The organism is Pseudomonas sp. G5001 (assembly GCF_013385475.1).
Lineage (GTDB): Bacteria > Pseudomonadota > Gammaproteobacteria > Pseudomonadales > Pseudomonadaceae > Aquipseudomonas.
Genome location: NZ_JACAPZ010000012.1, coordinates 1 through 57,671 on the forward strand (window position 1 = coordinate 1; position 57,671 = coordinate 57,671).

The 57,671-nt window shown below is 62.4% G+C and carries 36 protein-coding genes (1 of these 36 running past the window's edge); 14 read left to right on the plus strand and 22 right to left on the minus strand.

The window, feature by feature from the left end:
- The 3 genes from HX805_RS12545 to HX805_RS12555 form a co-directional block, all read left to right on the plus strand.
- Positions 1 to 5,122, plus strand: a 5,122-nt coding sequence (locus HX805_RS12545) for a non-ribosomal peptide synthetase (protein WP_177116896.1), incomplete at its 5' end; no start/stop codon positions are given.
- Entirely contained in the window at positions 5,122 to 17,451 is a 12,330-nt protein-coding gene (locus HX805_RS12550; protein WP_177116897.1) for a non-ribosomal peptide synthase/polyketide synthase, read from the plus strand. The genes HX805_RS12545 and HX805_RS12550, both read left to right, overlap by 1 nt.
- Positions 17,452 to 17,535: 84 nt before the next feature.
- Complete coding sequence (locus tag HX805_RS12555) at positions 17,536 to 18,498, plus strand: alpha/beta hydrolase (protein ID WP_177116898.1); 963 nt, start codon at positions 17,536 to 17,538, stop codon at positions 18,496 to 18,498.
- 51 nt (positions 18,499 to 18,549) lie between these two features.
- Here the strand turns inward: HX805_RS12555 and HX805_RS12560 are convergent, their stop codons facing one another.
- The 5 genes from HX805_RS12560 to pvdM form a co-directional block, all read right to left on the minus strand.
- Complete coding sequence (locus HX805_RS12560; RefSeq protein WP_008434507.1) at positions 18,550 to 21,015, minus strand: TonB-dependent siderophore receptor; 2,466 nt, start codon at positions 21,013 to 21,015, stop codon at positions 18,550 to 18,552.
- A 97-nt stretch (positions 21,016 to 21,112) separates the two neighbouring features.
- Complete coding sequence (locus HX805_RS12565) at positions 21,113 to 22,762, minus strand: cyclic peptide export ABC transporter (RefSeq protein ID WP_003208548.1); 1,650 nt, start codon at positions 22,760 to 22,762, stop codon at positions 21,113 to 21,115.
- 157 nt (positions 22,763 to 22,919) lie between these two features.
- Entirely contained in the window at positions 22,920 to 23,795 is an 876-nt protein-coding gene (locus HX805_RS12570; RefSeq protein WP_177116899.1) for a formylglycine-generating enzyme family protein, read from the minus strand.
- 31 nt (positions 23,796 to 23,826) lie between these two features.
- Positions 23,827 to 25,104 (minus strand): aminotransferase class V-fold PLP-dependent enzyme, encoded by a 1,278-nt coding sequence (locus HX805_RS12575; RefSeq protein ID WP_003208551.1) that lies wholly within the window; start codon positions 25,102 to 25,104, stop codon positions 23,827 to 23,829.
- Positions 25,105 to 25,131: 27 nt separating this feature from the next.
- Positions 25,132 to 26,481 (minus strand): pyoverdine-tailoring dipeptidase-like protein PvdM, encoded by a 1,350-nt coding sequence (gene pvdM, locus HX805_RS12580; protein WP_008434503.1) that lies wholly within the window; start codon positions 26,479 to 26,481, stop codon positions 25,132 to 25,134.
- Positions 26,482 to 26,633: 152 nt separating this feature from the next.
- On the opposite strand from pvdM, the gene HX805_RS12585 reads away from it, so the two are divergent.
- Entirely contained in the window at positions 26,634 to 28,262 is a 1,629-nt protein-coding gene (locus HX805_RS12585; protein WP_177116900.1) for a PvdJ/PvdD/PvdP-like protein, read from the plus strand.
- Positions 28,263 to 28,306: 44 nt separating this feature from the next.
- Here the strand turns inward: HX805_RS12585 and HX805_RS12590 are convergent, their stop codons facing one another.
- From HX805_RS12590 to HX805_RS12600, 3 genes are read right to left on the minus strand one after another with little or no spacing between them, the layout of a single operon-like run.
- Complete coding sequence (locus HX805_RS12590) at positions 28,307 to 29,716, minus strand: efflux transporter outer membrane subunit (protein ID WP_177036776.1); 1,410 nt, start codon at positions 29,714 to 29,716, stop codon at positions 28,307 to 28,309.
- 7 nt (positions 29,717 to 29,723) lie between these two features.
- Complete coding sequence (locus HX805_RS12595; RefSeq protein ID WP_177081677.1) at positions 29,724 to 31,694, minus strand: MacB family efflux pump subunit; 1,971 nt, start codon at positions 31,692 to 31,694, stop codon at positions 29,724 to 29,726.
- Positions 31,695 to 32,867 (minus strand): efflux RND transporter periplasmic adaptor subunit, encoded by a 1,173-nt coding sequence (locus HX805_RS12600; protein WP_008434499.1) that lies wholly within the window; start codon positions 32,865 to 32,867, stop codon positions 31,695 to 31,697. It abuts the gene before it with no gap.
- Positions 32,868 to 33,123: 256 nt separating this feature from the next.
- Between HX805_RS12600 and HX805_RS12605 the strand changes: the two genes are divergently transcribed.
- The 4 genes from HX805_RS12605 to HX805_RS12620 all read left to right on the plus strand — a co-directional run bounded on the left by HX805_RS12605 (position 33,124) and on the right by HX805_RS12620 (position 37,190).
- Complete coding sequence (locus HX805_RS12605; RefSeq protein ID WP_032899291.1) at positions 33,124 to 33,606, plus strand: sigma-70 family RNA polymerase sigma factor; 483 nt, start codon at positions 33,124 to 33,126, stop codon at positions 33,604 to 33,606.
- Positions 33,607 to 33,733: 127 nt separating this feature from the next.
- Positions 33,734 to 35,071: a lysine N(6)-hydroxylase/L-ornithine N(5)-oxygenase family protein gene (locus HX805_RS12610; RefSeq protein ID WP_177041542.1), complete on the plus strand. Its 1,338-nt coding sequence runs from the start codon at positions 33,734 to 33,736 to the stop codon at positions 35,069 to 35,071.
- Positions 35,072 to 35,139: 68 nt separating this feature from the next.
- Positions 35,140 to 36,360 (plus strand): putative DNA modification/repair radical SAM protein, encoded by a 1,221-nt coding sequence (locus tag HX805_RS12615; RefSeq protein ID WP_003208568.1) that lies wholly within the window; start codon positions 35,140 to 35,142, stop codon positions 36,358 to 36,360.
- Positions 36,357 to 37,190 carry a TIGR03915 family putative DNA repair protein gene (locus HX805_RS12620; protein WP_003208569.1) on the plus strand — a complete coding sequence of 278 codons (834 nt, stop codon included), beginning with the start codon at positions 36,357 to 36,359 and terminating at the stop codon, positions 37,188 to 37,190. Before HX805_RS12615 ends, HX805_RS12620 begins: the two co-directional genes overlap by 4 nt.
- Positions 37,191 to 37,309: 119 nt before the next feature.
- Here HX805_RS12620 and HX805_RS12625 read toward each other — a convergent pair whose 3' ends face one another.
- The 7 genes from HX805_RS12625 to ctlX all read right to left on the minus strand — a co-directional run bounded on the left by HX805_RS12625 (position 37,310) and on the right by ctlX (position 43,361).
- Positions 37,310 to 37,807 (minus strand): Lrp/AsnC family transcriptional regulator, encoded by a 498-nt coding sequence (locus tag HX805_RS12625; RefSeq protein ID WP_003208571.1) that lies wholly within the window; start codon positions 37,805 to 37,807, stop codon positions 37,310 to 37,312.
- Positions 37,808 to 37,819: 12 nt separating this feature from the next.
- A complete protein-coding gene (locus HX805_RS12630) occupies positions 37,820 to 38,665 on the minus strand; it encodes an ABC transporter ATP-binding protein (protein WP_003208573.1) in 846 nt (281 codons plus the stop codon).
- 3 nt (positions 38,666 to 38,668) lie between these two features.
- Positions 38,669 to 39,382, minus strand: coding sequence for an ABC transporter permease (locus HX805_RS12635; RefSeq protein ID WP_003208574.1), 714 nt, complete (start codon positions 39,380 to 39,382; stop codon positions 38,669 to 38,671).
- Complete coding sequence (locus HX805_RS12640; protein ID WP_087694493.1) at positions 39,379 to 40,080, minus strand: ABC transporter permease; 702 nt, start codon at positions 40,078 to 40,080, stop codon at positions 39,379 to 39,381. The genes HX805_RS12635 and HX805_RS12640 overlap by 4 nt, the downstream gene beginning before the upstream one ends.
- 160 nt (positions 40,081 to 40,240) lie before the next feature.
- A complete protein-coding gene (locus tag HX805_RS12645; protein WP_003212870.1) occupies positions 40,241 to 41,020 on the minus strand; it encodes an ABC transporter substrate-binding protein in 780 nt (259 codons plus the stop codon).
- A 356-nt stretch (positions 41,021 to 41,376) separates the two neighbouring features.
- The gene (locus HX805_RS12650) at positions 41,377 to 42,423 is read right to left on the minus strand and encodes an ornithine cyclodeaminase (RefSeq protein WP_087694492.1); all 1,047 of its coding nucleotides are present in this window, start codon (positions 42,421 to 42,423) and stop codon (positions 41,377 to 41,379) included.
- An 11-nt stretch (positions 42,424 to 42,434) separates the two neighbouring features.
- Complete coding sequence (gene ctlX / locus HX805_RS12655) at positions 42,435 to 43,361, minus strand: citrulline utilization hydrolase CtlX (RefSeq protein ID WP_177116901.1); 927 nt, start codon at positions 43,359 to 43,361, stop codon at positions 42,435 to 42,437.
- Between the two features lie 284 nt (positions 43,362 to 43,645).
- Here ctlX and HX805_RS12660 point away from each other — a divergent pair, with 284 nt between their 5' ends.
- Entirely contained in the window at positions 43,646 to 44,542 is an 897-nt protein-coding gene (locus tag HX805_RS12660) for a GNAT family acetyltransferase (RefSeq protein ID WP_008434482.1), read from the plus strand.
- Between the two features lie 139 nt (positions 44,543 to 44,681).
- Here the strand turns inward: HX805_RS12660 and HX805_RS12665 are convergent, their stop codons facing one another.
- From HX805_RS12665 to HX805_RS12685, 5 genes are all read right to left on the minus strand, one after another.
- Positions 44,682 to 45,701: a branched-chain amino acid aminotransferase gene (locus tag HX805_RS12665; RefSeq protein WP_003212864.1), complete on the minus strand. Its 1,020-nt coding sequence runs from the start codon at positions 45,699 to 45,701 to the stop codon at positions 44,682 to 44,684.
- A 195-nt stretch (positions 45,702 to 45,896) separates the two neighbouring features.
- Complete coding sequence (gene lpdA / locus HX805_RS12670) at positions 45,897 to 47,276, minus strand: dihydrolipoyl dehydrogenase (protein WP_177116902.1); 1,380 nt, start codon at positions 47,274 to 47,276, stop codon at positions 45,897 to 45,899.
- 3 nt (positions 47,277 to 47,279) lie between these two features.
- Positions 47,280 to 48,563, minus strand: a complete 1,284-nt coding sequence (locus HX805_RS12675; protein WP_102369558.1) for a dihydrolipoamide acetyltransferase family protein — start codon at positions 48,561 to 48,563, stop codon at positions 47,280 to 47,282.
- On the minus strand, positions 48,564 to 49,622 hold the full coding sequence (locus HX805_RS12680) for an alpha-ketoacid dehydrogenase subunit beta (RefSeq protein WP_003212859.1): 1,059 nt from the start codon (positions 49,620 to 49,622) through the stop codon (positions 48,564 to 48,566).
- A gap of 1 nt (position 49,623) precedes the next feature.
- Positions 49,624 to 50,859, minus strand: coding sequence for a 3-methyl-2-oxobutanoate dehydrogenase (2-methylpropanoyl-transferring) subunit alpha (locus HX805_RS12685; protein WP_003212857.1), 1,236 nt, complete (start codon positions 50,857 to 50,859; stop codon positions 49,624 to 49,626).
- Positions 50,860 to 51,054: 195 nt separating this feature from the next.
- Between HX805_RS12685 and bkdR the strand changes: the two genes are divergently transcribed.
- Entirely contained in the window at positions 51,055 to 51,540 is a 486-nt protein-coding gene (bkdR, locus tag HX805_RS12690; protein ID WP_003212855.1) for a Bkd operon transcriptional regulator BkdR, read from the plus strand.
- Between the two features lie 122 nt (positions 51,541 to 51,662).
- Here bkdR and HX805_RS12695 read toward each other — a convergent pair whose 3' ends face one another.
- Positions 51,663 to 52,526, minus strand: a complete 864-nt coding sequence (locus HX805_RS12695; protein WP_003207791.1) for an MBL fold metallo-hydrolase — start codon at positions 52,524 to 52,526, stop codon at positions 51,663 to 51,665.
- 179 nt (positions 52,527 to 52,705) lie between these two features.
- On the opposite strand from HX805_RS12695, the gene HX805_RS12700 reads away from it, so the two are divergent.
- Together HX805_RS12700 and HX805_RS12705 are read left to right on the plus strand one after the other, a co-directional pair.
- Positions 52,706 to 53,950: an FAD/NAD(P)-binding oxidoreductase gene (locus HX805_RS12700; RefSeq protein ID WP_177116903.1), complete on the plus strand. Its 1,245-nt coding sequence runs from the start codon at positions 52,706 to 52,708 to the stop codon at positions 53,948 to 53,950.
- Positions 53,951 to 53,959: 9 nt separating this feature from the next.
- Positions 53,960 to 54,775 (plus strand): sulfite exporter TauE/SafE family protein, encoded by an 816-nt coding sequence (locus HX805_RS12705; RefSeq protein WP_177116904.1) that lies wholly within the window; start codon positions 53,960 to 53,962, stop codon positions 54,773 to 54,775.
- A gap of 30 nt (positions 54,776 to 54,805) precedes the next feature.
- On the opposite strand, the gene HX805_RS12710 is transcribed toward HX805_RS12705, so the two are convergent.
- A complete protein-coding gene (locus HX805_RS12710; RefSeq protein WP_063028558.1) occupies positions 54,806 to 55,471 on the minus strand; it encodes a response regulator transcription factor in 666 nt (221 codons plus the stop codon).
- Positions 55,472 to 55,708: 237 nt separating this feature from the next.
- Here HX805_RS12710 and ercA point away from each other — a divergent pair, with 237 nt between their 5' ends.
- Together ercA and HX805_RS12720 are read left to right on the plus strand one after the other, a co-directional pair.
- Positions 55,709 to 56,872 carry an alcohol dehydrogenase-like regulatory protein ErcA gene (gene ercA, locus HX805_RS12715; RefSeq protein ID WP_003207798.1) on the plus strand — a complete coding sequence of 388 codons (1,164 nt, stop codon included), beginning with the start codon at positions 55,709 to 55,711 and terminating at the stop codon, positions 56,870 to 56,872.
- Positions 56,856 to 57,671 carry the 5' portion of a hybrid sensor histidine kinase/response regulator gene (locus tag HX805_RS12720; protein WP_177116905.1) on the plus strand. The gene runs 555 nt beyond the window's last position, so 816 of the gene's 1,371 nt are visible here — the first part of the coding sequence; its start codon is at positions 56,856 to 56,858; its stop codon lies beyond the right edge, outside the window. The genes ercA and HX805_RS12720 overlap by 17 nt, the downstream gene beginning before the upstream one ends.

Genomic DNA, 57,671 nt, shown 5'->3' on the forward strand with positions numbered 1-57,671 from the left:
AATTGAAGCGCGCCTGAACGCCCTGGCGGCGGTGCGCGAAGCCGTGGTCTTGGCCCAGGAGGGGCTGAACGGCCAGCAATTGGTGGCTTACGTGATCCCGGCGCAAGGTGCCGAGGATGCAGGCGCCCTCAAGGCGCAGTTGAAAGCGGACCTGCCGGACTACATGGTACCGACGCACCTGCTGTTCCTGAATGAATGGCCACTGACCGCCAACGGCAAGCTCGACCGCAAGGCCCTGCCGCAGCCGGACGCAAGCCAGGTACAGCACGAATACGTGGCGCCGCAAAGCGCGCTGGAACAGCAAATCGCAACTGTCTGGCAAGACGTGCTGAAACTGGAGCGGGTTGGCCTCACCGACAACTTCTTCGAACTGGGTGGCGACTCGATTATCTCGATTCAAGTGGTCAGCCGTGCCCGGCAGTCCGGCATCCGCTTTAGTCCAAAAGACCTGTTCCAGCACCAGACGGTGCAGGCATTGGCGACTGTCGCGCAGACCGGTGACCAGCTGCAGGTAATCGATCAGGCTGCGGTGCAGGGCCCGGCGTTGCTGCTGCCGATTCAACAGGCTTACTTTGCCGACGCCATCCCGCAGCGTCATCACTACAACCAGTCGGTGCTGCTGCAACCGGCCCGTGCGCTGCAAGCGGCGCTGGTGGAGCAAGCATTGCAGGCGCTGGTGCTGCATCACGATGCGTTGCGGGTGATGTTCAACGAAAGCGCCGAAGGCTGGAGTGCCAGCCATCGCGACGCATCGATGCGCAATGATCTGTTATGGGTGCGCCCGGTGGCCGATGCTGGCGCGCTGGAAGTGCTGGCCAATCAAGCCCAGCGCAGCCTGAACCTGCAAACCGGACCCTTGCTGCGCGCCGTGTTGGCGACCCTGGACGATGGCACCCAGCGGCTGTTGCTGGTGATCCATCACCTGGCGGTGGACGGTGTGTCGTGGCGGATTCTGTTCGACGACCTGCAAACGGCCTACAACCAATTGCTCGCCGGGCAAGCCTTGCAATTGCCGGCCAAGACCAGCTCGGTCAAGGCGTTTGCCGAACAGTTGCAAGCGCATGCACGCAGCGCGCAATTGCAGCAGCAGTTGGCCTACTGGCAGGCGCAACTGCAAGGTGCGCCGGCTGACCTGCCGTGCCTCAACCCCGAGGCGAGCCCACAGAACGGCCAGGCCGTCACTGTTCATACGCGCCTGGACAAACACCTGACGCGGCAACTGCTGCAGGAAGCGCCAGCCGCCTATCGCACTCAGGTCAACGACCTGTTGCTGACCGCCCTGGCGCGGGTGGTCTGCCGTTGGACCGGGCATGCAAGTACCTTGATCCAGCTTGAAGGCCATGGTCGCGAAGAGTTGTTTGCCAACATCGACCTGACGCGCACCGTGGGGTGGTTCACCAGTATGTTCCCGGTCCAGTTGTCGCCGGCGGCGGCACTCGGGGACTCGATCAAGTCGATCAAGCAAGGGTTGCGATCGATCCCGGACAAGGGGGTGGGTTTCGGCGCGCTGCGCTTCCTCGGTGACGAGGCCAGCCGGTCAGCCTTGCAAGCGCTGCCGGTGCCGCGCATTACCTTCAACTACCTGGGGCAGTTCGACGCCAGCTTCGATAAGGAACAGGGCGCGTTGTTCAGCCCGGCCAGCGAAAGCGCCGGTGAAGAGCAAAGCGCGATGGCGCCCCTGGGCAATTGGCTGAGCCTCAACGGGCGGGTATTTGATGGCGCACTGAGCCTGGGCTGGACGTTCAGCCACCAACAGTTCGAGCAGGCCACCATCCAGCAACTGGCCGACGATTATGCCGTGGAACTGGCTCTGTTGATCGGTCATTGCTGCGATCCTGCAAACCATGGCATGACGCCTTCCGACTTCCCGCTGGCCAGCTTTACCCAACCGCAGCTCGATAACCTGGGCCTCGCCGCCCGTTCGGTGGATGACATCTACCCGCTGGCGCCGATGCAGCAGGGCATGCTGTTCCACAGCTTGTACGAACACGGCAGCGGTCAGTACATCAATCAGATGTGCCTGGACATCGACGGTCTCGACCCACAGCGTTTCGAAGATGCCTGGCAGGCGGCGGTCGACGCCCATGACATTTTGCGCAGCAGTTTCATCTGGGAAGGCAGCGAGCAACCGGTGCAGGTGGTGCATAAACAGGTGCGCGTACCCTTCACCGCGCTGGATTGGAGCACACGCACGGATGCCCCGCAGGCCCTCGTCGAGTTGGCGTCCAGCGAGCGCGACCAGGGTTTCGACCTCGCCCTCGCGCCGCTGCTGCGGCTGGTGCTGGTCAAGACCGCTGAACAGCGTTATCACCTGATTTATACCCATCACCACATTCTGATGGACGGCTGGAGCAACTCGCAGCTGCTGGGCGAGGTGTTGCAACGTTACGATGGCCAGGTGCTGCCGCGCCCGGCCGGCCGCTATCGTGACTACATCGCCTGGCTGCAAGGGCGTGATGCCAAGGCCAGTGAAACGTTCTGGCGTGCGCAACTGCACGCGCTCGACGCGCCGACGCGCCTCGCCGAAAACCGTTTCGCCGCGCCGCAGCCGGCTGTCGAGACCAGCCATGCCAGCCTGTATCACTCACTGTCCCAACAGCAGACCCAACGCCTGGGCGAATTCGCCCGCCAGCAAAAGGTCACCCTCAACACCGTGGTCCAGGCGGCCTGGTTGCTGCTCCTGCAACATTACACCGGGCATGACACGGTGGCCTTCGGCGCCACGGTGTCCGGACGCCCCGGCGAACTCAAAGGTGTCGAACAGCAGATAGGCCTGTTCATCAATACCTTGCCGGTGATTGCCAGCCCCCGGCCGGAACAATCGGTCACCAGCCTGCTGCAACAGCTTCAGGCCCGCAACGTTGCGTTGCGCGAGCATGAACACACGCCGCTGTTCGAGATTCAGCGCTGGGCCGGGCAGGGCGGTGAAGGCCTGTTCGACACGCTGCTGGTGTTCGAAAACTACCCGCTGGCCGAGGCCCTGCAAGCGCAGGCACCGTCAGGCCTGAGCTTCGGCACGGTGGGTAATCAGGAACAGACTAATTTCCCGTTGACCCTGGCCGTTAATCTCAATGAGACCCTGAGCCTGCACTTCACTTATGCCCATGCTGCGTTCCATACACATACAATCCAGCGCCTGGCTGAGCAGGTGGAGCACGTGCTCGCACAGATGGTGAGCCTGGCCGCCGACCGTAGCCTGGGCGATATCGACCTGGTTGGCGCGGCGACGCGCACCGTGCTGTTGCGCGACTGGAATGCCACGGCAGTGCCGGCCACCGACCCACGCCACGTTCATCAATGGTTCGAGTCCCAGGCTCGACGCACGCCTGATGCGCCGGCCCTGTTGGCCGATCAAGCGTCGCTGACCTATGCCCAGCTCAACCTGCGCGCCAATCGCCTGGCTCATGCGTTGATCGAGCGGGGTGTAGGCCCGGACGTGTTGGTGGGGCTGTGCATGCCGCGCAGCGTGCAGATGGTCGTCGGGCTACTGGCGATCCTCAAGGCCGGTGGTGCCTATGTACCGCTGGACCCCGCTTATCCACAGGATCGCTTGATGTACATGGTCGAGGACAGCGGCATTGCCTTGCTGTTGACCGAAACCAGCGTACAGCCGTACTTCGCTGACGTGGCCGTGGACTGCCTGCTGCTGGACGCACTGCCCGAGCGGTTCGATGGCTACGGCGAGCATGAGCCTTCGGTAACCGTCGACAGCCAGAACCTCGCCTATGTGATCTATACCTCCGGTTCCACCGGGAAACCCAAAGGCGTGACGATTCGCCATGGCGCCCTGAGCAACCATATGGAATGGATGCAGGGTTGCCTGAAGCTGAATCACAGTGACCGTGTCCTGCAGAAGACCGCCATCAGTTTCGACGCCTCGGTGTGGGAGTTCTGGTTGCCACTGATGAGCGGCGCGCAACTGGTATTGGCCGCGCCGCAATTGAACCTGGACTTGACCACCTTGTGGGTCGAGGTGGAGCGTTGGGGGATCAGTGTGCTGCAAATGGCGCCATCGTTGCTGCAGGCGCTGTTGCCGCTGGCGACCCGTGAACACCTGGCCTCCTTGCGCCTGCTGCTGTGCGGCGGCGAAGCGCTGAGTGCGCACCTTTCCCGCCAGGTCCTGGGCCTCTTCGATGGCGAGCTGCGCAATCTTTATGGCCCCACGGAGGCCACGATTGATACCAGCAGCCATGCCGTGGCGGCCACTGTCGAAGACGACGGGCGAATCATCGCCATCGGTCGTCCGATCAACAACGTATGCACCTATGTGCTGGACGGCGCCTTGCAGCCTTGCGCCGTGGGTGCGATTGGCGAGTTGTACATCGGTGGTGAATCCCTGGCCCGTGGTTATCACCAGCGTCCAGGGCTGACCGCCGAGCGCTTCGTTCCCGATCCGTTTGGCGAGTCGGCCGCCGCACGCCTGTATCGCACCGGCGACCTGGTGCGCCACGCCGAAAATGGCGTAATCGAATACATCGGCCGGATTGACCATCAGGTGAAAATCCGTGGCCTGCGCATTGAGCTGGGTGAAATCGAAGCCCGCCTCCACGCTCAACCTGAAGTACGAGACGCGGTAGTGCTGGCTCGGGAAACGGCGACCGGCACGAGCCTGGTGGGTTGGCTTGTCAGCCAGGACAGCAGCCTGGATAGGGCGGCCGAGGCGCGCTTGAGTGAACAGCTCAAGGCGCGGCTGGCACAACAGATGCCGGACTTCATGGTGCCCACCCATCTGGTCTTCCTCGATCAACTGCCGCTTACACCCAACGGCAAACTCGACCGCAAGGCACTGCCCGCGCCGGATACCCGCGCGCTGCATTCGGCTTACCTGGCGCCGCAAAGCGATCTGGAATGCAAGGTCGCGGCCATCTGGCAAGGCGTGCTCAACGTTGAGCAGGTCGGTCTGGCGGATGATTTCTTCGAGCTGGGCGGGCATTCGCTGCTGGTGGTGAATGTGGTGTCGCGCCTGCAGCTCGAACTGGGCATGAAGTTAACGCCCCAATTGATATTCCAATTTCCGGTCCTCGGTGCGTTTGTCGCGCAACTGGAGCAGACCGGCACGTCAATGAGCACGTCAAAATTGAGCAAGCTTGAAGCGCTGCTTGATGAATTCGAGGAGGTTTGATGGACACCGCTGTCGCACAACGTATTGCCAGGCGCTTCATAACGCTGCCGCTGGAAAAACGCCGTCTTTACCTGCAGAAAATGCTCGAAGAGGACGTTTCCCCGGCGAACCTGCCGATTCCGCCTGTCAGTGCCGAGTTCGACACGTTGTCATTGTCCTTTGCCCAGGAGCGTCAATGGTTCTTGTGGCAGCTGGACCCGGAAAGCGCGGCTTATCACATGCCTACGGCCCTGCGCTTGCGCGGTCCATTGGACATTGCGGCGCTGCAACAGAGTTTCAGTGCGCTGGTCGCGCGCCATGAGAGCCTGCGTACCACCTTCGTGGTGCACGGCGAGCAAGTGGTGCAGCAAGTGCAGGAGGCTGCACCGGTAAGTCTGCAGGTGCAGCCTCTGGCCCAGGTGCCGGATGCGGCGCAACTGCGGCATTTGATCGAAGACGAGACGCGCCGGCTGTTCGACTTGCAGCAGGGGCCCTTGTTGCGTACGTGCCTGTTGCAACTGGGCGCGGATGACCATGTGCTGATTGTCACCTTGCACCACATCGTTTCCGATGGCTGGTCGATGCAGGTAATGGTCGAGGAGTTGGTCAAGGGTTACGCCGCGTTCAGTCGAGGGTTGAGCCTGGAACTGCCAGCGTTGCCGATTCAATACAGCGACTACGCCATCTGGCAGCGGCACTGGATGGAGGCCGGCGAGCGGGAGCGGCAGTTGCAATACTGGACCGCGCAACTGGGCGGCGAGCAGCCGGTGCTTGAGCTCCCGACTGACGTTGCGCGCCCGGCCGTGATGAGCTATCGCGGTGCCCGGCTGGAGTTGGATATCGACACCGCGCTGGCCTGCGGCCTCAAGCAGATGGCCCAGCGCGAAGGGGTCAGTCTGTTCATGATCCTGCTGGCCTCCTACCAGGCCTTGCTGCATCGCTACAGCGGGCAGAACGACATTCGGGTTGGCGTGCCGACCGCGAACCGTAACCGGGTGGAGACCGAGGGGTTGATCGGCTTTTTCGTCAACACCCAAGTGCTCAAGAGTGAGGTCGACAGCCAGGGCTCCTTCAGTGCCTTGCTGCAACAGGTCAAGCAGACTGCGCTGGATGCCCAGGCGCATCAGGACCTGCCGTTCGAGCAACTGGTGGAAGCCTTGCAGCCGCAACGCAACCTGAGCCACAGCCCGCTGTTTCAGGTGATGTTCAACCACCAGACCCAAGGCCCGGCGGGCGAGGGGCCGGCCGGTGAATTGAAGGTCGAGGGGCTGCGCTGGGATACCCATAGTGCACAGTTCGACTTGACCCTGGAAACCATGGAGCGCCCCGATGGCCTGTCTGCGGCGCTGATCTATGCCACGGATCTGTTCGGTGCAGACACGGTTGCGCGGATGGCCGGGCACTGGCAAAACCTGCTGCAGGCAATCGTCGCGAACCCGGCACAAAGCATCGGTGAGCTGCCGTTGCTTGACGCTGAACAGCGCCAAGCGCAGCTCGACGATTGCGTCCGCACGTCGGTAGCCACACCGCAGGCGGGTTATGTTCATCGATTGTTCGAGGCACAGGTGGCCCGCTCGCCGGAGGCGCAGGCGCTGGTCATCAATGGCCAGCGCTTGAGCTACGGGCAACTCAATACCCGGGCCAATCAGTTGGCGGTGGAGCTGCAACGTCACGGGGTGGGCGCGGGTGTGCTGGTGGGCATTGCCGTCGAACGCAGCCCGCACATGCTGATCGGGTTGTTGGCAATCCTCAAGGCCGGCGGCGCCTATCTGCCTCTCGATCCCGCGTTCCCGCAGGATCGCCTCGCCTACATGATTGAGGACAGTGGCATCGACCTGTTGCTGACCCAACATTCACTGCTCAGCCAGATCCCGGTGCCTGACACGGTCACTACGCTGGTGCTGGATCAACCGGGCAATTGGCTTGACGGCCATGCCGGTGACGATCTGCCTACCCGGCTGGATCCGGAGCACCTGGCTTATGTCATCTACACGTCTGGCTCCACCGGCCAGCCGAAAGGGGTGATGGTGCGACATGGCGCCCTGACCAACTTTGTCGCAAGCATGGCCAGGGTGCCGGGCATGACCGCCCAGGATCGGGCGTTGTCACTGACCACGTTCTCGTTTGATATTTTCGGCCTGGAAATCTACGTACCCCTGATGGTCGGCGCGTGCATCGTGCTGACCGGCCAGGAGGTGGCGCAGGACCCGTACGCCGTGCTGGCCCTGATCGACGCCGAACAGGTCAACGTGGTGCAGGCGACTCCCTCGACCTGGCGCATGTTGCTCGACAATGAACAGGCCCACGTGCTCCAGGGGTGCACGTGCCTGTGCGGCGGCGAGGCGTTGCCCCAGGAACTGGCGGTGCGCATGCTTGGCCTTGGCGGTGAAGTCTGGAATCTCTATGGCCCGACGGAAACCACGGTCTGGTCGGCGTTGCACCGGCTGCGTCCGCAGGCTGCGCAACCTTGGCTGGGCGGGCCAATCGACAACACATCGCTGTACATCGTCGGTGCAGACCTGATGCCGGTGCCCTATGGTGTTGCCGGCGAATTGCTGATCGGCGGGGACGGCCTGGCGCGGGGTTACTTCCAGCGCCCGGGATTGACCGCCGAACGTTTTGTTCCCCATCCGTTTTCCAGCACCGGCGAGCGGCTTTACCGCACCGGCGACCTCGCACGTCAGCGCCCGGACGGTATCCTCGAATACCTGGGGCGGATCGACCATCAGGTGAAAATTCGCGGTTTCCGCATCGAGCTCGGGGAAATCGAAGCGCGCCTGCTGGAGCAGGACGCTGTACGTGAAGCCGCGGTACTGCCCCAGGATGCCCCGGGCGGCCAGGCGTTGGTGGCGTATGTGGTCCCCGCCGCCGAATGGCAGGGCCTGGATGCCGACGGCCAGGGTCGCCTGCGCGACAGCCTGAACGCCCGGCTCAAGGCCAACTTGCCCGACTACATGGTGCCGGCGCATATGGTGCTGTTGCCAAGGTTCCCGCTGACCCCCAATGGCAAGCTGGACCGCAGGCAACTGCCCAAGCCCGATGCCAGCCAATGGCAGAAAACCTACGTGGCTGCGCAGACACCGGTGCAGCAAGCGGTGGCGGCGATCTGGGCCGAGGTGCTCAACGTGCCGCGGGTTGGCCTGAGTGACAACTTTTTCGAGCTGGGCGGCCATTCGCTGCTGGCGACCCAAATGGTTTCGCGGATTCGCCAGCAACTGCAAGTCCAGGTGCCTTTGCGCCTGCTGTTCGCCCATAACACCCTGCAAGCATTTGTCGAGGCGATGGCCCCGGCATCGTTGACTCCTGAACAGGCCATCCCGCGCGTTGCACGCGACCAGCCGCTTGCCCTGTCATATGCCCAGCAACGGCAATGGTTTTTGTGGCAATTGGAGCCCACCAGCAGCGCCTACCATATTCCCGCGGCCCTGCGTTTGCGCGGACACCTTGACCTGGCGGCCTTGCAACAGTGTTTTGACGCCCTGGTGGCGCGTCATGAGAGCTTGCGTACCCGGTTTGTGCTGGAGAACGAGCGTCCCGTACAACGGGTCGACGCGCCGGCACCGGTGGCGATTGCGCTTGAGTCGGCGGCTGCCGGGCTGGATGACCCTGGCCTGCGCGGCTTGATTGAAACTGAAACCCGCCAACTCTTTGATCTGCAGCGTGGGCCGTTGCTGCGGGTCAAGCTGTTGCAACTGGGCGCTGAAGATCACGTGCTGATCCTGACCCAGCACCACATCGTGTCGGATGCCTGGTCGATGCGGGTCATGATCGATGAGCTGATGCAGTTATACCGCGGCTTCAGTCAAGGCCAACCGGCGGCGTTGGCGGCACTGCCGATCCAGTATGCCGATTACGCACAGTGGCAGCGTCAGTGGCTGGCGGCGGGTGAGCAGCAACGTCAGCTCAGCTACTGGACAGAACAGTTGGGCGGCGAGCAACCGGTCCTTGAACTGCCAACCGACCATCCACGTCCGGTTCAGCAAAGCTATCGTGGGGCCCGGCTGCCGATCACCCTCGAGCCGTCCCTGGCCGAGAGTCTCAAGCGCCTGGCGCAGCAGCAAAACACCACACTGTTCATGCTGCTGCTGGCCGGCTTCCAGACCTTGTTGCACCGCTACAGCGGGCAGCAGGATATTCGTGTCGGGGTACCGATTGCCAACCGCAATCGCCTGGAAACCGAAGGGATGCTGGGTTTCTTCGTCAACACCCAGGTACTCCGGGCCGACATTGAGGGGCACCTGCGCTTTGACCAATTGCTTCATCAGGTCAAGCAGCGGGTACTGGGAGCACAGGCCCATCAGGACCTGCCGTTCGAGCAACTGGTGGAGCTGCTTGCACCTGCACGCAACCTGAGCCATACGCCGTTGTTCCAGGCCATGTTCAACCATGCCAGTGATGCTCGTCGCGAGGCCATTGAACTGCCGGGGTTGAGCCTGGAGCAATTGACCTGGGATTCGGGCAGCGTGCAGTTCGACCTCTCCCTGGATACGTTCGAGTACAGCGAAGGCATCAGTGCCGCACTGTCCTATGCCTCTGACTTGTTTGAGCCAGCCACCGTCGCACGCCTGGGCGAACACTGGCTGAACCTGCTGCGCGCGATTGTGGCCAACCCCACCCAGCGCATCGCCGAATTACCGATGCTCGATGCGGTGCAGCGCCGGATGATGGTTGAGGACTGGAACCGCACGTTCGCCCACTACCCGAACCACCAGCCGGTGCACCACTTGATCGAAGCCCAGGTGGAGCGGGCCCCGCATGCCGTGGCGTTGGTGTTCGAGGGGCAGTCGTTGACCTATGCCCAGCTCAACGCGCGGGCCAACCGATTGGCTCATGCCTTGATCGCGCGTGGCGTAGGCCCCGATGTGCTGGTGGGCATTGCACTGCACCGCAGCCTGGAAATGGTGGTGGGCCTGTTGGCGATCCTGAAGGCCGGCGGCGCCTATGTACCGCTGGACCCGGAATACCCGCCGGAACGCCTGTCCTACATGATCGACGACAGCGGCATCGAATGGTTGCTGACCCAGCAAGCGCTGGTCGCAACCTTGCCGCTGCCGGAACGGGTGCGCACGCTGATACTCGATGGTGACGATGCCTGGCTGGCCGGTGAGGCGCAAGGCAACCCCGAGTCGCGGGCCGTCGCGCAAAACCTCGCCTATGTGATTTACACCTCCGGATCCACTGGCAAACCCAAAGGGGCTGGCAACAGCCACGGTGCCCTGACCAACCGGTTGTGCTGGATGCAACAGGCCTACGGGTTGCACGCCGACGACCGCGTGCTGCAAAAAACGCCGTTCAGCTTCGATGTGTCCGTCTGGGAGTTTTTCTGGCCGCTTATGACCGGCATCCGCTTGGTCGTGGCGTCGCCAGGGGATCATCGCGATCCACAGAAGCTGGTCCAATTGATCGAGCGCGAGGGCATTACTACCCTGCATTTCGTCCCGTCGATGCTGCAAGCGTTCGTGCTGGATGCCAATGTCAGCCGCTGCACCAGCCTCACCCGTATCGTTTGCAGTGGCGAAGCGTTGCCGATCGATGCGCAGCAGCAGGTCTTCGCCAAGCTGCCGGGCGCGGGGCTGTTCAATCTCTACGGCCCTACCGAAGCCGCAATTGACGTCACCCACTGGACCTGTCGTGACGAGGGCCGTGATGCCGTGCCCATCGGCGAGCCGATTGCGAACTTGATGACCTACATTCTCGACGCCGAGCTCAACCCGGTGCCCTGCGGCGTCAACGGCGAACTGTACCTCAGCGGCCAGGGACTGGCGCGTGGGTACCACCGTCGCCCTGAGCTGACGGCCGAACGATTCGTGGCAAGCCCGTTTGTCGCGGGTGAACGGCTGTACCGCACGGGCGACTTGGCCCGTTACCGCGTTGACGGGGTGATTGATTACATTGGCCGTATCGACCATCAGGTGAAAATCCGCGGTTTTCGTATCGAGCTGGGTGAAATCGAGGCCCGTCTGCTGGAGCACGGGGCCGTGCGCGAAGCCGTGGTGGTGGCGCAGGACAGCCGCAACGGCAAAGCCCTGAGTGGCTACGTCGTTACCCAGCCTGGCGCCGCCAGCGACTGGCCGGCACTGCGCGAGGCGCTGACTGCGCATCTGCGCCAGACCCTGCCGGAACACATGGTGCCGACGCACCTGACGCCGCTGGAAAAAATGCCCCTGAGCCCCAACGGCAAACTCGACCGCAAGGCTCTCCCGGTGCCAGACATGGCTGAGGTACAGCAGGACTTCGTGGCTCCCGCCAATGCAGTCGAAAGTGCCCTGGTCGAGATCTGGCAAGCCGTGCTCGGCGTGGCCCGGGTGGGCACTGCCGATAACTTCTTCGCCTTGGGCGGTGACTCGATCAATTCGATTCAAGTGGTCAGCCGTGCACGTCAGCAGGGAATCGGCCTGGCCCCCAAGGACCTGTTCCTGCACCAGAACATCCAGGCGCTGGCCCGGGCTGCGAGCGCCGATCAAGCCGCAACGATCGATCAGGGGCCGGTCAGCGGTGACAGCCATCTGGTTCCGATGCAGCACTGGTTCTTCGCCAATGACATGGCGCACCGTGACCACTGGAACCAGTCGCTGATGCTGACCCCGCGCGAGCCATTGGACGGCGCATGTCTGCAGCAGGCCCTTGAGCACGTGGTGGCCCATCATGACGCCTTGCGCTTGCGCTTCGTGCAATCGGGCGATGGTACCTGGCAGGCCAGCCATGAGGCCGTCGGCGCGCAACCGGTAGGCCTCTGGCAGCGCCAGGCAGAGAACGCCGATGAGATCATCGCCATTGCCAACCAGGCGCAACGCAGCCTCGACCTGCAACACGGCCCGCTGCTGCGTTGCAGCCTGATCGCAGTGCAGGACGGCAGTTCGCGCCTGCATCTGGCGATTCACCATCTGGTGATGGACGGTGTGTCGTGGCGCGTGCTGCTGGAAGACTTGCAAACGGCCTACCGGCAGCTGGCGGTAAACCAGCCTGTGGTGTTGCCACCCAAGTCCACCGCGTTCAAGGCGTGGGCCGAGCAGTTGCAGGGCTACGCCCACAGCGAAGGGCTGGCTCGGGAGTTGAGTTACTGGACTGGGCAACAGGCCCATGCGTTGCCGGAACTGCCACGGGCGCGGCCTGAGGGCAGCCAGGCTTCGGTGCATGGCCATTCGGTCAACACGCGTCTGGATACAGAACAGACTCGGCGCCTGCTCAAGCAGGCACCGTCGGCCTATCGCACCCAGGTCAACGACCTTTTGCTCAGTGCCCTGGCGCAGGTGATTTGCCAGTGGACTGCGCAACCTGCGTGCCTGGTGCAACTGGAAGGCCATGGCCGTGAGGAACTGTTCGGCGACGTCGACCTGAGCCGCACGTTGGGCTGGTTCACCAGCCTGTTCCCGGTGGTATTGACCCCATCGGTGCACGCGGCAGACACCATCAAGGGCATCAAGGAACAGCTGCGCGCGGTGCCGAACAAGGGCCTGGGTTATGGCGTGCTGCGTTACCTCGGTGCAGAGGATGTCCGCTCGCGTCTGGCGAAACTCGAGCAGGCCCGGATTACCTTCAACTACCTCGGCCAGTTCGACCAGAGCTTTGATGAGCAGGCGTTATTCGCGCCGAGCGAGGAGGGCAGCGGGGCTGGGCACGCTGATGACGTGGCGCTGGGCAACTGGCTGACCATCGATGGCCGGGTGTACAACGGCCAGTTGTCCCTGGACTGGACCTTCAGCCGCGACGTTTTTGATGAGGCCACCGTCCAGCAATTGGCCGATGCCTACGGCGTCGCGTTGCAGGCACTGATCGAGCATTGCTGCGGCGAAGAGCATCAGGGCCTGACGCCGTCTGACTTCCCGCTGGCCCGTTTGACCCAGGCGCACCTTGACGGCTTGCCGGTGCCCGTGGCGCAGGTGCAAGACGTCTATGCGTTGTCACCGATGCAAGAAGGCATGCTGTTCCACACCCTGGCCGACGACAGCAGCGGTTTGTACATCAACCAGATCAGCCTGCCGGTACACGGGCTGGATACCGAACGCTTCGCCGCAGCCTGGCAATCGGTGATTGAGCGTGAGGACATTCTGCGGACCAGCTTTCACTGGCAGGATGGCTTGAGCGCCCCGGTGCAAATTGTCCACCGCCAGGCCGAATTGCCGCTGCTGATCGAAGACTGGCGCGGCCGGGACATCAGCGAACAGGCGATCGGCGAGCGCGCAACGGCTGATTACCTGCAAGGGTTCGATCTGGCCCGTGCGCCGTTGCAGCGTGTGCTGTTGCTGCGGCTTGAGGACGACCGCTACCAGATGATCTGGACCTGCCATCACATCCTGATGGACGGCTGGAGCAGTTCGCGACTGTTTGGCGAGGTAATGCAGTTTTATGCCCAGGGCCACGTGCCGACACGCAACGGTCGTTACCGCGAGTTCATCGAATGGCTGCAACGCCAGGATCAACGGGCGCTGGAGGGCTTCTGGAGAAGCCGTCTTGCAACGCTGGAGCAGGCCACCTCGCTGAACCAGGCGATGTTCCCGCGGCATGTCGAGGATTTGCCCGGGCACCAAGCGCTTTACTCACGTTGGGATGCGGTGCAAACCGCACGCCTGCAACAGGCTTGCCGCGCCTTGCAAATCACCCCCAACACGCTGATCCAGGGCGCGTGGCTGTTGTTGCTGCAACGCTTTACCGGGCAGAACACTGTGGTGTTCGGTGCCACCGTGGCTGGCCGTCCTGCGGGGTTGGCCAATGCCGACAACATCCTGGGGCTGTTCATCAATACGCTACCGGTGATCCAGACCCTGGAACCCGCGCAGCCGCTGGATCAGTGGCTGCAAGCGTTGCAGGCCTGCAACATGGACATCCGTGAGTACGCACACGCGCCGCTGGCGGATATCCAGCGCTGGTCGGGGCTGGGCGGGCAAGGGCTGTTCGACAGCATCATCGTGTTTGAAAACTATCCGATCGATGAGCGCCTGGGTGAGCAACAGGACACCGGCCTGAGCTTCGGCGAGTCGCGTAACCATGACGTGACCAACTTTGCGATGGACCTGGCGGTCAACCTCGGCGAACAGTTGTCGATCGAATATCTGTTCCTGCGCAATGCCTTCAGTGTCGAGGCGGTAGAGCAGATTCGCCGCTGCATGGAAGACACCCTTGAGGCCATGATCGTTGCGCCGACGGCGCGACTGGGCAACCTTCAGCGCCTTGGGGCCGAGCAGTGGCAAGCCTTTGAGCAGTGGAGTGCGGCGCCGAATGCCAGCTATCAGGCGCAGCTCTTGCCGGAACTGATCGCACGCCATGCCCATTCGCGTGGCGAGGCGACGGCACTGGTGTGCGGGGGCGATTCGCTGAGCTACGGTGAGCTGGAACGTCGAGCCAATGGCCTGGCCCATCGCTTGATCGAGCTGGGGGCCGGGCCGGAAGTGGTGGTCGGGGTGGCCCTGGAGCGCTCCGTCGAGATGATCGTGGCGTTACTGGCGGTGATGAAAAGCGGCGCGGCTTATGTGCCGTTGGACATCGACTATCCGCTCGAACGCCTGGCGTTCATGATGCAAGACTCGGCGATGGCGCTGTTGCTGACCCATAGCCAGGTGCAGGCGCGCCTCCCGGCGGTGGAAGGCCTGGCGCAACTGGCCATCGATACGTTTGACCGCGCCGGCTACAGCGACACGCCGCCCGCCAGCAGTTTGCTGGGCGCCAATCTGGCCTACTTGATTTATACCTCGGGCTCCACCGGTCGGCCGAAAGGCGTGGCAGTGGCGCATGGGCCGATGAGCATGCATTGCCAGGCCATTGCCGGGCTGTATGACATGGATGAGCGCACCCGCGAGCTGCATTTCATGTCGTTTGCCTTCGACGGCGCTCATGAGCGCTGGCTCAGTACGCTATTGAGCGGGGGCACGCTGGTGATCCGCGATGCCAGCCTGTGGACACCGGAGCAGACCTTCGACGCCTTGCATCAACACGGCATCACGATTGCCTGTTTCCCGCCGGCCTACCTCAAGCAGTTGGCCGAGTACGCGGCCCATAGCCAACAGGAACCACCCGCGGTACGGGTGTATTGCTTCGGTGGCGATGCGGTGCCGGACCAGACCTTCGAACAAGTGAAAGCGGCACTGCGTCCACAGTTCTTTACCAACGGCTATGGCCCCACCGAAACCGTGGTCACGCCGATGCTCTGGAAGGTCCCGGTCGACACCCGGTGCGAGGCTGCCTATGCGCCGATCGGGCGTGCTGTCGGCGAGCGCGCGCTGTACGTGCTGGACGAAGACCTCAACCCGCTGCCGCCGGGGATTGCCGGTGAGCTCTACATCGGTGGCCAGGGCATTGCCCGCGGCTATTACCGTCGTCCGGACCTGAGTGCCGAGCGCTTTGTGCCGGACCCGTTCGGGTCGCCGGGCGATCGCCTCTACCGCAGCGGCGACCTGGTACGCCAGCGTGTTGATGGTGTGCTTGATTACGTCGGGCGTATTGACCACCAGATCAAGGTCCGGGGCTTTCGCATTGAACTGGGGGAAATCGAGGCGAGCCTGCGGCAACTGGACGATGTCAGTGACGCGTTGGTGATCGCCCGTGACAGTGCGTCGGGCAAGCAACTGATCGGTTATGTGGTGACGCCCGATGGCATGGCCATCGGTGATCGCCTCAAGGCGGACTTGCGCGCGCAATTGCCGGATTACATGGTGCCCACCCAGGTCATCTGCATGGCGGCGCTGCCTGTCACGCCCAACGGCAAGCTGGATCGCCAGGCCTTGCCGGAGCCTGAATTCAAGGGCGGCGAGTATGTTCCCGGCCGTACTCGTGACGAGCAACTGCTGGCACAGGTCTGGGCTGATGTGTTGCAAGTGGAGCGCGTGGGCATCACCGACAACTTCTTCGAGTTGGGCGGTGACTCGATCCTCAGCCTGCAAGTCGTCTCGCGGGTACGCAACCACCCTGAACTGAAGATGGACCTCAAGCTGCGGGACCTGATGCGCGGGCAGACCATCGAGGCGATTTTCGAGCAGCGTTCAAGCACCGTCGCCACGCTGATCGAGGATGTTTCGCAGGTGGCCGCCGAGGGCCAGTTCAACCTGATTCCGATCCAGCAGTGGCTGTTCGACCAGCGTATGAGCGAGCCGCACCATTACAACCAGGCATTGATGCTGCGTGCACGCCAGGCGCTGAATCTGCCGGCGCTGGAGCTGGCATTGCGCTGCATGTTGAAGCAGCACGACGCCCTGCGCCTGCGCTTTCGTGAGGTGGGCGCACGCTATTGCCAGCATTACCAGCCGCTGGAGGACATGCAGGCGCAATGGGCCACTGAGCCCTTGTTATGGCAACACACCGTGGCCGATGAAGCGGAGCTTGAGCTGTACGCCGAACAGGTACAGCGCAGCCTGGACCTGCAAGACGGGCCGGTGTGGCGTACCGCTCATGTGACGTTGGGCGATGGCCAGGTGCGGGTATTGATGGTGATCCATCATTTGGTGATCGACACCGTTTCCTGGCGTTTGCTGCTGCAGGATTTGCAGGTCGCTTATGAGGCTTACCGCAATGGCCAGGCGCCGGCCCTGCCGATTCGTACCAGCAGCTACCGGGCCTGGGCCGAGGGGCTGCAAGCGTACGCGGCGAATTATCCGGCGCAGGAGCAAGCCTGGTGGCTTGAGCAGATCGACCAGCCGGGCAGTGAGCTGCCGTGCGATAACCCGCGTGGCAAGAACCAGGTGCAGTACCAGTCGGTCGCGCTGATGGGCCTGTCGCAGGAACATACCCAGCAGTTGCTCAAGCAAGTGCCTGCGGTCTACCAGACGCAGATCAACGATGTGTTGCTCGCCGCGCTGAGCCGGGTGTTGTGCCGCTGGAGCGGGCAGCCTTCGGTATTGATCCAGCTCGAAGGCCATGGCCGCGAAGACCTGGTCAAGGACATCGACCTGAGCCGCAGCCTGGGCTGGTTCACCAGCATGTTCCCGGTGCGCCTGGCACCCGGTGCCGGGGCTGATATCGGGAGCTCGGTGCGTGCGGTGCAGCGGCAATTGGCGGCCGTACCGAACAAGGGCCTGGGCTACGGCATCCTGCGTCACATGAGCGGTGTGTCGATGGCCGATACCTTGCGCCTGGCACCCCAGGCGCGTGTCACCTTCAACTACCTGGGGCAGTTCGACCAGAGCTTCGATGACAAGGCGATGCTGGTGCCGGCTCAGGAGAGCTATGGCAGTTGCTACAGCCCGCAGGCGGCCCTGGGCAATTGGCTGGAAGTGGTGGGGCAGGTGTATGACGGACGCCTGGCGATGCGCTGTATTTTCAGCACGCGCCGCTACCGTGCCGAAACCGTCGAACAGTTGATGCGAGAGTACCAGGCCGAACTGGAGGCGCTGATCGAGCATTGCGTGGCACAAGCGGCTTAAGGATTGAGGCCGATCCATCGTTATACAAAGAGGGGCCCTTGTGGCTCCTCTTTCGTCTGTGGCTTTTTCATAAGGAAACCTGCGATGTCCTTGCATCCGGAACTCAATGCCTTCCTCGACCTGGCGCAAGAAAGCCAGGCGGACGGTCCTGGGCCGTTTCACCTGTCAACGCCCGCCCAAGCTCGTGAGGCGTTCGAGCGCACCACCGCGCAACTGCGCTGGCAGGCGCCTGCGCAGGTGCGCTGCAGCCCCATCGAATTCACGGCACGCGATGGCGCGACGCTGGCGTTGCGTGTGTACCGTCCCGCTGACGTTTCGGCGCAGAGCCTGCCGGTGCTGGTGTACTTCCATGGCGGTGGCTACGTGGTCGGCAGCCTGGAATCCCATGACGGGGTGTGCCGCGAATTCTGCGCCAGAACTCCGTGTGCGGTGGTTTCAGTGGGTTATCGACTGGCGCCGGAGCACAGGTTCCCGACGCCGCTGAACGATGGCGCCGATGCCATGGCCTGGCTGGCCGATAACGCTGCAGCCGAAGGCCTGGACCTCACCCGCGTGGCTTTCGGTGGCGACAGTGTGGGGGCCACGCTGGCGACGGTGCTGGCGTTGCAGTCGGTGCTCGAGCCCGCGACGCTGGCAATTAAACCCTGCTGGCAACTGCTGTGCTATCCGGTGACGGACGCTTCTACCAATAGCCCGTCGACCGAGCTGTTCGGCGAGGGCTATCTGCTGGAGACCGAGACACTGGAATGGTTCTACCGGCATTACGCCCGGGAGGCGGCGGATCGTCTTGACTGGCGCTTCTCGCCATTGCTGGCGCCGGGGTACCCGGGCATGCCACCGGCGCTGATTGCGTTGGCCGGTCATGACCCGCTGCTGGATGAAGGGCGTGCCTATGCCCGACGGTTGCAGGAACAGGGGGTGGCGTTGGAAGTGATCGAGTACGCCGGGTTGATTCACGATTTCCTGCGCCTGCAGAGCGTGGTGCCGGATATCGACGAGGTGTACGCTCAATTGACCCAGGCATTGCGAGCCGCGCTGGCAGCTTGAGAACAGGCACAAAAAAACCGGGCCAGGCCCGGTTTTTTTTGTGGGTGTTGCCTAGAAGTTGTACGTCACGTCAACCGAGGCGACGCGTTCCTGGCCGTAGTAGCAGCCGAACGAGTAGTTGCAGTGGGACACGTACTCGCGGTTGAACACGTTCTGCACGTTCAGGCTGGTTTCCACGCCACGCAGGCTTGGCGATACCTTGCTCAGGTCGTAGCTGACGGTGGTGTCATAGACCACAAAGCCCGGGACCTCGAACGAGTTGGCGGCATCACCGGGTTTGGGGCCGGTGTAGCGGGCGCCGGCACCGAAGGTCAGGCCATTGAGCACCGCCTGGGTGAAGTGGTAGTCAACCCACAGCGATGCCGAAACCGGAGCCTGTTGCTCGGTGCGGTTACCGGTGTTGCCGTAGTTGTTCTTGATGTAGAACGCGTCGAGGTAGGACGCAGCAGCCAGTACGTCGACGTTGGCAATCGACGATTTGACTTCCAGTTCAACACCGCGGGAGCGAACCTGGCCTTGCTGGACCGAGTACTGGGTGTACTCGTTATCCTGGCTCAACACGTTTTTCTGCTTGATCTGGTACACGGAAGCCGTGATCAGCGTCTTCTCGAACGGCTGGTACTTCACACCCACTTCGTACTGTTCGCCTTCGGTCGGCGCGAAGGCCTTGCCGCCACGTTCGGGCGCGGTAGTGCCAACGGTCGGCAGGAAGGATTCGGAGTAGCTGACGTACGGCGCCAGCCCGAAGTCGGTGACATAGGTCAGGCCGACACGGCCGGTGAACTTGTTGTCACGCTGTTCGGTGATGGAGTTTGCAATCAGGTCCTTGTTTTCAACTTCGGCCCAGTCCTGACGGCCACCAATGGTCAGGATCCACTTGTCCAGTTTGATCTGGTCCTGCAGGTAGACGCCGGTCTGGCGCACGGTGTTGTCCCACTTGGTGGTTTTTTCCGGGGTCACGCTGCTGGTGTCGTAGTTGTTGTTTTCGCCGTAGAGGTTGATCGGCAGTACGTTGTAGGCGTTGTAGCCGGTGTATTTGCGGTTGAAGTTGCGATAGTCCAGGCCGACCAGGGTGGTGTGCTCCAGCGCGCCGGTGTTGAATTTGTATTCCAGGTTGTTATCGATGGTGTAGGCGGTGTTGTGCTGGCGCCAGTCGAGTTTGACACGGTTGGCCCGGGTCTGGTCGACCGCACCGGTGACTGCATCGGTGACGAAGCTGCGCAGGTAGAAGCCTTTGTAGTCGTCGCGTACGTCGGTGTAGCGGGCGGTGGAGCGACCTTTCAGGTTTTCGCTGAAGCTGTGGGTCAAGTCGTAGCCCAGGATGAACTGGTCACGTTTGTAGTCGTTGTATTTCGAGTCGCCGGAGAAGAAGTTGCGGTCGATGCGTTTGCCGTTGGGGCCGCGCTCGAGAGAGCCGATCATTGGCAACGCCTGATAGTCTTCCAGGCCTCGGTCCCGCTGGATCTGCGCCAGTACGGTCAGGGATGTGTCGTCGTTCGGGGCCCAGGTCAGGCTGGGTGCCAGCAGCATGCGTTCGCTGTGGGTATGATCGACCTGCTGGTTGCCTTTCTTCGCGACGCCGACGATGCGATAGCTGAACTCTTTCTGATCGTCGAGCGGACCGCTGGTGTCGAATGCGCCGTTGACCCGGTTGTAGCTGCCGGCACCGATCTTGACCTCGCTGCGTTGTTCGGTGGTCGGTCGCTTGGAGACCATGTTGATCAGGCCGCCGGGCTGGTTCTGGCCAAAGAGCACCGACGATGGGCCCTTGAGCACTTCGATGCGCTCCAGGGTATACGGATCGATTTGCGGGGCGCCGCCGAGGCTGCCGGCATAGGGCAAGTAAGCGCCGTCCAGGTACAGCTGGGTAGGGGCGAAGCCACGGCTGGTGATTTCGTCGGCGATCGCATTGCGGTCGGTGAAGCCGCCGGTGTTCAGGCCTGGCGTGTAGCGCAAGGCCTGGGTCAGGTTGAGTGCGCCCTGGGTTTCGATCTGTTTAGCGGTGACCACGTTGACGGTTTGCGGGATTTCCAGGAGGGGCGTATCGGTCTTGGTGCCGGTGGCGCTGCGGGTGGCAACGTAGCCGTCCACGGGGCCGTAGGCCGATTCAACAGCCTGGCCACTGATGGTGGTGGCACCCAGCTCCAGTGAATCACCCGTTGCCCGGGCACGTACGGTGACGGTGTTGGCTTGAACGGTGAACACAGCGCCGGTCCCCACCAGCATCTGCGACAACGCCTGTTCAGGCGACAACCGGCCGCTCACCGGCTGGCTGTGCTGGCCCTTTACATCATCGGCGCTGTACAGCACTTGCATGTTCGACTGGGTGCCCAGCGCCTGCAGGGCGCTTGCCAGTGATTGTGCCGGGATATTGAAGTTGATCTCCTGGGCCTGAACCTGCGCACTGAACGGCAACGCCAGCGCCATGCTGAACGCGGTGGCGCTGAAGCCCGGCTGCAGCATACGGCGCATGAACAAGGCTTTGGTAAAACGTGGAATCCCCGCAATTGCTGACATTGTGCTCACTCTTACTGGTTTTAATGGTTGCGTAGTTGTTAGCGATTCTTAATTAGACGCACGAGGCCGAAAAAACCAGAATGAGAATCTAACTTATTCATGCCGGTTGCAGTTCGGTGGCTACTTTCCCGGCTTCCATGCGGACCAGTTGGTCGGCAATGTCGAAGTAACGATCGTCGTGGGAAATCACGATGATGGTTTTGCCCAGGCGCTTGAGATCCGGCAGCAGCTCGGTGTAGAAAATCCGCCGGAACGTCGGGTCCTGGTCTGCGGCCCATTCGTCAAACACCAGCACCGGGCGTTCCTCCAGCCATGCATTGACCAGCGCCAGGCGCTTGCGCTGGCCGGTGGACAGGTCGGTGGTGGTGAACGAACCGTCACGCACGCTGACCTTGTGGCCGATTTCCAGGCGCTGCAGGTATTGGTTGGCATCTTCGGGAATATGGGTATCGCCCTGCACCACGTCGTCGAACAGGTAGTAGTCAGCGAAGATCGTGGTGAACAACTGGCGATAGTCGTCACGTGTCACTGCCGTCACGGGCTGCCCGTTGAGGCGGATTTCTCCCTGCTGCGGGGCGTACAGGCCTAGCAGCAGCTTGATCAGGGTGGTCTTGCCGCAACCGTTTTCGCCGACAATGAAGATGATGTCGCCTTGCTCGATCTTCAGGTTGACCGGGCCCAGGCGAAACGGTGCGCTGCCTTCGGTGGCGGGGAAACTATAGGACACGTCCGTCAATTCCAGGCTGTGCACCGGCGTACTCTGGTTGCCTTGGTCGCTGAGCAGCAGGTGGGGTTCGGGCGAGGAAAACTGCTCCGACAGCGCGGCGATACGGCGGAATGCGATCTGCGCGCGGCTGACGATTGGCAGGGTGCCGATCAGATGCTCCAGCGGCCCTTTCATGTACAGCAGCACCAGCACAAAGCCGCTCATCACTGATTTGTCGGCACTCGGCCACAGTGATTGCAGGGCGAGTGCCAGCCCGATGACCACGAAAAACAGCATGGAGCCGAGGGTCTTGGCGACGACGAAAATATTCACCGAACGAATTTGTGTGTCGCAGATTTTGTCGGCGGTGCTTTCTATCCCCGACACAAACATGCGGTGCCTGCGCGGACGATGGATGCGCAACTCCTTGGCGCCCTCGGCGATGGAATTGTAGTGTTTCTGCAGTTCGTCTTCGGCGTCGCGGGCCTCCATGAAGCCTTTGATTCCCCGGCCCCGGGCGATGTACTGGACGACCGTGCCGATGATGATCGCGACCACCATGATCAAGAACATCGGCCATGACAGCATCGCCAGGTAACCCATGCAGCCAAGGGTGACGGTCAGCGAAATGGCCAGCGGGGCGAAGGCGAACGCGAAATCGCTGATGGTGTCGACGTCGTGGGTGAGCACCGGGATCAGGCGGTGGCTGCGGTAGCGCTCAATCTGTTCGATGGGCGCCGACAGGACTTTTTCCCCAAGCTCCTTGCGCAGCCGGGCGATGATCTTTTGCCCCACATAATTGGTGCCGATATCGGAAAAGATCGAACTGACCAGTGCCAGCAGGCAGAGGCCGGCAAAGGCGCCGACCACGGTGTTGGTCAGGCCGTTGTCGGCGTGCAGCACGGTATTGATGGTCGCCAGCAATACCGTGACGCTGAGGCCGCCGACCATGCCGAGCAGAATGGAGCCGACAACGATCAGCCGAAAGGGTTTGAGCAGGGTGAACAATTCATTGATCACCCCACGTGTTGGTTTGCTCATGGAGGTTCCCTGCTTGAAGATCGGCCGGGCCCGGCTTCGGTCGCGGGCTCGGCCTGGGTGGCATAGAGGGCGGTGGTGCGCCGCAATGCGTTGCATGACGGGTCACACACACCTGTAAAACGACTGGGGGGAGGGTTAATTTAGAGGGCTGGCTGCCTTACAGATCCCGCACGACGCGAAAGCCGATCCAGTCGCCGCGGTTGTCCGGTACCAACGCATTGCGGTTGCCGGAGCGGGAGAACACGGGGGCTTCACCCCAGTCGTTGCCGCGGATGCGTCTGAACTGGCATTTACCGGTCAGCCAGGCGCTGCCGTCGCTTGGGGCGCCGACGTAATCGTCGTTGTAGCAATCGGCTGTCCACTCGTAGACGTTGCCGTGCATGTCGTACATGCCGAACGCGTTGGGCGGGTAGCTGCCCACCGGGGACGAGTAGCTGTAGCCATCCGCCGGGCCGTAGGTGTTGGCATGCTGGGCAATGCTGTAGCCCTTGCCCTCGTCGAACGGGAAGGGGAACGGGCCGGTGGAGCCGGCGCGGGCGGCGTATTCACGTTGGGCTTCACTGACCATCTGGTAGTGATGGCCGGTTTTCTTCGATAGCCAGGCGACGTAGTTCTGCACATCCTCGAAGTCCATGCACACGGCAGGTTGGCGCGGCCCCTGGGGGTAGCGCGGCTTGCTGGCGACGCACTCGCGGCCGGGTCGTTCATCGCCATTGGCAATCTTGACCCCGGACTGGCGTACATAGCTGTCCCACTCGCCGGCGGTGACCTGGAAGCGGCTCATGGCGAAGGGCCTGGCAAAGGTGACCGGGTGCATCGGGCCTTCATCAGGCTCGCGGCCCACTTCGTCTTCCGGGGTGCCCATAGTGAACGTACCGGAGGGCAACACGACCATTTCCGGGCAGTCCTTGCAGTCCTTGAACACTTTACCGGGTGTCGGCGTGGCCGCCTGGGCCAGCCCCGGTAGCAGGGCACTGCACAGTGTTGTCAGAATCACTGCGGCCAGCGGTTTCAGGTGCGGGTGATGGTTCATGGGAGCATCTCGCTGAAATGAAAAAGAGGCGTCACAACCGTTGGCTCAGCAACGTCATGAAGCGCTGGATCTCGGCCGATGTGTTGAGCAGGCCCGGGGAAGTGCGAATCACCGGGCCGGCGTCCCGATATACCGAGTCGATCACTACCCGGTTTTTCATCATGTGGGCGGCCACGTCGCGGCTGTCCTGGCCGTTGACCCGGAAGAAGGTGAAGCCTGCCGACAACTCGCTGCTGCGGGGTGTCACCAGCTCTATCTTCGAGTGCGCCAGCAGTTGGGTCTTCAGTTCGTCGTTGAGCTGATGAATGCGTGCCTGTACCTGCGGCTTGCCCAACTGCAAGTGCAGCTTGAAGGCTTCATCCGCAGCCCAGCGATGTTCAAAGGCGTGGTAGCCGCCGGGTGTCATGGTGGTGGCGAAGTTGGTGTCTTCGGAGAAGGTCGGCACCATCGGTGTCACGTCGGTGTTCTGCTCCGAGCGGGCGCAAATGATCCCGGTGCCCCGCGGGCCGAACATCCACTTGTGGGTGCCGGCAATGAAAAAGTCGCAATGCATGTCCGGGAAGTCGAGGTTCTCGACGCCAAAGCCATGCACACCATCGACCACGTAGAGGATGCGGTCCTTGTCGTCACGGTTGCGGTTGTGTTCATCCACCAGCTTGCCGATCGCGCCGATCGGCAGCTTGACGCCGCTGCCGGATTGCACCCAGGTCATGCCGAGCACACGGGTATTGGGGCGGATATTGCGCTCGATAGAACCGAGCACTTCATCGACGGACACCGAATGGGCGCTCTCGAACAATTTGATCTTGCGTACCTGGGTGCCTTCCTTGCGTACCCGGAAATCGAGGCTGTAGGCGGTGGCGTAATGTTCGTGAACAGTGGTGAGGATTTCCTGGTCGGGGCGTACCTGGATCCCGCCGTAAATCATCGCCAGGCCTTCGGAGGTGCTGCCGGTCAGGGCTATCTGGCCGGGCCTGGCATTCAGGTAGCGGCCGGCCCATTCGCGCACCTGGCCTTCACGCTTCCATGTCTCTTGCAGGTCCCAATCCATGGCCAGGCCGGGGTTGCGGTCGATCTGCGCGCGGTAGCGCTCGATGGCCTCACGCACCGGCTTGGGGTGCGAGGCCACCAGGAAATTCGAAAAGTGCAGGTAGTCCGGGTCCTGGGTAAACAGTTGGCGAAAGCCTGCCCAAGGGTCGCCAGGTGGTGCCGCATTGCCTGCCAGTGCCTGGGGGATGATGGCAGTGCCCAGCGGCAGGCTCGCGGCGAGAAGCCCGGCCTGCTTGAGAAACGTACGGCGGTCGGTCATGAATTCACTTCATTCATTGAGGGTGGTTCAGCGGTTGGCCAATGGCTTGGCAGCTTTTTGTACCTGGTCCCAGACCCGCAGGAAGTTGCCTCCCCAGAGCTTGGCGATATCGGCTTCGGAGTAGCCGCGCTGGATCAGTTCCGCAGTCACGTTGCGCACTTCGCCGACGTTCTCCCAGCCCTTGAGGCCGCCGCCGTCGTTGAAGTCCGAGGCGATGCCGACGTGGTCGATGCCAACCTTGCGCACGGTGTAATCGATGGCATCGCCCAAGTCCTTGAGGGTGGCCTTGGGTTCTTCTTCGAGGATGGCGTACAGCGCACTGGCGTATTGGCCAAACTTTTGTTCTGGCCAGGCCGAGATGATCGGGTCGCCGGGCATCAGGGCTACGGCCAGGTTGGGCAGTGGCGGCAGGTCGAAGCGCGCGCGCAACGCGTTGAGTTTGTCCTGGGTGGGCTGGCTGAGGGGGCGCAGGTAAGCTGGGAAGCCCACCACCTGAACGACACCGCCGCTGTTCTTGATCAGTTGCAGTTCCTTGTCGCTGAGGTTGCGTGGTATGTCCACCGACGCCCGTGGCGCCGAGTGGGAGGCCACCATCGGTGTGCGGCTCAGTTGCGCAACTTGCTCCAGGGCCTTGGTGGACATCTGCGAGACATCAATGATTACCCCCAGGTCATTGAGGCGATGCACGGCTTGCTTGCCGATATCCGAGAGGCCGTCGAGGGCATCGGGTGAGTCATTGAAAAACGGCAGTGGGCGTGACGAGTCCGACCAGGCGTTGTTGCCGATGTAGCTGAAGCCGAACATGCGCATGCCGCGCGCGGTCCACAGGTTCAACTGATTAAGGTCATCACCCAGCGGGTAGGCGTTGAGCATGCTGATAAAGATCGCAAACTTGCCTTCGCCATGCAGACGCCGGAAATCATCCGGGGTGTAGGCAATGCCCACTTGGTTGGGGAAGTCGCGAACCATGCCGGAGATGATCTTGTAGCGAGTCTCCTGCTGGTGGCGGGCTTCTTCGACAAAACCCGCGGTGGGCTTGTGGGGCGCATTGGGGCCGTTCCACATTTCCGGCCAGCCGAAAATCGTCAGGGCTGCACCCGACAGGCGCCCCCGGCTGGCCTTGGCCAGGTCGAACTGGCCGCTGCCGTCCTTGTCGGCTTCGTTGCCGGCGGTACCAAAGTTGAGCGGCACGGTGATGTGACTGTCGAACGACAGCAGGCGGTCCTGCATCTCATTGGCCTGCTTGATTACCGCCAACGGGTACCCGGCATTGCCCCTGAACCAATGGTCCCAAGCCAGGAACCCGGCCCCGGCGCCAATGGCCAGGACCAGCGGCAGGCCGAAGTACAACGCCTTTTTCGAACGTGGTTTTGTCATTGCCATCTCAGTCAGTTGAGGCCTTTGCTATCTGGGATGAACGAGCGATGGGCGGGAAAATTTAAGCCTGGGAGGCGCGGTGCTAAATTTCCCCTGTCAGCGAACGTTCTAGCTTGGATAAAGCCTGCTTGATGGCTGACACAGGTAAAGCAATGACGATTTCTCGACGAGGGTTCATCGCCGGCTTGGCGCTGACTGGCGCTGCAGTGCCTGCGGCCTTTTATGCCCATCGCGAGCTGACGCGTGAAGAGTTTCCGATTACCCCGGGCGAAGCCACGGTGGATCTGGCAGACACCGCCGGCCAGCATTTGGCGGACAGCCTGCGTGGCGTTTGGCATGTGCAGTTGGCAGGCCGCGATGCCGGTCTGAAAGGCCTGCCCCTGGAAGGCCTGGAATTGCTCCTCGACGTTGCCCCGCGTGGGCGTGGCCTGCGGGGCTACCTCGACACTGGCGAACAACTGCGTGCCGACGGCGAGCCGCGCTATCGTGTGTTGGGTGACCTGACTCCCGGAGACGGGGCGCATCTGTACTGGCGCCTGATCGACCGCGATGTCGTGGACGGGGCTCCGGCCTACGAGTTCACAATGACCCTTGATGAAGTCTGGGCCGAATTCGGTAACGCCGGCAGCGGCACCCTGAGTGGGCAGATCCTCAGCCTGGACCGCCCATTGGCCCTGCTCGAACGGGACAATCATTTTGTCGCCACCAAGCGGCTGTTTCCCGAGGCGCGTGAGCGCATCGGTCTCAACCCGGTTCTATTGGCCTGGTTGATTGCTCCCGAACATCGCCTGTTTCACCAGCTCTGGCACGCTTCCCGTGACCAGTGGCACAAACTCTCCGAAGACAAGCGTAATGCCTTGCGGGGGATCGGCTGGCAGCCTGGTCCGCGTGACCGGGAGCGCGATGCACGGGGGCCGCGCAAGGATCGCAACGGTTCGGGCATCGACTTCTTTTTCATGCATCGGCACATGCTGGGCGCCGCACGTTCGATGCAGGACTTGCCATCGTGGACGTACTTCCCTCAGCCACAGCCGGGGCTGGAGCGTGATCGCCAGGGGTTTGTCCGCTATTTCGACAATCATGACGGTTTCGCGTTGCCGCCTACCTGGATGGCGGCGAATGACAGTGCGTATACCCAGTGGGTCAGCGATATCAAGGCGGCCGAGACTTACCACAGTAACTTTGAGGTCTGGGAGTCGCAGTACCGCGACCCGCGCTACCTGGCGAAACTCACCTTGGGGCAGTTCGGCTCGGAGGTGGAGCTGGGCCTGCACGACTGGCTGCATATGCGCTGGGCCTCGGTGCCGCGGGACCCGTCCAACGGCGCGCCGGTGCCTTTTGCACGGGACCCGGCTGACTTTGCCGCGCGTTGGTACGTGGCAGAGAATGACTTCCTTGGAGATCCGTTTTCTTCTCACGTGAATCCGGTGTTCTGGCGTTTTCATGGTTGGATCGATGACCGCATCGAGGATTGGTTTCGTGCCCATGAGCGTTTTCATCCGGGTGAAGTGAGCCGGCTGGAAGTCAACGGCGTGCCCTGGTTTGCGCCGGGGCGCTGGGTGGAGGTGGATGACCCGTGGCTGGGGCCGGACACCCATGGTTGCAGCACCACGCCGGGGTTGCAGATGGGCAAGTCGATGGAGATGGACCCGGAGACCATGAAGCTGGCGCTGCGGATTACCTTCGGGGCGGATGAGGACAGGCTGGCCGGGCTGTTTCGCAAGGTGCCGAAGCGTCCCTGGTACGCGCGCCATTTGAAGGTCAAGGAGCGGGTGCTCTAAAGCGCGCCGCTCAACGGTGGGGGCCGGGCAAGCCCGGCTTTCATTCAGTTGATTGTGCTTGCTGGCACCTGCCAGCCGCCCCCCAGTGCCTTATACAATGCAATGCTTGCGTTCAGCCGCGATCGGCGTAATTGCACATTCATGTCCTGCGCCGCATATAACGTGCGCTGCGTCTCCAGCACCGTCAGCAAGTCCTCCGCACCGGCTTCATAGCGACTCTGGGCAATCTCGAAGGCAGTCTGCGCCTCCCTCAGTTCCTCGCTCTGCCACTGACGCTGCGCATCCAGCCCGCGAATGCTGCTCAGGGCTTTTTCCACATCGGCAAAGCCATTGATGATCGCTCCCCGGTACGTCTGCAGCAGCTCATCCTGACGCGCCCGGGCCTTGTCCCGCTCGGCGCTCAGGCGGCCATTGTTGAAGATCGGTGCGACCAGGCCGGAAGTGAGGTTGTAGAACGGGCTGCGCACTACGTCGGCGAGCTTGTTGGCACCCGAGCCAAGGTCGGCACTGAGGGTGAGGGTGGGCAACATGGCTGCCCGGGCGACGGTGACGTCTGCCTGGGCTGCTGCCAGCCGGGCCTCGGCACTGGCGATGTCGGGACGGCGGCTGAGCAGTTGGCTGGGAACACCGGCGGCGATGCCCGGCCAGTTCAATTGGGCGAAGGGTTGCGGGGCCAGGTGCAGGTCCTGCACCGGTGTGCCCAGCAGTGCCGCGAGGCTGATCAAGGCCTCGTCGGCCTGTTGCTGTGCCAGCGGCAGTTGGCGTTGTTGTGCGGCCACGAGGCTTTTTTGCTGGGCCAGTTCCAGGGCGGTGGCGGAGCCTGCATCGTGGCGAGTCTGCACCAGCTTCAACACGTTTTGGGCGTTGTCCAGGTTGAGTTGGGCGATGCGCAGTTGCTCACGCAATGACAGCCACTGGGTATAGCTGGTCGCAACACCGCTGAGCAGGGTCAGTTCCACGGTGGCCTGGTCGAACTCGCTGGCGCGCACCTCTTCCACGGCGCTGTCCCGGGCGGCGCGCTTGCCACCCCAGAAATCAATTTCGTAAGTGGCGCTCAGGCGCGCATCGAAGTAATCCACGGCCTTGTTGCTGCTGGTGGCATCCAGCTGGCTGTAGCCCTTGCCCCGCAGCAGCTTCTGGCGGTTTGCATTGAACGCGCCGGTGAGTTCAGGCAGCAACGGTGCGCCGGCTATCACTGCGCTGGCCTGGGCCTGGCGCACCCGGGCCATGGCGCTGGCCAGGTCGTAACTGCCGCTGCGGGCCTGTTCGATCAGTTGGTTGAGCTGGGGGCTGTCGAAACTTGTCCACCATTGCTGGTTGGCCCGCAGCGCCGTTGCGTCGTTTGCACTGTGCCAGGCGGGCGGTGTTTGCATGCCTGCGTCCGGACGCGGTGCGGGGCTGCTGCAGGCGGCCAGCAGCAGGCTGGCGGCGAGGAGGGTCAGGGACACTTTCATAGGGCGATCATTCACTGGTAAGGGCCTTGACCGGGTCAAGTCGAGCGGCTTTGCGGGCCGGCATGAAACCGAAGATAACGCCGGTGACCAGGGCGCAGAAGAAGGCTCCCACGGCGGCCGGAATCGAGAACGCGACGGCCACGTTGCTGAGGATGAGTACGCCACCTACCAGCAGGGCCAGGCCGATGCCGGTGAGGCCACCGACCACCGAAAGCATCACCGCTTCGGTGAGGAACTGGCGCAGGATATCCCGCTGCCGCGCGCCGGTGGCCATGCGGATGCCGATCTCCCGCGTGCGCTCGCGTACGGTCATCAGCATGATGTTCATCACGCCGATACCGCCCACCAGCAGCGAGATCGCGGCAATCGAACCGAGCATCAGCGACAGGGTGTTCTGGGTCCTTGCTTCGGCCTGGATCATGGCGGCATTGTTGGTCAACTCATAGTCACGCTTGCCGTTATGCAGGCGCAGCAATAACTGATCGATGGCTTTTTCTGCCTCGCGTACATTGCGTGCATCGGCGGCGGCGATCACCACGTATTCGGGGTTGTAGCTGCCAAACAAACGCACGCTGGCGGCGGTGTAGGGGATGGCGATGCGGTCGTCGCTGTCTTTATCTCCGGAGCTGGAGCCTTTTTCCGCCAGCACTCCCACCACCTGGAATGGCACGTTTTCGATCAGGATGTATTGGCCGATCGGATTGAGGTTGTCCTTGAACAGTTTGGTACGCACCCGGTTGCCGATCACGGCGACGGTGGCGCCGGAGCGCTCATCGGCTTCGGTAAAGTAGCTGCCCTCGGCCACGGGCCAGTTGAAAATCGTCGGGAAGTTAGTGTCGTTGCCACCGACATACGCCATATGGTCGACGTTGCCAAAGCGCACCCCGGCCTCTGCGCCGTTCACCGGCATGATGCGCTTGACCTGAGGCAGGGCTGCCAGGGCGGCCACATCGTTAAGGGTGATCACGCCCCGCGGTGTACGCGGGTTAGGCGCCGAACCACTGACGTAGAGGATATTGGAACCGAAAGCGCCCATCTGCGCCATCACCTGGCGCTTGCTGCCTTCGCCCACCGCCAGCATCACCACCACCGACGCCACGCCGATGATGATCCCCAGCAGCGTCAGCGCCGTGCGAAAACGGTTGATCCACATCACCCGCCACGCGGCTTGCACGGCATCCAGCAGCTCGGCTTTCCAGGCGCCGTTGTGCTCGGCGCCATCGGCCAGGCGCTGGCGCAGGTCCACGGCTTGCAACGCGCCGGAGATGGCCACGGGGGCCGTCTCGCTGGTGTCGGCAGAGTCGCTGATGATCAGCCCGTCGCGGATCTCGATGATGCGATTGGCCCGCGCCGCGACTTCGCGGTCGTGGGTGATCAGGATGACCACGTGGCCCTGGCTGGCCAGTTCGTCCAGCAGGGTCATGACCTCGGCGCCGCTGTGGCTGTCGAGGGCGCCGGTGGGTTCGTCGGCGAGGATGATATGCCCGCCGTTCATCAACGCCCGGGCAATCGACACCCGCTGTTGCTGGCCGCCGGAAAGCTGGTGCGGGCGGTTGCCGGTGCGCTCGGCCAGGCCCAGGCGCGTGAGCAGGGCCTTGGCGCGGGCATGGCGTTCGGCGGCGCTGATGCCGGCATAGATCGCCGGCATCTCGACGTTTTCCTGGGCCGAGCCGGATGGGATCAAGTGATAGCCTTGGAACACGAAACCGAAGGCCTCGCGGCGCAGCCAGGCGAGTTCGTCGCTGTCGAGTTGGGCGACGTTCTCTCCGGCGAACAGGTAGTCGCCCTCGGTGGGGCGGTCGAGGCAGCCGAGGATATTCATCAGCGTGGATTTGCCGGAGCCGGAGGCGCCGACAATCGCCACGAATTCCCCGGCATGGATCGCCAGGTCGATGCCGCGCAGCACATCAACCTGCGGCGTGTCGCCGCCGCCGTAGGATTTGCGGATGCCCTTGAGTTCGATCAGTGGGGTCGACATTCAACCTCCGCTGCCATCGGCCGGGCCGATCAGCAGGTGATCGCCTTCGTTCAGGCCTTCCAGCACCTGGACTCGCAGGCGGTCGCTGAGGCCCAGGCGGATTTCGCGTTGCTCGATGCTGCCGTTTTTCGCCACCACGCGGGCGATCTGTTTGTCGCCGCCGAGGCTGCCTTGCAGGGCGGCGACCGGCGCGGTCAGGGTGTCCCTGGCCTGGCCGGCGACGAAGAATACCTGGGCGGTCATTTCCGCCATCAAGGCGTTATCGGTGTTGTCGACGTCCAGCAGCACCGTGTAAAGCACCACTCGCCCGGTGCCGCTTTTGCTGGCGCTGCTCGGGCTGCCACCGCCCTGGCTGGTTTCATTGAGCGGCTTGGGCGGGATCGGCAAAATCTGCCGCACGGTGCTGGTCCAGCGTCGGCTGCCGCCGCTCAGGGTGGTGAAGTAGGCCGTCATGCCGGGTTTGACATGGCCGATGTCGGCTTCCGAGACTTCGGCCCATACGGTCATCGGCGAAAGCTTGGCGATCCGCAGGATCAGCGGGGTTTGCTGCTGGGCGTTGAGTGTCTGGCCTTCCCGGGCGTCCACCGCGACCACGGTGCCGCTCATTGGCGCATAAATGCGCGTGTAGCCCAACTCTGCCTCGTCACTGCGCAGGCTGGCCTTGGCCTGGCGAATCTGCGCCAGGAACATGTCGACCCGCGCCTGGGTGGCGCTCAGTTCGGCCCTGGCAGTTTGCACGTCTTCTTCCCGGGTGGCGTTACCGGCTTCCAGGCGTTGCTGGCGCTGGTACTTCTGGCGGGCCAGTTCGTGCTGGGCCCGTTGCTCCTGCAACTGGGCCTGCAGGTTCTCGATGGCATAGCGGCTGGCGTCGAGCTTGGCTTTTTGCGTGGAGGGGTCGATCTCTACCAGCAATTGGCCTTCCTTGACCTGGGCACCGGCCTCGACATGAATCTTCTGGATCTGTCCGGACGCCTGGGCGCCCACGTCGACGTAGCGCCGGGGTTGCAGGGTGCCCAGGGCGGTGACGCTGCTTTCGATATCGCCCCGGGTCACGGTGACGGTCGCCAGCTTGTCCCGGCCCGGCGGCAGGACCTGCCAGGCAGCTAAAGCGATGACGGGGATCAGGCACGCGACCACAAGCAGGGCGCGTCGGGCAGGTCGAGGACGTTTCATGCAGAGTTCCAGCCAGGAAAGATCGGCCCGCAGGAGCGGGAAGCTGACAGGTAGACGAGGAAATTGTCCGGGGATTTAGGCCGTTACATATGCCGTTACAGGTGTGTCAGGCAAAATAATTGGCCGGCGTTGCAAGTCTTGTTTAAAACTAGATGAGAATTACTATAAATTACACGCACCTCAAACTGCCATCATCGAATCGGCCGTTATCTTCGTACTCAAAGGACCTAATGCCGCCTACAGGCGGTCGGGAGTCATGTTGGAAAACTACTATCGCGAGCTGGTGTGTTTCCTCAACGCCAAGCTGGGCAACCGTCAGGTGGCCGAAGATGTGGTGCATGACGCTTATGTGCGGGTGCTGGGGCGTGCCAGCGAGGTCCCGATCGAGCAGCCCCGGGCGTTTCTCTATCGCACGGCGCTGAACCTGGTGATCGACGGTCATCGGCGCAACGCCCTGCGCCAGGATGAACCCCTGGAAGTACTCGACAGCGAGGAGCGTTTTTCGCTGTCTTCGCCCCATCACTGCCTGGACCACGGCCAGCGCCTGGAAATGCTTGAGCGCGCGCTGGCCGAGCTGCCGGCGCTCTGCCGTGACAGTTTCCTGTTGCGCAAGCTCGACGGCCTGTCCCACCTGCAAATCGCCGAGCGCCTGGGTATTTCCCGCGCGCTGGTGGAAAAACACATCGTCAATGCCATGAAGCATTGCCGGGCGCGCATGCGTGAGTGGGATGCGCACTGATTCCAGCGTTAGCTAAATTTTATTTCATTGTCCTCGTCTCCTATCAACACACGACCTGTTGCTGTGCCTTCAGGTCTCTGAGGCTTTCCCGCCCCACTGCCACGGGGCTTATCCAGAGGACACTGGAATGACACAGGCAATTGCATCGCCCGCCGTTCACGACCTGATCGGTATCGGGTTCGGCCCTTCGAACCTGGCGCTGGCCATCGCCCTGCAGGAACGCGAGAAAGCCCAGGGCAAACTGGACGTGCTGTTCCTCGACAAACAGGCCGACTACCGCTGGCACGGCAACACCCTGGTCACCCAGAGTGAATTGCAGATTTCCTTCCTCAAGGACCTGGTGACCCTGCGCAATCCCACCAGCCCTTATTCCTTCGTCAATTACCTGAAGGCCCACGGGCGCCTGGTGGATTTCATCAACCTGGGTACCTTCTATCCGTGCCGCATGGAGTACAACGACTACCTGCGCTGGGTCTCCGGGCAGTTCCAGGCGCAAAGCCGCTACGGCGAGGAAGTGCTGGCCATCGAGCCGATCCTGCATCAGCAGCAGGTAGAGGCGCTGCGGGTGATTTCCCGGGACGCCCAGGGTGAACAGCACGTGCGCACCACCCGCTCGGTGGTGGTCAGCGCCGGTGGTACGCCGCGTATTCCGGCGTCGTTCAAGGCGCTCAAGGATGACGGTCGGGTGTTCCATCACTCCCAGTACCTGGAACGCATGGCTCAGCAACCGTGTGTCGACGGCAAGCCGATGCGCATCGCGATCATCGGTGGTGGCCAGAGCGCAGCCGAGGCGTTTATCGACCTCAACGACAGCTTCCCGTCGGTGCAGGTCGACATGATCCTGCGCGGCTCGGCCCTCAAGCCTGCGGATGACAGCCCGTTCGTCAACGAAGTGTTCTCGCCGGAGTTCACCGACCTGGTGTTCCAGCAGAACGGCAGCGAACGCGAGCGCCTGGTCAACGAGTACCACAACACCAACTATTCGGTGGTGGACCTGGACCTGATCGAGCGCATCTACGGGATCTTCTACCGCCAGAAAGTTTCCGGCATTGCCCGTCACGCGTTCCGTACCCTGACCACCGTGGAAAAAGCCACGGCCGGGCCGCTGGGTGTGGAGTTGGCGCTGCGCAACAACGCCACCGGCGAAACCAGCCTCAACCATTACGATGCCGTCGTACTGGCCACCGGTTACGAGCGCCAGATGCATCGTCAGTTGCTCGCACCGTTGGCCGACTATATGGGCGACTTTGAAGTCAGCCGCGACTACCGCATCGTCACCGACGAGCGCTGCAAGGCCGGCATCTACATGCAGGGCTTCAGCCAGGCCAGCCATGGCCTGAGCGATACCTTGCTGTCGATCCTGCCGATCCGTGCCGACGAGATTGCCGCGTCGCTGTACGAGTACGACCGCAGCCGCGGCAAGAGCCGTTCGGTGCAGGACGTGTTGCTGGCCACCGCCAGCTGACAGGCTGCACTTGAACCGCGGGGGCGGCTGCTGATACTGTACAAAAAACCAGTATCGGTAGAAGCCCCATGCAGTTGATCGAAAAACTCAGCATCCTCGCCGACGCCGCCAAGTACGACGCGTCCTGCGCCAGCAGCGGTGCGCCCAAGCGCAGCTCGGAAGGCAAGGCGGGGCTGGGTTCCACCGATGGCATGGGCATCTGCCACAGCTACACGCCCGACGGTCGCTGCGTGTCGTTGCTCAAGGTGCTGCTGACCAACTTCTGCCTCTACGACTGCCAATACTGCGTCAACCGCCGCTCCAGCGACGTGCCCCGTGCACGCTTCAGCCCGGAGGAGGTGGTGACCCTGACCCTCGACTTTTACCGGCGCAACTGCGTCAGCGGGCTGTTTCTCAGCTCCGGCATCATCCGTTCGGCCGACTACACCATGGAGCAGCTGGTGCGGGTCGCCAAACTCCTGCGCGAAGAGCATGACTTTCGCGGCTACATCCACCTCAAGACCATTCCCGAAGCCGACCCGGCACTGATTGCCGAGGCGGGGCGGTATGCCGATCGCCTCAGCGTGAATATCGAGTTGCCAACGGACAAGAGCCTGCAAACCCTGGCGCCCGAGAAGCAGATCGTCTCGATCAAGCAGGCCATGCAAACCATCTATACCGGTGAGCAGACCGTGCTCAACGAACCCCGCGCGCCGCGTTTCGCGCCGGCCGGGCAGAGCACGCAGATGATCGTCGGCGCCGATGACACCGACGACAGCACCATCCTCCACAGCGCCGAGGCGTTGTACGGCAATTTCAAACTGCGCCGGGTGTATTACTCGGCGTTCAGCCCGATCCCCAACAGCCCGAAAAGCGTGCCCCTGGCCGCGCCGCCGCTGATGCGCGAGCACCGCTTGTACCAGGCGGATTTCCTGTTGCGCAGCTACGGGTTCAGCGCCAATGAACTGTTTGAAGGGCCGGGCGACCTGGCCCTGGATATCGACCCCAAGCTGGCCTGGGCGCTGGAGCACCGCGAGGTGTTCCCGCTGGACTTGAACCGGGCCGAGCCGACGCTTATTGCGCGCATTCCCGGAATTGGCCTGCGCACCACCCAGCGGCTGGTGGACCTGCGTCGCCAGCGCAAGATCCGCTTCGAAGACCTGGCGCGCATGCGGTGTGTGCTGACCAAGGCCAAGCCGTTTTTCATCACCAGCGACTACCACCCGCAGCAAGCGGAAAGCACCAGCGTGCTGCTGCGCGAACAACTGCGCGACCGCCCGCAGCCGCAGCAAATGGGGCTGTGGGGATGATCAGCCTGGAATGCGACAACCTGTTCAGCACCTGGCGCGAGCAGGCGCGCTGGTTGCTCAGCCATCAGATCGACCCCAGCCACGTGAGTTGGGGCGTGGCCGAGGTGGCGGACCTGTTTGCCACCGACGAGCAGTACCCGGCCGAGTGCGGGCCGTTCCAGGCGCGGATTCCCAAGGCGCTGCTGGAGCTGCTGGAGTCTGCCGCGTGTTATCACGGTGAACAGCGCTGGAGCCTGTTGTATGAGGTGCTGTGGCGCGTCAGCCATGGGGACCGCACGGCGATGATGTCGGGGGACAAGCTGGGCAGCGAATTGCAGCGGCGGATCAAGCAGGTGCAGCGCGAGGCCCATCACCTGCATGCGTTTGTGCGGTTTATCGCATTGCCGGCAGAGGCGGGGCCGCAGTTGCCGGAGTACGTGGCGTGGCATGAGCCGGCCCACGATATCTTGAAGGTGGCCAGCCAGCATTTTGTCGGGCGCATGGGGCGTCATCGCTGGATGATCGCCACGCCCCTGGATGGGGTTTATTACGACGGGGAGCAGTTGATTCACCAGCGGCAATGCCCAGTGGAATGGCAGGCGTTGGCGCAGAATGTCGAGGATCCCCACAGTGCGATGTGGTTGACGTACTACAGCCATATCTTTAACCCGGCGCGGTTGAATCCGAAGGTGATGGAAGGGCATTTGCCGAGCCGGTTCTGGAAGAATCTGCCGGAGGGCAAGTTGATTCCGGGGCTGATCAGCGAGGCGCGCACGGGCAAGCAGCGGGATGGGCAGGCGAAGATGATTGGGGCGCGTCCAGGCAAGCGAATTTCAAGCGGGCACGGTTAAATGTGGGAGCGGGCTTGCTCGCGAATGCGGTGTGTCAGCAGCACATCCAGCGACTGATACACCGCATTCGCGAGCAAGCCCGCTCCCACATTTGATCTCTATTGCCTGTAGGGGCGGATTCAGGCCAGTTCGGTGGCGGTGTTTTTTACGACCGCCAGCTCGGGATGCGCCACCAATTTATCGATGTGCAATTCATCATTGTTCAGCCAGGTTTCCGTCAGCACGCGGTAGTGCTCCATGTCCCGGCAGCGCATGCGCAGGCTGTAGTCGAACGGCCCGCTGATCAACTGGCACTCGAACACTTGCGGGCAGGCTTTGACACATGCCTCGAACGCCTTCTGCGCCGAGCGCCCGCTCTGGTTGGAGAGGGCCACCAGCACCAGCAGTGACAGCCCCGGCGAGACCATCTGCACGTCGATGATCGCCCCATAACCCCGGATGACCCCGCGTCGTTCCAGCTTGCGTACCCGTTCCAGGCACGGCCTGGGCGTCAGGTGCACCAGCGACGAGAGTTTTTCGTAGGTGATGCGTCCCTGGTGCCGTAACACGTCGATGATGGCTTCATCGATGCGGTCCAGCACAGGTGAGGCGTTCGGTCCGGTGGCCTTGGTATCCATGGTGTGTGGTGTTCACTTCAATCGGTTGGAAAGAAATTGCTGCAAGCGTTCGCTGTTCGGCTGGTCGAGGATTTCGGCTCCGCCTTGTTCCTCGACGCGGCCCTGATGCAGGAACAGCACTTGGCTGGACACCTGGCGGGCAAAGCCCATTTCGTGGGTGACCATGAGCATGGTACGACCTTCCTCCGCCAACGTCTGTATGACTTTGAGCACTTCTCCTACAAGTTCAGGGTCGAGGGCCGAAGTGGGTTCGTCGAACAGAATGATCTCCGGTTCCATCGCCAGGGCCCGGGCGATGGCCACGCGCTGTTGCTGGCCGCCGGAGAGGAATGCCGGGTATTGGTCCGCCACCCGGCCCGGCAGGCCGACCTTGTCGAGGTACAGGCGTGCGCGTTTTTCTGCCTCGGCGGCGCTCACCCCCAGCACCCGGCGCGGCGCCATGGTGATGTTTTCCAGCACGGTCATGTGGCTCCACAGGTTGAAGTGCTGGAACACCATGGCCAGGCGGGTGCGCAGGTTCTGCAATTGCGCCTGGTGCGGCGCGCGCGTGCCGGCGCGGCCTTGCTGCATTTCGATGCTGATGCCATCGAGAGTGATAACCCCGGCGTCCGGCTGTTCGAGGAAGTTGATGCAGCGCAGCATCGTGCTCTTGCCGGAGCCGCTGGCGCCGATCAGGCTGATCACGTCGCCGTTGCGCGCGTTCAGTGAAACGCCCTTGAGCACCTCATGCTCGCCATAGCGTTTGTGCAGGCCTTCGACCTGGAGTTTGACGTTGGCGTTTTCGGCCACGGCGACCGGCTGGGTAGCGGGGCGTACATCGGTGGGATAAGCGGCCAGGGCCTGCGCGGACTGATTCATGGGTTAGCCTCGGGTAGGAACAAGAAAACGCATCCAGCGACGTTCGGCCAGTCGAAACAGGCCCACCAGTGCAAAGGACAGCAGCATGTACAACAGGGCAGCGATGCCGAAGGCCTGGAACGTCAGGAACGTCTCGGCGTTGGCGTCGCGGGCCACCTTGAGGATGTCGGCAATGGTGGCGGTGAACGCCAGGGACGTGGCGTGCAGCATCAGGATCATTTCATTGCTGTAGGCCGGCAGTGCGCGACGCAGTGCGGCGGGCACTACCACAAACAGGTTCAGGCGCCAGCCATGCAGGCCGTAGGCCTTGGCGGCTTCGATCTCTCCGTGGGGGATGTTGCGAATCGCCCCGGCAAAGATTTCCACGGTGTAGGCGCACGTGTTCAGTACAAACGCCAGCAGCGTGCAGTTCAGTGCATTGCGAAAAAACTGGTTGAGCAGGGCGTTGTCCTGCACCACGTCCAGGCCGTAGAGGCCGGTGTAGCAAATCAGCAACTGGATATACAGCGGCGTGCCGCGAAACAGGTAGGTGTAGACCTCCACTGGCCAGCGAATCCAGAAGTGTTCCGACACCCGCGCGATCGCCAGCGGGATCGACAGGATGAAGCCCAGCACCACCGAGATAATGAACAGCCACAGGGTCATCGCCACCCCGGAAAAGCCGTTACCGTCGGTGAACAGGTAGGCCAGGCCGTATTGCTGGATCAGTTCGATCATCGCGCCATCCCCTTGATGCCCACGTTGTAGCGCCGTTCCAGGCGTTTGAAGATGCGGTTGGAGAGGGTGGTGATCACCAGGTACACCAGGCCCGCGAGGATCAGGAAATACAGCGGGTCATTGGTGGTCTTGCCGGCGTTTTGTGCGGCCTTGACCAGGTCTGACAGGCCGATGATCGACACCAGCGCGGTGGACTTGAGCAGCACCAGCCAGTTGTTGCCCAGGCCCGGCAGGGCAAAGCGCATCAGTTGCGGGAACAGCACCAGGCGAAAGCGCTGCCAGCGGCTCAGGCCGTAGGCGGTGGCGGCTTCGAGTTGGCCGGCGGGCACGCTGAGAATCGCCCCGCGAAAGTTTTCGGTGAAATACGCACCGTAGATAAAACCGAGGGTGATGACACCGGCGGTGAACGGGTCGATTTCGAAGTAGGCCCAGCCGAGCATTTCACTCAGGTCGTTCAGCCACAGTTGCAGGCTGTAGAAAATCAGCAGGATCAGCACCAGGTCCGGCACGCTGCGAATCAGCGTGGTGTAGAGCGTGGCCGGAACCCGCAGCAGCTTGACGCTGGAGAGCTTGGCGGCGGCGGCGAGCAGTCCCAGAGACAGGCTCAGCAGCAGCGCCAGGAACGCCAGCTTGACCGTCATCCAGGCACCCTGGGCCAGCAGCGGGCCGAAGCCTTGCAAGTTGAGGAGTTCATTCATGGGAAGTATCTCGATGGGGCGCAGAGTTTTACGGTGGGAGCGAGCTTGTGTGGGAGCGGGCTTGCTCGCGAAGACAGAGTTTCAGTCAATACATGTGTGACTGACCCACCGCTTTCGCGAGCAAGCCCGCTCCCACACAAGCTCGCTCCCACATGAGGCGTCACTCGTTGTAGATATCCTGATCGCCGAAGTATTTCTTCTGGATCTGTGTGTAGGTGCCATCGGCCTGGACGGCGGCGATGCCTTTGTTGATCAGCTCCACCAGGTCCTTGTCGTTCTTGCGCAGGCCCATGGCGATGTCGAGCGGCAGGGTCGGGTCCTTGAAGGCCGGGCCGGTCTTGAAGTCGGCGCCTTCAGGTTTGGACAGGAAGTTGAGCTGGGCTTCAAGCTTGTCGGTCAGGGTGGCGTCGAGACGACCGTTTTGCAGGTCGGCGTAGTTCTGTTCCTGGGACTGGTACGCCTTGATCTGCGCGCCGAGCTTGGCCAGGTGCGCACGGGCGTAGGCTTCCTGCAGCGAGCCTTGCAGCACGCCGACCTGTTTGCCTTTCAGGGATTCGGGGGTGTCGCCGAAGTCGGCGCTTTTGCGGGTGATCACCGAGGTCGGGCTGAGGAACAGCCGGTCGCTGAAGTCGATGACTTTCTGGCGGGCCGGGGTCACGGCCATGGAGGACATGATGGCGTCGAACTTGCGGGCGCGCAGGGCCGGGATCATGCCGTCGAATTCGTTGTGGACCCACACGCATTTGACTTCCAGCTTGGCGCAGATGGCGTTGCCCAGGTCGATGTCGAAACCTTGCAGGCTGCCGTCGGCGGCGACGGATTCAAACGGTGGGTATTCGGGGAAAACCCCAAAGCGGATTTCTTTCCATTCCTGAGCCTGGGCAGCGGTTGCGGCCAATGGCAGGAGCAGCGCAGCGAAAAGTGATCGGAGCGGAGTCATGTGTATTCCCTATATTTTGTAATTGATGTCAGGGCAGTAGAAAACGGGACGCTAAGGTGAAGAGGCTTTTTGTGGCGAGGGAGCTTGCTCCCGCTGGGCTGCGCAGCGGCCCCAAAATCCTGGGAGCGCTACGCACTCCAGCGGGAGCAAGCTCCCTCGCCACATTGGGCTGTTTGTTGTCAGAGAGAATGCTTCAAGATGGTGCATTTTTTGTGTCGTTTACCCCTGCCGCGGCGGGCGGAATGTGCTGTTAAAACGCGGGTCACAGCGGAAACGGCTGCGGCACCCGCTGAATCGGCTTGTTGACCGGGTTTTTCCTGCCTGCCTTTCACGCAAAGCGGCAGGCCAGAGCGGTCTCAGGCGCGCTTTTTCTGCTGTGCCACCGGTGCTTGGGCCAGGCGGGCAAACAGGTCCTTGGGGTCGGCAAGGTCCGGCACCAGTTCCAGTTCGCTGCCCACGTCCAGCGCCGTGGCCACGTCCAGTACGTAACGCAGGGCGGAGTAGTCTTCGATGGCAAAACCTACCGAGTCGAACAGGGTGACCTGGCGCGCGTTTTCGCGGCCTGGCGCCTGGCCGTTGATCACTTGCCACAGCTCGGTGACTGGCGAATCCTCCGGCATGTGCTGGATCTCGCCTTCGATGCGGCTTTGTGGCTCGTACTCGACAATCACGCGGGCCCGTTCGACGATTCGTCGGTCCAGTTCGGTCTTGCCGGGGCAGTCGCCACCGACGGCATTCAGGTGCATGCCCGGTTCGATCATCTCGTCCGTGAGGATGGTGGCGTAGGCCTTGTCGGCGGTGACGGTGGTGACGATGTCGGCGCCTTTCACGGCTTCGGCAACGCTGCCTGCCAGGATCACCTTGATCGCCGGGAAGGCTTTGAGGTTGGCGGCCAGTTTGGCGGTGGCCTTGGCGTCGATGTCGAACAGGCGGATTTCAGTGATGCCCAGCATCGCGTGGAAGGCCAGGGCCTGGAACTCACTCTGGGAGCCGTTGCCGATCAGCGCCATGCTGCGGCTGTTGTCCCGGGCCAGGTAGCGCGCCACCAGGGCCGAGGTGGCGGCCGTGCGGATCGCGGTGGTCAGGGTCATTTCCGCCAGCAGCACCGGTTTGCCGGTGTCCACATCACCCAGGGCGCCGAAGGCCATGACGGTGAGCATGCCGCTCTGGGTGTTTTTCGGGTGGCCGTTCACGTATTTGAAGGCGTACAGCGACGCGTCGGACACCGGCATCAGCTCGATCACGCCCTCGGGGGAATGGTTGGCCAGGCGCGCGCATTTTTCAAAGTCCTGCCAGCGCAGGTAGTCGGCGCGGATGTACTCGGCCATCTCGGTAATGCAGGTTTGCAGGCCTTTTTGCGAAACCAGGTAGCTCAAGTCGTTGACGTCGATATAGCGGGTCATGGGAAGACTCCTTATTGAAATGAGGGGCGGGCGGGCAGATGTACTTCCGCCAACATGCAGCGGGCACTGCCGCCGCCGATGCGTTCGATGTTGTCGATGTTCACCACCACCGGCCGGGTGTGGCGTTCCACGTGCTGGCGCTGGGCGGGCTTGAGCGAGCCCCAGGCGCTGGCCGACATCACCAGCAGCGGCTGGCCGTCGCGGTCATGGACTTCGAGCATGTTGCCAGCGAAGGCTTCCAGCTGGTCGAAGTCCAGGGCGACGATGTCTTTGCCGGTGTCCCGCAGGGAGCGTTCAAGGGCCTGGCGCTCGTGGTCATCGGGCAGGGCTTGCAGGCACACCACGGAGAGGTCGCGGCCGACACTCATCATTACGTTGCTGTGGTAGATCGGCCCGTGTTGGCGGTCGACGGCGTGGAATACGCAGACCTGGTAGTCAAGGCGTTCGGCGAACTGGCGCAGGGCATCCTGATGGGTCCGCCCGGAATGGCAGGCGTAGCTGATGCGGTGCTGGCGGTCGAGGACCATGCTGCCGGTGCCTTCGAGGAACATGTTCTGTTGTTCGAGGTGGCTGAAGTCGATGGTGTTGTGGATCGCGAAGCGTTGCTCCAGTACTTGCAGTACGCCTTTGTCGCGTTCCAGTCGTCGGTTCCGGCCTTCCATCGGGTACAGCACCAGGCTGCCGTCGGCGTGGCTGCTCCACCAGTTGTTGGGGAAGATCGAATCCGGGGTATGGGGAGCGGGGGTGTCTTGTACCACCAGCACTTCCACGCCGTGGTGGCGCAGGGTGTCGACGTAGCCGTCGAACTCTTCCAGCGCTTTCTGCTGTGCCGCCAACGGGTCGAGGGGCGCACGCTGGAAGCGGTTGTTGATCGCGGTGTCCGGGTTGAAGGCGAAGTGCGCCGGGCGGATCATCAGGACAGTGTTGGTGGTTTGCATGGGGGCACGGGTCCATGGGGTGGGCAGTGAGGCTATTTTGTGCGGTGTGAAGGAAGAATCCCGGCTGAACTGAGGGGGTGGCTCAGCCGGGAAAGCTGAAAAGTGGGGTGGGGCAGCCGAATCGGCTGTGGAGGTGAGTGGAGATCAAAATGTGGGAGCGGGCTTGCTCGCGAAAGCGGTGGGTCAGTTAATAAATTCGGTGGCTGATACACCGCCTTCGCGAGCAAGCCCGCTCCCACATTGGTATTGTGTTGCCTGAGGTTTTTTGTCTGGATGGAGAAACCATGCCCACTGAAGTTCGTCTCGCCCAAACTACCGATGCCGAGGGCATCAGCCAGGTCATCCTGGCGGCCCTGCATGACAGCAACGCCCGGGATTATCCGGCGGATGTGATTGCGCGGGTGGCGAGCAACTTTACTCCCGAGGCTGTCGTGGCGTTGCTCGCGCGTCGAACGGTGCTGGTGGCCATTCAGGATGAGGTGATCGTTGCCACGGCGGCACTTGACGCCAATGTGGTGCGCTCGGTCTTCGTCAATCCGGCGCTGCAAGGGCAGGGCATCGGGCGCTTGCTGATGATTGAAATCGAGCTGCGTGCCCGGGAAGCCGGGGTGACCTTGTTGCATGTGCCGTCTTCGCTGACGGCCGAGCCGTTCTACACCAAGCTGGGTTTCCACACGGTGCGCGATGTCTACCATGGCAATGAACGCACGCTGGTGATGGAGAAGGCGTTGTCATCCCGCCATCCCATCGGCGTCTATCGCGATCGGGCCCATCGGGCGCAGGTGGTGGCGTTGTGGCAGGCGGCGTTTGGTTATGACGCGGCGCATAACCTGCCGAGCCTGGCGATCGACAAGAAGCTGGCGGTCAACGATGGGTTGTTCTTCGTGGCCACCGACAAGAAGGCGGTGATCGGCACTATCCTCGCCGGCTACGACGGGCATCGTGGCTGGTTGTATTCAGTGGCGGTGCACAACGACTATCGCCGCCAGGGCCTGGGCGCCTCGTTGGTGCGGCATGCGGAGCAGGCGTTGACGGCGCTGGGTTGCATGAAGATCAACCTGCAGATCACCAGTGGCAATGACGCGGTGATGGGGTTTTATGAGGCGCTGGGTTATGGCGCGGAGCCGCGGATCAGCATGGGCAAGAAGATCCTGGAAAACATCCCGATGGATAAGGCCTGAAGCCCGGTTTTCCAAGCACTGAAAGCAAATGTGGGAGCGGGCTTGCTCGCGAATGCGGTGGATCAGCCAATAAATCTGTCGACTGACACTCCGCTTTCGCGAGCAAGCCCGCTCCCACAGTTTGGTTTTGCAGTGTTGCTTAGACCTTGACGATCCAGCCCTCAGGCGCTTCGACGTCGCCGGACTGTACGCCAGTCAGCTCTTTGTAGAGCTTCTGGGTGACCGGGCCGACTTCTTTTTCGCTGTAGAACACGTGCAGCTTGTCTTTGTACTCGATGCCGCCGATCGGGGTGATCACGGCGGCGGTGCCGCAGGCGCCGGCTTCCTTGAAGTCCGACAGCTTGTCGATCAGCACGTCGCCTTCAACCACTTCCAGGCCCAGGCGCGATTTTGCCAGCTCGATCAGCGACAGGCGGGTGATGCCTGGCAACACCGACGGCGAGTTCGGGGTGACGAACTTGTTGTCGTGGGTGATCCCGAAGAAGTTGGCCGAGCCGACTTCTTCGATCTTCGAGTGGGTGGCCGGGTCGAGGTAGATGCAGTCGGCGAAGTTGGCTTTTTTCGCCAGGGAACCGGGCATCAGGCTGGCGGCGTAGTTGCCACCGACCTTGGCTGCGCCGGTGCCGTTGGGAGCCGCACGGTCGTAGCCGGAGATCAGGAAGTTGTGCGGGGTCAGGCCGCCCTTGAAGTAGGCGCCGACCGGGATGCAGAAGATCGAGAAGATGAATTCCGGCGCGGTGCGCACGCCGATGTTGTCACCGGTGCCGATCACGAACGGGCGCAGGTACAGCGCGCCGCCGGTGCCGTACGGCGGGATGAACCGCTCGTTGGCGCGGACCACTTCCTTGCAGGCTTCGATGAAGGCGTCGGTCGGCACTTGTGGCATCAGCAGGCGGCCACAGCTGCGCTGCATGCGCGCGGCATTCTGGTCGGGGCGGAACAGGTTGATCGAACCGTCCTTGCAGCGGTAGGCCTTGAGGCCTTCAAAGCATTGCTGGCCGTAGTGCAGGGCGGTGGAGCCCTCGCTGATGTGCAGCACGTTGTCGTCGGTCAGGGTGCCTTTTTGCCACTCGCCGTCTTTCCAGGTCTGGAGGAAACGCTTGTCGGTCTTGATGTAGTCAAAACCCAGCTTGTCCCAATTGATGCTTTCGTTACCCATGACACCCTCTATCTTTTGTCAACCGCCTGGTCGAAGGCAGGCTTATGGTTTATTTCTGGATGGGCGCAACAATACTTCATTCTTGGCTTGTGTGGGAGCGGGCTTGCTCGCGAATGCGGCGTGTCATTCGATGCATTCGGTGCTGATCCACCGCTTTCGCGAGCAAGCCCGCTCCCACATTTGAACTTCGCCATTTTATAGATGCAATGCATGCCCCAGGGCCCGCAGGGCTGCTTCCTGTACCGCTTCGCCGAGGGTCGGGTGGGCGTGGATGGTGCCCGCCACGTCTTCCAGGCGTGAACCCATTTCCAGGCTCAGGCCGAAGGCCGTGGACAGTTCCGAGACGCCAACGCCTACCGCCTGCCAGCCGACGATCAGGTGATTGTCGCGGCGCGCCACTACCCGCACGAAGCCGGTTTTCGACTCCAGGGTCATGGCCCTGCCATTGGCGGCGAACGGGAAGCTCGACACGATGCAGTCCAGCCCGGCTGCCTTGGCCTCGTCCGGGGTCTTGCCGACCACTACCAGTTCGGGGTCGGTGAAGCACACCGCCGGGATCGCGGCCGGGTTGAATTCGCGGGATTTACCGCTGATCAGTTCGGCGACCATTTCGCCCTGGGCCATGGCCCGGTGGGCGATCATCGGTTCACCGCTGAGGTCGCCGATGGCCCACACATTGCGCATGCTGGTCTGGCAGCGGCTGTCGATCTTGATCGCCGAGCCGTTCATGTCCAGGTTCAAGGCTTCGAGGTTCCAGCCCTGGGTGTTGGGTTTGCGACCAACGGCAACCAGCACCTGGTCGGTTTCCAGCGACAGCGTCTCGCCGCTGGGGTCGCGCACTTGCAGGGTATTGTTCTCGAAACCGGTGACGCTGTGTTTGAGGAACACCTTCACCCCCAGTTGCTTCAGGGATTCGGCCACCGGTTGGGTCAGTTCGGCGTCGTAGGCCGGCAAAATCCGGTCCTGGGCCTCAACCACGCTGACCTCGGCACCGAGCTTGCGATAGGCAGTCCCCAATTCCAGGCCAATGTAGCCGCCGCCCACCACGATCAAGCGTTTCGGGATGCGTTTCGGCGCCAGGGCTTCGGTGGAGGAGATGATCGGCCCGCCAATCGGCAGCATCGGCAGGTTGACACTTTTCGAGCCGGTGGCCAGCAACAGGTGTTCACACTGGATGCGCTGGTCGCCGACATCGACGGTCTTGCCGTCCACGACCTTGGCCCAGCCCTGAATGACCTGGACCTTGTGTTTTTTCAGCAGCGCGGCTACGCCGGTGGTCAGGCGGTCGACGATGCCGTCTTTCCATTCAACGCTTTTGCCGATGTCCAGGGTCGGCACATCGACTTCGATACCCAACGGCGAACCCTGGCTGTGGTGCACGGTTTGCTGGAACTGTTCGGCGACATGGATCAGCGCCTTGGACGGAATGCAGCCGATGTTCAGGCAGGTGCCGCCCAGCGATTGGCCTTCCACCAGGATGGTCGGGATGCCCAGCTGGCCGGCGCGAATCGCTGCCACGTAACCGCCAGGCCCGCCGCCGATGATCAGCAGCGTGGTGTGCAATGTTTGAGACATGGGTTACTCCAGGAACAGGCTGGCGGGTTGTTCGAGCAGGCCACGGATGGCCTGGATGAATTGCGCCGCGTCCATGCCATCGACCACCCGGTGATCGAAGGAGCTGGAGAGGTTCATCATCTTGCGGATCACAATCTGGCCCTTGATCACCATCGGCCGCTCGACAATGCGGTTGACCCCGACGATGGCCACTTCCGGCAGGTTCAGCACCGGGGTGCTGACAATCCCGCCCAACGCACCAAGGCTGGTCAGGGTGATGCTCGAGCCCGACAGCTCATCGCGACTGGCCTTGCCATTGCGCGCCGCATTCGCCAAGCGATTGATTTCTTGCGCCGTGCCCCACAGGTCGCGGGCTTCGGCGTGACGCACCACCGGCACCATCAGGCCGACATCGCTCTGGGTGGCGACACCCACATGCACCGCGCCGAGGCGGGTGATGACCTGGGCTTCGTCGTCATAACGCGCGTTGATCTGCGGATAGTCGCGCAATGCGACGACCATGGCCCGCACCAGGAACGGCAGCAGGGTCAGCTTGCCGCGGGTAGCGCCGTGTTTCTCGTTGAGGTGCACGCGCAACTCATCGAGGGCGGTGACGTCGATCTCTTCCACATAGCTGAAATGCGCGGCGCGCCGGGTGGCGTCCTGCATGCGCTGGGCGATCTTGCGGCGCATGCCGATCACCGGGATTTGCTGCTCGTCGTTGCGTTCGGCGTACGGGTTGGAGGCCCCGGAATTTTTCGCCGGACCCTGGAGCAAGTAAGCGTCCAGATCTTCATGCAGAATCCGGCCGGCCGGGCCGGAGCCCTGGACCAGTCGTAGCTGGATGCCAGCATCCAGCGCATGTTTGCGCACGGCCGGGGAGGCCAGCGGGCGGTCATCGGCCTCGCGGGCCACGGGCGCTTGCGCAGCCGCCACCGCAGGTTTGGCTGCCGGCTTGGGTTCAACCACCGGCGCGGCCCTGGCTTCGACTTTCGGTGCAGGAGCCGGTGCCGGCGCGACCTCTTCAACCACCGCCGACAACGCCGACTCCCTGGTATTGCCCGCGCCTTCCACTTCGATACTGATCAAAACACTGCCCACCGCCATGACTTCCCCCGGCTCGCCGCCGAGGGAAATCACCTTGCCGTGCACCGGCGACGGAATGTCCACCATGGCCTTGTCGGTCATCACGTCCGCCAGCACCTGGTCTTCTACCACCAGGTCGCCGACCTTGACGTGCCATACCGACAATTCAACTTCTGCGATGCCTTCGCCAATGTCCGGCATCTTGATAACGTGCGTGCCCATTCAGACCTCCATAACCCGATGCAAAGCCGCGCCCACACGGGTCGGGCCAGGGAAATACGCCCACTCTTGCGCGTGGGGGTAGGGGGTGTCCCAACCGGTGACGCGCTCGATCGGCGCTTCCAGGTAGTGGAAGCAATGCTCCTGCACCAGCGCCACCAGCTCGGCGCCGAACCCACAGGTACGGGTGGCCTCGTGAACGATCACGCAACGGCGGGTTTTCTTCACGGAATTGACGATGGTTTCCAGGTCCAGCGGCCACAGGCTGCGCAGGTCGATGACTTCGGCGTCGATGCCGGTTTCTTCGGCGGCGACTTGCGACACATACACCGTGGTGCCGTAGGTGAGGATCGTCACGTCCTTGCCCGGGCGGGCGATGGCGGCCACGTCCAGCGGCACGGTGTAGTAACCGTCCGGCACTTGCGCTTGCGGATGCTTCGACCATGGGGTTACCGGGCGGTCGTGGTGGCCGTCGAACGGGCCGTTATACAGGCGCTTGGGTTCGAGGAAGATCACCGGGTCATCGTTTTCGATAGAGGCGATCAGCAGGCCCTTGGCGTCGTAAGGGTTGGACGGCATCACCGTGCGCAGGCCGCAGACCTGGGTGAACACCGCTTCAATACTCTGGCTGTGGGTCTGGCCGCCGTAGATGCCGCCGCCGCAGGGCATGCGCATGGTCAGCGGTGCAGTGAACTGGCCGGCCGAGCGATAACGCAGGCGGGCGGCTTCGGAAATGATCTGGTCGGTGGCAGGGTACACGTAGTCGGCGAACTGAATCTCGGCCACCGGCCGCAGGCCATAGGCGCCCATGCCGACCGCCACGCCGACGATCCCGCTTTCGGAGATCGGTGCGTCGAACACCCGCGAGGTGCCGTACTTGTTCTGCAAGCCTTCGGTGCAACGGAACACGCCGCCGAAGTAACCGACGTCCTGGCCGAACACCACCACATTGTCGTCTCGCTCAAGCATCACATCCATGGCCGAGCGCAAGGCCTGGATCATGGTCATGGTCGTGGTGGTCATGGCGGTTTCCAGCTCGATATTGTTGTTGTGATCGTTCATGTCAGATCCCCAACTCTTGACGCTGGCGCTTCAAGTGCTCCGGCATCTCTTTATAAACGTCTTCGAACATGGTCGCGGCGCTTGGAATCTGGCCACCGGCCAGGGTGCCGTACTGTTCGGCTTCTTTCTGGGCCTTGAGCACTTCGGCTTCAAGTTCGGCACTGACCGCCGCGTGTTCCTCTTCGGACCACTGACCAATCTTGATCAGGTGCTGCTTGAGGCGGGCGATCGGGTCGCCCAGCGGGAAGTGGCTCCAGTCGTCGGCGGGACGGTATTTGGACGGGTCATCGGAGGTGGAGTGCGGGCCGGCACGGTAGGTCACCCATTCGATCAGGGTCGGGCCCAGGTTGCGGCGGGCACGTTCGGCGGCCCAGGCGGAGGCGGCGTACACCGCGACAAAGTCGTTGCCGTCCACCCGCAGGGAGGCGATGCCGCAACCCACGCCGCGTCCGGCAAAGGTCGTGGCTTCACCGCCGGCAATGGCCTGGAAGGTGGAGATCGCCCACTGGTTGTTCACTACGTTAAGAATCACGGGTGCCCGGTACACGTGGGCGAAGGTGAGGGCGGTGTGGAAGTCGGACTCAGCGGTGGCGCCGTCGCCGATCCAGGCCGAGGCAATCTTGGTATCCCCCTTGATGGCCGAGGCCATGCCCCAGCCCACGCCTTGTACGAACTGGGTGGCGAGGTTGCCGGAAATCGTGAAGAAGCCGGCATCTTTTACCGAGTACATGATCGGCAACTGGCGGCCCTTGAGCGGGTCGCGCTCGTTGGACAGCAGTTGGCAGATCAGGTCTACCAGCGGCACTTCCCGGGCCATCAGGATGCTTTGCTGGCGGTAGGTGGGGAAGCACATGTCGTCGATGTTCAAGGCCAGGGCCTGGGCGCTGCCGATGGCTTCTTCGCCGAGGCTCTGCATGTAGAACGACATCTTCTTCTGACGCTGGGCGACCACCATGCGGTTGTCGAAGATCCGCGTCTTGAGCATGGCGCGCATGCCCTTGCGCAGAATCTCGACTGGCACGCCTTCAGCCCATGGGCCGAGGGCCTGGCCCTGATCGTCGAGCACGCGAATCAGGCCCTTGGCCAGGTCGGCGGTGTCGGCGGGTTCTACGTCGATTGGGGGTTTGCGCACCAGGCCAGCGTCAGTCAGGCGCAGGTAGGTAAAGTCGGTCTTGCAGCCTGGGCGGCCCGAGGGTTCGGGAACGTGCAGGCGCAGTGGTTCGTACTGCTGAGTCATGGCTTTCTACGCTCTATCTTGTGAATTTCTTGTAGTGGGCGCGGTAGCTGACAGTCCTTCTTCGGGTAGAAGAAATCTTGTCCTACAACAATCATAGGCTCGGCTCAGGAGAATATTTATCTCTGTTTCGTTGCGTTGGAGATCATTTGGGGATAAAAAAACTGCATAAACATAATAAACAGGTGGTTTTGTCTCATGCGCAAACTGGACCGTATCGATATCGGCATTCTGAACGCCCTTCAGGAGAACGCCCGCATCACCAACGCCGACCTGGCCCGCTCGGTCAACCTGTCGCCCACGCCGTGTTTCAACCGGGTCAAGGCCATGGAAGAACTGGGGCTGATTCGCGACCAGGTGACGCTGCTGGACGCCGACCTGCTGGGGCTGCACGTCAATGTGTTCATCCACGTCAGCCTGGAAAAGCAGAACGAATTGGCATTGCAGCAATTCGAAGGGGCGATTTCGGATCGCCCCGAAGTGATGGAGTGCTACCTGATGGCCGGCGACCCCGATTATCTGATTCGGGTGCTGGTGCCCACCATCCAGTCCCTGGAGCGTTTCATGATGGACTTCCTGACCAAAGTCCCGGGTGTCGCCAACATCCGCTCCAGCTTTGCCCTCAAGCAAGTGCGCTACAAGACCGCACTGCCGCTACCGGCTAACGGCATCAACCTCGGCTAACGAACGACACAAAACAAATGTGGGAGCGGGCTTGCTCGCGAATGGGGAGTGTCAGTCACCGAAAATATAGACTGATACACCGCATTCGCGAGCAAGCCCGCTCCCACATTTTGTAGTGCATTTCAAAGCTGGTTGAGGGGAATCTTCAAATAAACCACCCCATTTCCTTCCGCCGGCGGCATCACCCCGGCCCGCACATTCACCTGAATCGCCGGCAACAACAGCGTCGGCATGCCCAACCCGGCATCCCGCGTGGTGCGCATCTCGACAAACGCCGCCTCATCCACCCCGTCATGCACATGAATATTCCCCGCCCGCTGTTCAGCCACCGTGGTCAGGCACTTGGCTGCGCGTCCTTCGGGCGGATAGTCATGGCACACATAAAGGCGGGTTTCAGGCGCGAAGGCCAACAACTTGCGCATCGACCCATACAGCTGGCGCGCATCCCCACCAGGGAAATCGCAGCGCGCCGTGCCCACGTCCGGCATGAACAGCGTGTCGCCCACCAGAATCAACTGGTCATCAATCAGGTAAGCCATATCCGCCGGCGTATGCCCCGGCACATGCAGCGCCTGGGCCTTCAGGTTGCCGATGTGAAACACCTCATCCGGCGCAAACAGATGGTCGAACTGCGACCCATCCACCCGAAACTCCGGCTCCAGGTTGAACAGGTTCTTGAACACTCCCTGCACCTTGCTGATGGACTGGCCAATCGCGATCTTGCCCCCCAGCTGGCGACGCAAATAAGGCGCAGCCGACAGATGATCCGCATGGGCGTGGGTTTCCAGCAACCACTGCACCTGCAAGCCATGCTCGCGCACAAACGCGATCACCTTGTCCGCCTGGCCGGTGCCGGTGCGTCCGGAGGCCGGGTCGTAGTTGAGCACCGAATCAACGATGGCGCATGGGCCACCGTCCGTTTCATAGACGACGTAGGTGTAGGTCGACGACGCCTCGTCCAGAAAGGATTGAATCAACGCTGACATGACGGGTTTCCCAGATAGCTAATGGCGACTTACATTCAGTTAGGTTTCCACATAACCTTGTGAGCTTAAGTGAATTAAAGGACCCGAGGCAAAGGATGGCATCGTGGTGGCAAACAGCTAGGGCGTGGTGCCATACGGCAACGACCCTTGCGTGCATTAACTGAAAAAGGCCATAGACCATGAACGACCAACACTGGGGACCTACCATCAGTGGCGATATCGTTGTCATCGGTGGCGGCTCGGCAGGCATCGGCCTGCTGGCCAGCCTGCTCAAGCGCGACCCGCACCTGAACATCATCCTGATCGAGCCCAGCGACCACCACTACTACCAGCCGGCCTGGACCCTGGTGGGCGGTGGGGCTTATGACGTTACCAGGACCGTGCGCCCCATGGCCGACGTGCTGCCCAACGGCGTCACCTGGATCCAGGCCGCGGTCAGCGAATTACTGCCCGACGAGCAAACCCTGGTGCTCGACAGCGGCCAGCGCGTCAGCTGGAAGAACCTCATCGTGTGCCCGGGCCTGCGCCTGGCCTGGGAGAAGATCGAAGGCCTGCAAGAGACCCTCGGCCGGCATGGCGTGACGTCCAACTACAGCTATGAACACGCCGCCTACACCTGGCAGCTGGTGCAGCAACTCAAAAATGGCAAGGCGCTGTTCACCCAGCCGTCCATGCCGATCAAATGTGCCGGCGCTCCGCAAAAAGCCATGTACCTGTCGTGCGATCACTGGCTCCGCCAGGGTGACCTGAAAAACATCAAGGTCGAATTCAACCTGGCTGGTACCGCCTTGTTCGGCGTGCCGACCTTCGTGCCGCCGCTGATGAAGTACGTTGAAAAGTACTCGGCGCAACTGGCATTCAACTCCAACCTGGTCAAGGTCGACGGCCCCGCGCGCAAGGCCTGGTTCGAAATCAAGGACGCCGAAGGCAATGTGCGCGTCGAAGAGAAAACCTTCGACCTGCTGCACGTCGTTCCGCCACAGGTCTCGCCGGACTTCATTCGCCACAGCCCCCTGGCCGATGCCGCCGGCTGGTGCGAAGTGAATCCCCAGAGCCTGCAACACCTGCGCTACCCGCACATCTTCGGCCTGGGCGATGTGTGTTCCACCACCAACGCCAAGACCGCCGCGGCGGTGCGCAAGCAAATCGTGGTGGTGGCGGAAAACCTGCTGGCCCTGCGCAGACAGGCACCGTTGCCCCTCAAGTACGACGGCTATGGCTCCTGCCCGCTGACCGTGGAGAAGGGCAAGGTGGTACTGGCCGAGTTCGGCTATGGCGGCAAGCTGCTGCCGACGTTCCCCCTCGACCCGACTGTGGCGCGGCGTTCGGCGTGGTTCCTCAAGGCGAGTTTCCTGCCGTGGTTCTACTGGAACGGCATGCTCAAGGGCCGCGAGTGGCTGACCCGTCTGGCCAAGGTGGATTGAGGCAACCCTATGCTGCTGGCAAGTTTTCTGGGCGTGTTGATGGGGTTGGTCATGGGCTTGACCGGCGCCGGAGGCGGCATTCTTGGTGTCCCGGCCCTGGTATTGGGGCTGGGGTTGACCATGACCCAGGCCGCGCCCGTGTCGTTGTTCGCGGTGGGCGCGGCCGCTGCCGTGGGGGCTGTCGACGGTTTGCGCCATGGCCTGGTGCGTTACCGCGCGGCGCTGCTGATTGCGCTGCTTGGCGCGCTATTTTCGCCGCTGGGGGTTTTCTTCGCCCACCAGATGTCGGAGAAAGTCCTGATGGGCCTGTTCAGTGCGCTGATGGTGCTGGTGGCCTGGCGCATGCTGCAACGGGAGAAGCTTGAGGCCGGGCCGAGCGGCCACGGCACCGCGTCCTGGGGCCAGAAGAACTGCATGCTCGACCAACAGACCGGGCGCTTTTCCTGGACCGCCAAATGCACCGCCACCCTGGCGGCCCTCGGCGCAGTGACCGGTGCGGTATCGGGCTTGCTCGGTGTGGGCGGCGGTTTCCTGATCGTACCGGCCTTCAAGCAACTGACCGATGTGCAGATGCGCGGCATCGTCGCCACCTCGCTGATGGTGATCAGCCTGATCTCGTTGATCGGCGTGATCGGCGCGTTTCATGCCGGGGTCAGTATCGAGCCGATGGGCTGGGTGTTTATCGGTTCGAGCATTGTCGGCATGTTGGCGGGGCGGCGCCTGTGCTCGGTGATCAAGGCGCGCACCTTGCAGGTGGGTTTTGCCACCCTGTGTGTGCTGGTGGCGGCGGGCATGCTGTTTCGGGCCCTCATTCAGGTGCCTTGAAATGCGGTCAGCATCCCGCCCCTACGGGTATCAGCGCCGCAGGTAGGCACCAAAGTCGATGTCCCCGGCGCTGAGAATCGCCTGCACTCGATTGTGCACGTTCAACTTGCGCAGGATCGCCGAGACATGGGCCTTCACCGTGGTCTCGGCAATCTCCAGGCTATAGGCGATCTGCTTGTTCGAGTCACCCTTGGTCATCCGCTCCAGCACCAGCAATTGCTTGCGGGTCAGGGCCTGCAGCAGCTCCGGCGCAAGCCCCAGGCAATCATTCATGCGCCGTTGCCCGCCGATTTTCTGGCTGCGAATAATCTCCGGCGGCAAATACACATTGCCGTTGAGAATCTGTTGGATTGCCTCGGTCATCTGCAGCCTGGGCGAGGACTTGGTGATAAACCCCACCGCGCCATAGGTGATGGCTTGCAGCACGACCTGCTTGTCCTGCTCGGCGGACACGATCACCACCGGAATCGTCGGCGACTCGTTGCGCAGGTTGATCAGGCCATTGAGGCCGTGCATGCCCGGCATGTTCAGGTCCAGCAGGATCAGATCCAGGTCGTCGTGCTCCTGGCTCAGGGCCAGGGCGCTGTCCAGGTCGCCGGTTTCCATCACTTCGCTGCCCGGGAACCCGTCGCTGATGACGTTGTGGATCGCCTCGCGAAACAGTGGGTGATCGTCGGCTATCAGAATTTTGTACATGGACGTTCGCCTTATTATTTTTGCTTATTCAAGCAGGTCCGATCCATAGGGTCATGCGCCCATTACATGCCAGTCTCGATGCCTTGGGAATGCGACGATAGAGAGGGGAATCAGTACCAAAGTAGTAGATCGTGCCGTACGTCGCGGTTTCAGCGCCACCCATTGGTCTGATTGCATTCAGTGTCGGATGGGTTAGTGTGGAGCGCATCTTCCAGAATAATAAAAACAGGCTTACCAATGAGCCCGAACCTGAGTCTCCTGCGTAAATTCGTTTCCCCTGAAATCATCTTTGGCGCCGGCTGCCGGCACAACGTAGGCAACTACGCCAAGACCTTTGGCGCGCGCAAGGTGTTGGTGGTGAGTGATCCCGGCGTGGTTGCTGTCGGCTGGGTGGCCGATGTCGAGGCCAGCCTGCAAGCCATCGGCATCGACTACTGCCTGTACACCGCCGTTTCGCCCAACCCCCGGGTTGAAGAGGTGATGCTCGGCGCCGAGGTCTACCGTGAAAACCATTGCGACGTGATCGTCGCCGTCGGTGGCGGCAGCCCGATGGACTGCGGCAAGGCCATCGGCATCGTGGTCGCCCATGGCTGCAGCATCCTCGACTTCGAAGGCGTCGACACCATCCGCGTGCCGAGCCCGCCGCTGATCCTGATCCCGACCACCGCGGGCTCCTCGGCGGATGTCTCGCAGTTCGTGATCATTTCCAACCAGCAGGAGCGCATGAAGTTCTCCATCGTCAGCAAGGCGGTGGTGCCCGATGTTTCACTGATCGACCCGGAAACCACGGCGAGCATGGACCCGTTTCTCTCGGCCTGTACCGGCATCGATGCGCTGGTGCATGCCATCGAGGCCTTCGTGTCCACCGGCCACGGCCCGCTGACCGATCCCCACGCGCTGGAAGCCATGCGCCTGATCAATGGCAACCTGGTGCAGATGATCGCCAACCCCGGCGACATCGCCCTGCGGGAGAAAATCATGCTGGGCAGCATGCAGGCCGGGCTGGCGTTTTCCAACGCGATCCTCGGCGCGGTGCATGCCATGTCCCACAGCCTTGGCGGCTTTCTCGACCTGCCCCATGGCCTGTGCAACGCGGTGCTGGTGGAACATGTGGTGGCGTTCAACTACAGCGCGGCACCGGAGCGTTTCAAGGTGATTGCCGAGACCTTCGGCATTGATTGCCGGGGCCTCAACCACCGGCAAATCTGCGGCCGGCTGGTGGACCATTTGATCGCGTTGAAGCATGCGATCGGCTTCCATGAAACCCTCGGCCTGCATGGGATTCGAGTGGCGGACATTCCCTTTCTGTCGCAGCACGCCATGCACGACCCGTGCATCCTTACCAACCCGCGTGAGTCCAGCCAGCGTGACGTCGAGGTCGTCTATGGCGAAGCTCTCTGACGATCAGCAACGGGCACTCGCGGGGCTCCTGGGGCTGGGCAACCACTCGGCGCGCAAGAGTCATTACCCCGAACTGACCGCGCGCCTCGACGAGCTGGAAGCCGAGCGCAATCGCTACATCCGCCTCAACGACGAATTGGAACAGCGGGTCGCGGCGCGTACCGACGAGTTGCTGGAAGCCAACCGCAACCTGCAACAGCAAATCGCCCAGCGCGAGAAGATCGAGCAGGACTTGCGCGATGCTCGGGATGCCGCCCAGGCCGCCAACCGCAGCAAGGACAAATACCTTGCCGCCGCCAGTCATGACCTGCTGCAACCCCTCAACGCCGCACGCTTGCTGATTTCCACCCTGCGCGAGCGCAACTTGCCCAGCGTCGAACACGTGTTGGTGGCGCGCACCCATCAGGCCCTGGAAGGCGCCGAGGATTTGCTCACCGACTTGCTGGACATTTCCCGACTCGATCAAGCGGCGGTCAAGCCGGACATCGCCCTGTACCGTCTCGACGAACTGTTCGCACCGCTGGTCTCGGAATTCCAGTCGGTGGCCGCGGCGTCCGGGCTGAACCTGCGGGCGCGTACAGGCCATTACGCAATCAACACCGACCTGCGGCTGGTGACGCGGATCCTGCGCAATTTCCTCAGCAACGCCTGCCGCTACACGAGCGCGGGCTCCATCCTGCTGGGCGCCCGCCGCCGGGGTGAGCGGTTGCGCCTGGAGGTGTGGGACACCGGGCGCGGAATTGCGGCGGACCGCCTGGACGCCATCTTCCTGGAGTTCAATCAACTGGACGTGGGCCGC

Coding starts and splice junctions, on each gene's coding strand:
- HX805_RS12615 (WP_003208568.1), top strand. CDS start 35,140: ATGCAGTTGATCGAAAAACTCAGCATCCTCGCCGACGCCGCCAAGTAC.
- HX805_RS12600 (WP_008434499.1), bottom strand. CDS start 32,867: ATGAAACGTCCTCGACCTGCCCGACGCGCCCTGCTTGTGGTCGCGTGC.
- lpdA (WP_177116902.1), bottom strand. CDS start 47,276: ATGTCTCAAACATTGCACACCACGCTGCTGATCATCGGCGGCGGGCCT.
- HX805_RS12560 (WP_008434507.1), bottom strand. CDS start 21,015: ATGTCAGCAATTGCGGGGATTCCACGTTTTACCAAAGCCTTGTTCATG.
- HX805_RS12680 (WP_003212859.1), bottom strand. CDS start 49,622: ATGAACGATCACAACAACAATATCGAGCTGGAAACCGCCATGACCACC.
- HX805_RS12700 (WP_177116903.1), top strand. CDS start 52,706: ATGAACGACCAACACTGGGGACCTACCATCAGTGGCGATATCGTTGTC.
- HX805_RS12585 (WP_177116900.1), top strand. CDS start 26,634: ATGACGATTTCTCGACGAGGGTTCATCGCCGGCTTGGCGCTGACTGGC.
- ctlX (WP_177116901.1), bottom strand. CDS start 43,361: ATGCAAACCACCAACACTGTCCTGATGATCCGCCCGGCGCACTTCGCC.
- ercA (WP_003207798.1), top strand. CDS start 55,709: ATGAGCCCGAACCTGAGTCTCCTGCGTAAATTCGTTTCCCCTGAAATC.
- HX805_RS12705 (WP_177116904.1), top strand. CDS start 53,960: ATGCTGCTGGCAAGTTTTCTGGGCGTGTTGATGGGGTTGGTCATGGGC.
- HX805_RS12665 (WP_003212864.1), bottom strand. CDS start 45,701: ATGGGTAACGAAAGCATCAATTGGGACAAGCTGGGTTTTGACTACATC.
- HX805_RS12630 (WP_003208573.1), bottom strand. CDS start 38,665: ATGAATCAGTCCGCGCAGGCCCTGGCCGCTTATCCCACCGATGTACGC.
- HX805_RS12565 (WP_003208548.1), bottom strand. CDS start 22,762: ATGAGCAAACCAACACGTGGGGTGATCAATGAATTGTTCACCCTGCTC.
- pvdM (WP_008434503.1), bottom strand. CDS start 26,481: ATGACAAAACCACGTTCGAAAAAGGCGTTGTACTTCGGCCTGCCGCTG.
- HX805_RS12570 (WP_177116899.1), bottom strand. CDS start 23,795: ATGAACCATCACCCGCACCTGAAACCGCTGGCCGCAGTGATTCTGACA.
- HX805_RS12625 (WP_003208571.1), bottom strand. CDS start 37,807: ATGGATACCAAGGCCACCGGACCGAACGCCTCACCTGTGCTGGACCGC.
- HX805_RS12595 (WP_177081677.1), bottom strand. CDS start 31,694: ATGTCGACCCCACTGATCGAACTCAAGGGCATCCGCAAATCCTACGGC.
- HX805_RS12550 (WP_177116897.1), top strand. CDS start 5,122: ATGGACACCGCTGTCGCACAACGTATTGCCAGGCGCTTCATAACGCTG.
- HX805_RS12695 (WP_003207791.1), bottom strand. CDS start 52,526: ATGTCAGCGTTGATTCAATCCTTTCTGGACGAGGCGTCGTCGACCTAC.
- HX805_RS12620 (WP_003208569.1), top strand. CDS start 36,357: ATGATCAGCCTGGAATGCGACAACCTGTTCAGCACCTGGCGCGAGCAG.
- HX805_RS12640 (WP_087694493.1), bottom strand. CDS start 40,080: ATGAATGAACTCCTCAACTTGCAAGGCTTCGGCCCGCTGCTGGCCCAG.
- HX805_RS12710 (WP_063028558.1), bottom strand. CDS start 55,471: ATGTACAAAATTCTGATAGCCGACGATCACCCACTGTTTCGCGAGGCG.
- HX805_RS12605 (WP_032899291.1), top strand. CDS start 33,124: ATGTTGGAAAACTACTATCGCGAGCTGGTGTGTTTCCTCAACGCCAAG.
- HX805_RS12635 (WP_003208574.1), bottom strand. CDS start 39,382: ATGATCGAACTGATCCAGCAATACGGCCTGGCCTACCTGTTCACCGAC.
- HX805_RS12590 (WP_177036776.1), bottom strand. CDS start 29,716: ATGAAAGTGTCCCTGACCCTCCTCGCCGCCAGCCTGCTGCTGGCCGCC.
- HX805_RS12685 (WP_003212857.1), bottom strand. CDS start 50,859: ATGACTCAGCAGTACGAACCACTGCGCCTGCACGTTCCCGAACCCTCG.
- HX805_RS12650 (WP_087694492.1), bottom strand. CDS start 42,423: ATGACCCGCTATATCGACGTCAACGACTTGAGCTACCTGGTTTCGCAA.
- HX805_RS12675 (WP_102369558.1), bottom strand. CDS start 48,563: ATGGGCACGCACGTTATCAAGATGCCGGACATTGGCGAAGGCATCGCA.
- HX805_RS12575 (WP_003208551.1), bottom strand. CDS start 25,104: ATGACCGACCGCCGTACGTTTCTCAAGCAGGCCGGGCTTCTCGCCGCG.
- bkdR (WP_003212855.1), top strand. CDS start 51,055: ATGCGCAAACTGGACCGTATCGATATCGGCATTCTGAACGCCCTTCAG.
- HX805_RS12555 (WP_177116898.1), top strand. CDS start 17,536: ATGTCCTTGCATCCGGAACTCAATGCCTTCCTCGACCTGGCGCAAGAA.
- HX805_RS12610 (WP_177041542.1), top strand. CDS start 33,734: ATGACACAGGCAATTGCATCGCCCGCCGTTCACGACCTGATCGGTATC.
- HX805_RS12645 (WP_003212870.1), bottom strand. CDS start 41,020: ATGACTCCGCTCCGATCACTTTTCGCTGCGCTGCTCCTGCCATTGGCC.
- HX805_RS12660 (WP_008434482.1), top strand. CDS start 43,646: ATGCCCACTGAAGTTCGTCTCGCCCAAACTACCGATGCCGAGGGCATC.